Source organism: Endozoicomonas sp. ALB115 (genome assembly GCF_049310245.1).
Lineage (GTDB): Bacteria > Pseudomonadota > Gammaproteobacteria > Pseudomonadales > Endozoicomonadaceae > Endozoicomonas.
Map to the genome: position 1 here is coordinate 1 of NZ_JBLYZG010000033.1, position 57,671 is coordinate 57,671.

Here is a 57,671-nt window from a genome sequence, read left to right on the forward strand (position 1 = left end):
GTGTTCCCTGCGCCTGCAGGGATGAACCGAGCCAGCTGGGCATGGATGACGATGAGTACCGGTGTTCCCTGCGCCTGCAGGGATGAACCGAGCCAGCTGGGCATGGATGACGATGAGTACCGGTGTTCCCTGCGCCTGCAGGGATGAACCGAAAAGCAAAAAAGCCCGGGATAAATAATGCAGGTGTTCCCTGCGCCTGCAGGGATGAACCGTTCAGGGCGCTGGCAGTTATCCCGCTGAATCGGTGTTCCCTGCGCCTGCAGGGATGAACCGAAATCCGATGGTACCGCTCGATACCGCTGTGTGTGTTCCCTGCGCCTGCAGGGATGAACCGGAAAGCTTGTAGAATGGCAATTCAAATATGCAGTGTTCCCTGCGCCTGCAGGGATGAACCGTGAACAATACGCTCCATTACCGCATCGTCGTCGTGTTCCCTGCGCCTGCAGGGATGAACCGCAGATACACGACTCCCCTCTGATGTAGATCAGCGTGTTCCCTGCGCCTGCAGGGATGAACCGGTGACATCAAAGAAGTAGTCCTGCTCTTCGGTGTGTTCCCTGCGCCTGCAGGGATGAACCGGTTTAAACCGGCTGATGGACGACCTTAACCGGGTGTTCCCTGCGCCTGCAGGGATGAACCGCGAGATTTTTTAGCAGCATAGGGATAACAATGCGTGTTCCCTGCGCCTGCAGGGATGAACCGCAAAAGGTTATCGCTGATCTGATTAAGTTCGGCGTGTTCCCTGCGCCTGCAGGGATGAACCGTGAGTCTGTAGCGGCCTTGGCTTGAACTGAATGTGTTCCCTGCGCCTGCAGGGATGAACCGCAAGTCCTTCTCTTTCCCGAACGTCATCCGAAGTGTTCCCTGCGCCTGCAGGGATGAACCGTGTCCCAACTGTGGACGTAAATCGGTATGGGTGTGTTCCCTGCGCCTGCAGGGATGAACCGAAACCCAACGGGCCCTCAACATCCGCGCCGCCGTGTTCCCTGCGCCTGCAGGGATGAACCGATGGGAAGAGTAGACAGGTGTTCTGTATCCAGGTGTTCCCTGCGCCTGCAGGGATGAACCGATGGTTGAGGGCTTTCGGGTCAATGCTTCCTTGTGTTCCCTGCGCCTGCAGGGATGAACCGTGGTGAAGGACTTTAACCGGGCCAAACGATCAGTGTTCCCTGCGCCTGCAGGGATGAACCGCCCTCACGCTGCAACAGATTGACGGCACGGGTGTGTTCCCTGCGCCTGCAGGGATGAACCGGCCTCACCACCAGCTGCCCCCGACGAATGCCGGTGTTCCCTGCGCCTGCAGGGATGAACCGGCCCAAAAAGCATCAGGAAAAGAATAATACGAGTGTTCCCTGCGCCTGCAGGGATGAACCGACAAAAGCACTCGGCTGGTAAAAGACAGCCGGGTGTTCCCTGCGCCTGCAGGGATGAACCGAAAAAAGCCTGGCAGCAGGCCAGGGGCGCGGAGTGTTCCCTGCGCCTGCAGGGATGAACCGACCGTCTCCTTGGTGAGGTACCCACCCCTGGCGTGTTCCCTGCGCCTGCAGGGATGAACCGAGAAAGATGACGACTCTCAAAATCTGACGCCACGTGTTCCCTGCGCCTGCAGGGATGAACCGAGAAATTAGATTTCACAGTTCTGAATATGAAGGTGTTCCCTGCGCCCGCAAGGATGAACCGTCAGACGAACTCATCAGGTTGCGATTAACCCAGTGTTCCTTGCGCCCGCAGGGATGAACCGGGATTTATCAACGCCTAATGCAGAGGCCAACCGTGTTCCCTGCGCCCGCAGGGATGAACCGCGATCCGAAACCATCCGACGTCAGCTTATCAGCCACCCGGCCCCTGGCCTGGTTATCCAGCATCAGACCACCCAGAACGGACTGCTCCGCTTCAATGGAGTGGGGAGGTGTTTTAATGGCAACTGTCGCTTCATCAAGGGGAAGCGACAGTTCGCGAGGACTGACATCCAGCATATTAACGTGCTGCGGAAAAGAGTAGTGGCATGTCAGGATACCTGATTCCGACCTTCAGAAGGAATAACGATTTTCATTCACCAGTACAATAAAACGGCACAGCGTTCAGCCTCGAACTGGAAACAGCATAAAAATCAATGGCTATCTATTTAACAAAGGGATTATCTGGAATTTTTATTCAATTAACGAGTCCAACAAAAAATCAGGCCAACGGAAAGCAATGTTCCCATGAATAATTTTCCAACTCGTTCACATGCTCCAATCCTGACACCCCGAGAGGCCCGTTCGCCTGAATCAGACAGTACCATACCATCCCATCAAGAATGCCCTGTCAGGCTGCTCTCTGAGATAACAGTCCCACAGATACCGCAAGGTACTTCAGCTCTGCATCCACACGCCACCACATCGTCAGTTACATCAAGAAATATTTCACAAACACCCACAGACGGTAGCCGGGTACCGATGACAGACGCCGTCAAAAATGCCCTGAAATGTCTGAAAGATGCTGGTATAGACGCACAACAGTGGCAAGGGCTCGGGTTAGTACTGGAGGTTCCCTATGACATGATAAAAAGCATCGATACAAACCTTGCATTGAGCAACCCCGAGAGCAAGTTGTGCGAATTACTCACCTGCGCTGAAACATCAAACCTTTTGCTACCAGAAAGGTTGGTTCAGGGGGTCAGCGAACTTATGGATATGGCACTGTGTGAAGAATATAGAAATAACACATACGCCTTATGTCGATTCATTTTCCCGCATCAATACGTTTTCAATAAAAAACAGGAAATTGTCACCAGAGCAAAAAGCTTTTTTGACTGCGGATCTCTCTCCCTGGCGGAGCCTGATTGCTATAACAATGACAATCGGTCGTGGTACGACAGGATTTCACCCAGAGATGCTTACCTGATCGTTAATAAGCACTTGGATAAAGCACAACGTTATTCTCTTGCCGCCAGATTAGATCTGCCTGACGCTGACCGGGAAGCATTATTGCCACTACTGGTCGGAGAATGGAATGTCTATGTCGCAGAGCTGTTATGGCGGGCAGACGAACAGCAACTGCTGACCTTCGCCAATTTGTGTGCGGTTATTTGTGAAAGTGGCAGTTGCTGGTCAGTCGAGACGAAAGTTTGTCCCAAACTGGGCCTGGATTATCATCAGCTTCCACAATACCAATCCAAAAGGAGGTTATCAGAAAATAACGGCGAGCCTGATCGGTTGTTAAGTATACGGGATTTGGTTTCCGTTTTTTGTAATCAAATGCAAATCCTCCCGGAATATCTGGCACAGGTCTGTGGTTATTCCGAACTACTTAAACACCCCCTGTTGATGACGATGCAGAAAAAAATCAAGTTTTTTCCTGATACTCTTAAAAGAGTGATTTTTCTGGAACTGATTTACCAGAAAAACCGTGGAAATAGCAAAGGCGGTTTATCCATTACTGACGTTGTCCGCATTCTTAATAAACCGGAGGTGATGGAGTTCAGAGTAGCCAACCGGTTATTGAGTAACATGACCGCTGGTGATTCTGAACAGGCAAGCCCGGTATTTACGCGATCACAATTGTTAGAACTGGCCGACATGCTGATTCAGAATCCGGATTTTGAGGCAGAACCTCTGGCAAAAATGCTGGGTCTACCCAACCATAAAAGAAAGTTGATTGTTTCCGGGGAGCATGCAAAAGTTTTACAAAAAATGATTTATGACATTTTCTATGCAGCCAATACGTTGGGAAGGCTCACTCCCGAAAATCTCCTGTACGCTTTGAATCAGACTTGTTCGGCATCATTGGTGAACAGCGTGTGCAATATGAGTACGTTTCCGCAGTTACAATCCATCACCGGCACACCATTACCGCCGTTAGTACTTGGCCAGCAAGATGAAATCCCCCGAAAACCAGGCTCAATACCCTTAACCATGGATTTCCTGGGTAATCTACTGCTGAGCCATAACGTGCATAGAATTGGTATGTGTACAGGGCTTGGATTTGATGAGCTAAAGGCATTACAAACGTGTACCGGAGACAAACCACAGCTTCTGGCTTATCGCCTGTCTAAGAAACTGACTGAAACCGAACGGGGTCTTGAAACGGGTCATCTTTATCAGGCGCTGCAATGGCTGAATGACAAGGAAGCGCTGGCCTATTTCCCGCAACAACAAACCGATGAGTTCCTGAGTTGTCTGCCTGAGCAGACCGTTAGCAACATCCAGCAGGGAATGGCTTATATTTCAGCATTCAGCCAGATCCCCGACACAGACGATGGAATTGGATGGATCTTTCCGATTGCCTGCAAAATCGGCTTGCCCAGGAGAGAATTTGATCACATTCCTGTATCCTGTGATCCTGGCTGGAATCTCATCAGTTTCCTTCTGGCAGCCGGAGAATCCCCATCACCACAAAGGGTTAAAGAACTTGTTGAGTGGTCCGGGCAATTGACGTTGGCAAAAGACCTTCTGAGTGAGTCGGGAGATAACCAGTCATCAGCCTATCGTTGCCCTATTGGCGGAAATTTAATTTCATGGCCGGCAGCAATCGACAAAAAGCAGAACCAGGGTGGGCCACAGACCGTGTATTTTGAGCATGACCTGCTGTTTAAATGGGTTAATAAAAACCCCATCCATCCGTTAACATTAGCAGCACTTGACGTGAAAGAGATAAGGACTCACTGTCCAGAATTTTTTGAGCAACTTATTGCAACGCTCGATGGTTAATCTCAGGACAGCCCTTCTCTTTGTAGAAAGGGAAAAAAACCGATGAATTGCCATAAGCCGGGTTAAAAAAAACCGGAGACCCGTTAGAGTTCCGGTTTTTAATCTATCTGTTAACCGAACTGATTATTCAGCTTCGATAAACACCTTGATAGTTGCAGCAACATCAGAATGCAGCTGGATACCAACGTCGTACTCACCAACGGCACGGATTGGGCCTTCTGGCAGACGGATTTCGCTCTTGGCAACCGCAACACCGGCAGAAGTGATGGCTTCCGCCAGGTCACGAGGACCGATAGAACCGAACAGTTTGCCTTCGTCGCCTGCTTTGGCGGTCAGGGTCAGTTCGATTTCAGCCATTTCTGCAGCGCGCTTCTGAGCACCGCTCAGTTGTTCGTTAGCCGCGCTCTCAAGCTCGGCACGACGGGCTTCGAAAGTCGCCAGATTCGCTTCAGTGGCAGGCAGGGCCTTGCCAAAAGGAATCAGAAAGTTACGGCCATAACCGTTTTTAACGGTGACCTTGTCGCCCAGCTTACCAAGCTTGGCAATTTTTTCGAGCAGGATTACTTCCATTTCGCTAGCCTCTATCTAGTACCTGTCATCCCTGATGCAGTCGGTTATTCGCGCGGGCGCGAAAATCAAAAAGACTGTCCAGACATGCAGTTAAAACAATGACCGGGTACGCCAGTTGCGTGACAAAAATCAACAGGATGTAAAACCCTACCAGCCAGAAGCTTCCCAGTTGTCGCATCCTCACCAGCCCGTGGATCATGGCAAGCCCCGCCACCAGCAATGGCAGCGTTGCTGCAGGAACCAGCACCAGCATGTAAGGAACAACGGTTGCTCCCACCAGGGTAAATGCCAGAAGCCCCATGGCTACCGGGAACGGCAGGCGGATCTGGTGAAACTCTTCACGGAATCCACCCGGGTTAAAAAGCTGTGCCTGCCAGGATCTGGCCAGCACCAACCCAAGGATGCAGATCACCAGGTTAAACCAGGTGATCACACCGATAACCCCGTATTCTACCAACGGCTCAATGCTCGCTACTAAGTCGTCCGTACTCTGCCCTGCCTGCTGAACGTAGTCACGAACCAGTGTCATGACCAGTTCGCTGATCAGGGCGATTTGCTGTGGAGCCAGCTGCGCCATGACCAGAGCGATGAAAGCTCCGGCTGGCAGCAGCGCCAGTAGTGTTTTTTGCCAGGAAACCGTTTGGCGTAATACCAGGGCCAAAGCCACGGTGGTTGTCAAACCGATGATCGTGGAGAACTGTCCCATGGCTGCCCAGGCAATACCCGGCAGCACAGCCCAGGTAAGTATTTTCAGCCCTTCACTGGTACCACGACGTAGTACTACCAGTGAAATAATGGCTGCACTCACCCAGAACAGCATGGGAATACAGGCAAACACAGTGGCCAGGATCATTGCCTGTTTCGGGCCACGCATTACCAGTTCCGCCAGTCCACGCATCAGCTATACCCTGTGAATAAATCAGTGACGATCGGTGTATGGCAGCAGGGCCACGTAACGAGCGCGCTTGATCGCTGTTGCCAGCTGACGCTGGTAACGAGCCTTGGTACCGGTGATACGGCTAGGAACGATCTTACCGGTTTCAGAAACATAAGCTTTCAGGGTGTTCAGATCTTTGTAATCGATCTCTTTCACGCCTTCAGCGGTAAAACGGCAGAACTTTCTGCGACGGAAAAAACGTGCCATGGCAACGCCTCCTTGGATTTATGCTTGTATGGTAAAGAGCAGGTTAAAGCAGGAACCTTAGCAGTCGTGAGCGACTGAGCGTCAGGTCTTACTCTTCAGACTCTTCTACTTCGTCTTCAACGGCTTCTTCAGAGGCACGTTCTTCACGGCGGTCTTCACGACGATCGTCGCGACGATCACGCTTTTCTTCAGACTGCAGCATGATAGAAGCTTCAGTGATGGCTTCATCACGACGAATGACCATGTTACGGATAACCGCGTCGTTGTAGCGGAAGTTTTCCGTCAGCTCATCCAGAGTTTCGTTACCACACTCAATGTTCATCAGAACGTAGTGAGCCTTGTGGATCTTGTTGATTGGGTAAGCCAGCTGACGACGGCCCCAGTCTTCAAGACGGTGTACCTTGCCACCATTTTCGGTGATAGCGCGAGTGTAGCGCTCAACCATGGCAGGTACTTGCTCGCTCTGGTCAGGGTGGACCAGGAAAACGATTTCGTAATGACGCATTATTTGCTCCTTACGGGTTAAATAGCCTCCTGCAATTTTTACCTCCGACAGCCGTCGAAAAGATTCTATAAAGCAGTAAGGCAAGGAGAGTGTGAGCGCAGGCGCTCACCGGTTACTACATTCACAATGGACACCCCTCCTGATCGACTCTTGACCAGAAAAGCCCCACCGAGAATGAAATATACGCCGGACAGATTGGCCGGAGCATACAAAGAGCGGGAATTTTAGAGATTTGTTGAGTTGGTTGCAAGGGGAGACAGGGTCTGCCGCGCTGGTAATATCCGGTGTCGATATGGTGATTTACCACTATCCATTCAACGATGAGCCTCCTGGAGGTCGATATAGCCAGAGACCGCTCCAATTTACCGTTTTTATTGCCGGGAATGCGTACCCACTATCATTGAATTATGGCCGACCACGAAAGCACAGCACTTATCCATACACCGAAACGGCGAATCGGCCTGTGGCTGCTGATCATCCTGTTTTTTTCTGCATCGGCCTGGGCGACAAAACCTCTGACCTATAAAATCAATGGGCTCAACAAAGCATTACTGAAAAATGCGACGCTCTACCTTGATAACCTGCCAGCCATCAAACCCGAACAACTGGATGAATACCGGCAAGAAATCCGGGAGGCCCTGCAAAAATCCCTGATGGCCCTGGGCTATTACCAGCCCACCATTGACTTTCACAGCAAAAAAGCTGCCAGTCAGCTCATCATTGCTATCAATCCGGGTCAGCCAGTGATTGTCCAGTCCCTGCAAATCAATCTGGAAGGTGATGCCCGGCAAGACCGGGCATTTACCCGGTTAATCAGGCAAAGCCGGTTAAAAACAGGCGATGCCCTGAATGATGGTGAATATGAGTCGCTGAAAACAGGGCTCAATAAACTGGCCCTGACCCGTGGTTATTTTGATGCAGACCTGAGTGAACACCAGATCAAAGTCTACCCGGCCAAACATCGGGCTGACATTACCCTGACCATGGAATCCGGCAGACGATACCGGTTCGGATCGGTTATTTATGACGATCTGGTGAGCGAAGCTACCCGAGAGTTGCTGAACACCATGATCAATTTTGAGCCGGGGCAACCCTATCGCTCCGAACAGCTCAGCCAGTTGAACATGGACTTTTCTGCCACCGGTTACTTTAAATCCATTGAAGTCCGCCCTCTCAAGGACAAAGCGGTTGATGGTGAGGTTCCGATTTTCGTAAGTGTGATACCCAAAAGTGCCTGGGAGCTGGAGACCGGTATCGGTTTCTCTACAGACGAAGGTCCAAGGGTATCCCTGAGTGTCGATAACCCATGGCTGGATGAAAAAGGGCACAGTTTCACCAGCGATATCAAAGTGTCCAAAACAGGGCAGGAGCTGAGTGGGCGCTATAAAATCCCCTATGGCAACCCTCTGCTGGAATACTACAGCCTGGACAGCGGTTACCAGAGAACGTCGGTTCAGGATACCGACAGCCAGCTTGTTTCCGCTTCTGTTAATAAGTGGAAAAAGCGGCCGGGTAACTGGGACCAGGACTTTTTTATCCGGGTAGATTATGAGAACTACACCCAGGGGCTGCAAAACAGCAGTAACCTGTTGCTAATACCCGGCATGTCATTTGACCGCCGGAAAGTGGTTGGCAACCCAACGGATCCCCGCTCCGGACACCTTTACAACCTGAAAATCGAAACCTCTGCCCAAGCCTGGCAATCTGATGCGGACTTTATCAAAGTGTGGGGCCGGGCCAAATGGCTGACCACGTTCTTCCGGCATCACCGGGTGATCAGCCGAATTGAGCAGGGTGCCATCTGGGTGGACGACATTCAGAATATCCCGCCGTCCATTCGTTTCTTTACCGGTGGTGACCAGACGGTCCGTGGCTACAGCTATGACAGCCTGTCCCCAAGGGACAGCAACGGTCAGCTGGTTGGCGGCCAGTACCTTTCGGTAGCCAGTATTGAATATGACTATGAAATTGTTGAAAACTGGCGGGTCGCCTTGTTTGTTGACAGCGGAACTGCAACCAACTCCTACAAAAAAGGTCAGGTTGAATGGCAAACCGGGGCTGGGCCGGGCATCCGCTGGGTGACGCCCCTGGGTCCGTTAAAACTGGACTTTGCCTTTGCGATCAGTGAGCCCGGCTCTCCCTGGCGAATCCACTTTTCCATGGGGCCGGATTTATGAGCAGCGCCCCCAACCATAACTCTAAACAGGCCGGGTCTGCCCCGGGAGTGCCAGATCAACGTCCAGTGAAAAAAGTATCTCTGATCAAGCGGTGTCTATCAGTCACAGCCGTCTTCCTGCTTACCCTGATCTCACTGCTGCTGTTTACCCACACCGGCAACACCCTGCTCTGGCACCAACTGAACAATGCGCTTCCGGCGCTTGATGGGGAGCTGACAGAAGGCCAGTTGATGACGGGCTGGCATATTCAGAATCTTCGCTGGCAAGATAGCCGGATCCAGTTTCAGGCTGATGATATAACGCTGAAGTGGCAGCTTGGGAAAGTGTTAGCCAGGCAGCTGCCGGTCCAACTGGTGGAAGTTAAAGGCGGCAACCTTGAGATTCAGCCCGTAGCCGAAGAAACCGTGCCTTCAGCGCCACCCTCTACCGATGCAACCGTCGATATTCCCCTGGATATTCTGATCAGTCAGATCCATATCCAGGATTTTGAAGTCACCTTTTCAGGAACCACGGTTTCCCTGGAAACCTTTACCGCAAACGCCCGTCTACAGAATAGCCTGCTGTTTATCCCTGAAGTTCGGGCAGATAACCTTCAGATTGTGTTAAAAGACCAGGACAGCACAACGTCCACTCCAAAGGCTTTAACGCCCAACAAACCAACGTCGGCAGGCATTGATCTCTCAACCATCACACTGCCGGAAGTAACACTCCCAATCCCTGTCAGCCTGGAAAATTTCACACTAACCAATGCCCGCTACCAGCAGGGTGATATTGATGAAACCCTTAAAGCGCTGGCGCTGAGTTTCAACTGGCAAACGACTCATATCACTAACCTGACACTTAAGGCAGAACAAACCAGGGCCAATATTCATTTACACGGCAAGATACAGCTAGCTGAAAACTATCCATTAAGCCTGAACCTGAATACCACTATTCTGGATAATTTCAATATTCCTGAGCTGGCAGCCATGAAAGGGGATAAGCTAGCACTGGAAGCCTCGGGCAATCTTAGCCAACTGCAACTGCGGCTTGCCACACAGGGCTCCATCAATGCATTGCTGGAAGGAAATATTGGCCCTCTTGCCCCCAACTTCCCGCTAAGCGTTGCCCTGAAATGGCACGAATTCCAATGGCCACTACAAGAAAGTGCCTCCGGGGTTTCATCCGACAATGGCTTAGCCAGGATCACTGGCAATCTGAATCAGTACCAGCTCTCACTGAACACATCCATTAAAGTGGCTGAGCAACCAGCAACTCAGCTGCGTTTGGATGCCTCTGGCAGTTTGCAGCAGCTGGATATTAAAACACTGTCACTTAGCCCTGTTGATGAAAACAATCTTTCCGCCCCCCCCTTGGAACTGACCGGAACAGTTAACTGGCAAGATGGCATTCATTGGCAAGGACACATTCTGCTGTCAAAACTACAGCCAGAAGTATGGCTAAGAGAGTTTCCCGGCACGCTGAGCGGCAAAGTAACCACTCAATTTATGATGACCGATGGTTTATGGCAACTCAACATTCCGGATCTGACGATCAATGGCTCATTGCTGAATACCCCCCTTGAATTGACCGGAAAACTGGCATCCGACAACCAGGTCAGGCCCATGGCCGCTTTACCTTTCAACGTGAATATTCACAGCTTTTATGCAGCGCTTGGCAAAAACCGCCTGAACATCAATGGACAAATCGCAGAACAGTTATCACTGAGTGCCAAACTTGACGCCAACTCTCTGGACAGGATCACCCCGGAGCTGAAAGGCTCGTTACAAGGCAGCGTTCAGCTATCAGGGAGCGATAAACATCCAAAGCTTTTATTCAGCTTTGATAGCCCATCCCTAGAGATTGAACAGACCAGTATCAACCGGTTACAAGTGAACGGCGAATTGACCAGAGCCACCTTACTGGAAGGTAAAACCACCGTTAAAGCAGACTCTCTCAACAGTGGCAATATTCAGCTGAAAAACATGCTGCTAAATGCCAGTGGCAATGAACGGAATCATCAAATATCCCTCAAAACTCTGGGCGAGCCGGTATCCAGCGAGTTACAGATTAACGGAGTTTGGCAGGGTACCCACGGTAACAGCCGTGGCAAATGGCAGGGGCAGTTAGCCAGTGCCAGGGTAATCACACCGCTGGATACCTGGTCTCTGGAGCAGCCTGTTACCATCGGGCTGAATGCCACCAACAAAGAAGTAAAACTGACGGATCAATGCTGGTTTGCCAAACCGGCAAGGCTCTGTATTGATGCATCACACTTTTCAGCCAACCGTGGAACAACACGCTTCCGGCTATCAGACTTTAACCTGTCAACCCTGAAACCACTCCTGCCAGGCAACCTTAACTGGCAGGCCATACTGTCGGGCAGTGGCGATATCCAATGGGATAGCGGTCAGCCCATAGCTCATATCCAAATCCAGACGACGCCGGGTGAAATCACCAGCAACTCAGATCATCCTTTATCAGTGAACTATCAAACACTCTCCACCGTGATTAGTCTGAATGAGGATGATCTGCAGGCAGAGTTTGACTTTGACTCAAAACAGCTGGGGGACGCCTACATCCATCTGACCATCGACAACATGCACAGTGACCAGACCCTGAGTGGACAAGCCAGACTGCAGGATATGCGCCTGTACTTTCTGCAACCACTGATTCCGGATATCAGTCATATTGATGGTATTTTATCCGCTGACACACGCATGGGTGGAACTCTGAAAGATCCCTTGCTGTTTGGCAACCTGAAACTCCGTGCAGGACAGCTGGCCGCTAAACAGGAAATGGTCAAAGTCAGCCATCTGATCACTGAGCTGAATGTGGATGGCAATAAAGGTGAAGTCAGTGGCAGCATGAAGATAGACGACGGTGAAATGAAGCTGTCAGGTCATCTTGACTGGCAACAGATGCCCCCTTCCGGTGTTATCGATATAACAGGGCAAAACCTGGGAGCCAGAGTGCCGGGCATCCTCCAGCTGAAAGCCTCCCCCGATTTAAGGCTGACCCTTGGAGCCGCGCAAACCCTGACCGGGAACATCACCATTCCCTGGGCAAGAGCGAACATCAAACAACTGCCCAAACAGGCCGTCACCCCCTCTGATGATGTGGAGATTATCACTCCGGGAACCAGAAAAGCACTGTTGCATGCCGGTCCGCCCTTCTCCATGGATGTGAATGTGATTTTAGGCAAAGACATCAAGATCGATGCCTATGGGCTGAAATCAGATCTTGGCGGCCAACTGCTGCTGGATCTGCAGCCCGAAAAACCAATGACTGCTGATGGTTCTATTCAACTGACCAACGGCCGCTATCATCAATTCGGTCAGGATCTGCTGATTAAAGAGGGCCATATTATTTTCTCCGGCCCGCTATCCAGCCCATACCTGTCGGTGAACGCTATTCGCAACCCTGACAGCATAGAAGACGATGTATCAGTAGGCATGCAGGTGAGCGGCGCCCCCTCCCGGCCGGAGTTTTCTATCTATTCGGATCCATCCATGCCACAGCAGGAACAGTGGTCTTATCTGCTCAGAGGGCGGGGACTCGAAGATGGTGACAGTTCGGCAGTGCAATCCATGCTGATCGGTTTCGGTGTCAGCCAGTTTGGCGGCGTAGTGACTTCCATTGGTGAAAAAATCGGCCTCTCGGATGTCACGCTCGACACCCAGGGCAGCGGTGATGACACCCGGGTCACCATTGGCGGGACGATTGCGCCGGGCCTGCGGGTGCAATATGGCGCAGGTGTTTTTGACTCTATCGCTGAAGTTAAGGTGCGCTACGAACTAATGCCGCGACTTTACCTTCAGGCCGTTAGCGGCATTGCCCAGGCTATCGACCTTTTCTACCAGTTTACAATTGCGACAGAAAAAAAATAGACCTATTAAGATTTAATGAATTCAATGAGAGGTACTGACTTCCGAAAATTTTGCATCGTTATTAATTGGTAAAAAAATACATTGGCTACCTGGAGGAAGGAAACTTAATTTTAGAAAAACGGTCAGATATTGGGCCAAATATCAAGAACTATATGAAGATAGTCTTTGTTTTTCCAAAATTGAGGTTACCAGTCATGCACGGTGTAAATAACGGTAATGTTTCAAGAAACACTTATAATCCCCAACAGGAAAACAAGAATCAAAAAGTGGATACTAAAGTGTCGCACGGGGAAAGTGGAACCACTAATCCCATTGCTCACAGAACATGTATTTCGACAGAGGGTGCAGCTGCATCGAGTTCTGTACAGGCTGCCAGCGCCTTATCCGATGCGCCTACAGTCCACTTGACTAAAACATTTTACCGTCCCAAGGATAAAGAACCTCTTATTTTTGCGGAAGAACACCTTATGACACACGGAGACTTCAGGGATATACTATCCAAACACATGGATGTCTATGCAGTAGTAACGGATGATCGTAATAATATTGGAGCTGTCAACATTTTGGCCATCGGGAAACCAAAATTCCAATTAGACGACCTGAAGGGAAGATTCCATACTTGCGTTTTTCAATCTATACCATCATTAAAAGAATCACCTTACAGTTCTGAGTTGTTAGGTATCTCCCTTAATCAAACTTGTTGGATTGTTGATGACTTCTGCAAAAAACTTAAAAAAAAGAATGATAAGGATCATGAAACAATGAATTCGATTGAACGGTCAATATTTAATAAATTAAAACCAAAATATGATTTAAAAAAAACCTCGCTTTCACGTATTGTTACTCATAATAATTTCCTGGAAGATATCTCCCCTGAGGAAGCAAGATTTATTTTGGAAAAAAGCTTCTATGCCTCTATCAAAGAGATGAAGAAACAAGTCTCTACTCCTCATGAGAATAGCCTGAACTCAGAAGCAACAATCAACGATCTTCCGGAGATCCTTCGCAGTTATAAAGATCGTATGGCTTGGGGACGTTATCACAGCTGGAAGTTAAATTATCTTGATAAAACATTACTCAAAAATGCCAAATGGGAATAGCTTTTCCTCAGATGAGTCCGGCTAATCCTTTATTATTGCGTTTTTTTTGGGCAATTAGATGCGTATCGTCAATATGGAACAACCGAAGAACGACCATTGAATAAGCCAATGCCCCAAAGCCAGTCTTTTTGAACTGGCTTGTTGAATCGATGATTTATCCAAAGGGCAGATTCAGTGAAATCAGAGTGGTGACAATCATCGTCGCTGTCGAACCGCCTCAAATAAACACACCCCGGTAGCAACCGACACATTGAGGCTACTGACAGAACCGGCCATTGGAATAAAAATCAGCGAATCACACAGGTCTCTGGTCAGGCGACGCATTCCTTTACCTTCTGCGCCCATGACCAGAGCCAGAGGACCGGTTAAATCCGACCGATAAATATTGCCGGAACTCTCGCCTGCGGTACCAATCATCCAGATACCTCGCTCCTTGAGCCATTCCATACTCCGTGCCAGGTTGGTCACCTGAATCAGAGGTACATTGTCTGCTGCACCACAGGCCACTTTGGTTGCTGTAGCATTGAGACTGGCAGACTTATCCCTGGGCACAATCACCGCATGTACACCTGCCGCATCGGCAGTCCGCAGGCAGGCCCCAAGATTGTGAGGGTCCGTAACGCCATCCAGAATCAGGAGAAAGGGTGGTTCATTCAGCCCATCAAGAATATCCTCCAGGCCTTCTTCCCGGTAAACCCGGGCGGCAGAGACTCTGGCCATAATACCCTGATGCACACCCTCCGCTTTGGCATCAAGACGACTGCGTTCAACAAATCGGACGGAAACGCCCTGATCTCTGGCCTGATCAACCAGGGCATTGATTCGCTTATCCGTACGACCTTTCTGGATCTGAAGCTCCAGTATTCTTTCGGGTGACCGTTCAAACAGGCTCTGCACTGCATGCAGGCCAAATACTACGTCATTGCTCATTGATTTCTCATTTGAAAGCCTTTACAGGCCATAAAAAGGGGGATTTTAGCAAAACTGGAAGGACAGGAGTTATTGCTGATGTTTTAACACTGATATGTTAACGAAAACGGCCAGAATAAGCATGACCTATGCGCTACCGGACTCATTTCCAGTTAGATATATGCTGCATCAACCTCGCCAGTAGCCAAGGAGGCTGACCGAGTATGCGTAACATTAGCTCGGCCAAACATTTTAATCGTCTTTTTTAAAGAAATAATTACCAACAGCCTCGACAGTAGACCCGATAGCAGACGAGGTAACAATACTAGCAGCCCCGACAGTCCCCATACAGACACTGGTAGCAACACCTGTCGCAACACCTTTGGCAACACCAGTACCAACATCGCTGGTAGCCCTTTCACCCTGAACAGAACCCCAGAAGGCCCCAATAGCAAATCCAGCTAAGGCAATCAAGGCAGGCCCGGCAGCAAGCTCAGCACAAGCAGCAAACCCGGCACTATCAACCCCGACAGCAGCAGACCCGGTAGCCCCGATAGCAAACCCGACTAAAGCCGAGGGCGCAACCGGGAGAGTAAACGTCAAAGTAGCCTGGCACAGAAATTTAATGGTTTTTTTCGAAATAGTCACTATCCGATCCTGCAATGGAATACATTCTATCTCATTATCAGTAAACTGTTTTTCACAGGAGAGATAATTTTTTTGGTCAGAACTTTCCACGCATTCCCGTATACCTGAACGACCAGAAGAATGTTTACATTTTGTACTATCGCTTACGTTATTTATTGAACCAAAGTCCTTTTTTGCATTAGAAGTGATATTGTCCATATCGAAACCTTCCGTTTTAATTAATGTTTGTTACAGCTAATAGATATTTATATTTGGTTTTAGTTCCCTATGAACACTAAGATATTTAACCAATTCTGCCGCTAAGGTGTTTTCCTTGCCCGAAAAGTGATCGTTAAATAAAAACTCTTATCAACCCGGAAACAAAAAGGCCGCTGTGAAGCGGCCTGATTTCAAAAGACATCTCGATAAAGCAGACAGACTCCCGGAGTAACCCAAGGAGCCAGGAAGCAATGCTTGATAATCCCTGTGATACGAAGCTTATTAACTGATCTTCCGTTTACGAGGCTGTTTGCCCGTCGGCTTTGAGGCTTTGGCTGAATCAGACTTCCGGGCGCTGCTGGCTTTCTTCTTACCGGCAGTCTTCTTTTTGCCGGAAGCGGTTGGCTTGCCCTTTTTACCGGTTGTTTTGGCGGATTTCCTGCCTTTCGTCCTACGGCCGGATGGCTTACCGTCTTCGGCAGAGCCCTTAGCGGATGAAGAGCCCTTGGCGGATGAAGTGCCTTTCCCTTTTTTAGCCGCCTCTTCAGCAGCCCTGGCTTCTCTGAGCAGTTTTTCCTTGGCCGCTGCCGACTTGAATCGACTGCCAAGTGCCGCGCTTCCGGATGAACGGGATTTTTTCGCCGAACCAGACTTACCGGATGACTTTCTTCTTCCCGGCCTGCTAAGTGCTGACAGCAGTTCAAAGTCGATCTTCTTATCGTCCAGATTCACCTTACTGACCATCACCTCCAACTCATCGCCCAGACCAAACCGGCGACCGGTGCGCTCACCGCGCATGCAATGATGAACATTGTCGTAAATATAATAGTCATCCGGCAGGCTGGTCACATGAACCAATCCCTCGACATAGACATCTTTCAGCTCAACAAACAACCCGAATCCGGTCACTGAAGAGACAATACCGCTGAAGGTCTGACCAATATGCTGCTGCATATAGTCGCACTTCAGCCAGTCCATGGCATCGCGGGTTGCCAGATCAGCCCGTCGCTCTGTGGTGGAACAGTGCTCTCCCAGTGCCTGAATATCGCCGGCGTTATAGGGGTAGATGCGCTTTTCAGGTATGGGGCTGGCCCCCACACGAACCACATGCCGGGAGGGGCTCTCTGAGCGGATAATATGACGAATCGCCCTGTGTACCAGCAGGTCAGGGTAACGGCGGATGGGCGAGGTAAAGTGTGCATAAGCCTTGAAGGCCAGGCCAAAATGCCCCTGATTATCACCACTGTAGACTGCCTGACTCATTGAGCGAAGAACCACGGTCTGAATCACATGGTAATCAGGACGATCTTTCACCCTAAGCAACAATGCCTGAATATCACGGGGGGTGATTTTGTCTGAGGGAAGTGCCAGCCCCAAACTGCCAATAAAGCTGTTCAGGTTAAGCTTCTTCTCCAGCGTCGGCCCTTCGTGCACACGGTAAAGCCCCGGGAGTTTGTGCTTTTCCAGGAACTTTGCCGCACACACATTGGCGCACAGCATACACTCTTCAATCAACTTGTGGGCGTCATTACGCTCCCTGGGCACAATCTGCTCAATCTTGCGGTGGCGACCAAAAATAATCTGGGTCTCCACCGTATCAAAATCAATCGTGCCACGCTCTGCCCGTACGGATACCAAGGTCTTGTAGAGCGAGTACAGATGCTCAAGGTGTGGCACTAATGGCTGGTACTGCTTCCGTAGCGCCCGGCCCTCATCACTGAGGGACAACATATCCCAGACTTTGATATACGTCAGCCGCGCATGGGAGCGGATAACACTCTCATAGAATTTGTAGCCGGAAATCTTGCCTTTGCCACTGATGGTCATTTCACAGACCATTGCCAGGCGATCTACTTCGGGGTTCAGGGAGCACAAACCATTGGACAGAACCTCCGGCAACATGGGAATCACATGCCCCGGGAAGTAAACCGAAGTCCCCCGGTTAAACGCTTCCTTGTCCAGGGCTGAGCCCGGTTTCACATAGTGGGAAACATCGGCAATCGCAACAAACAGTCGCCAGCCGCCGCCTTTTTTTGACTCACAATAAACCGCATCATCAAAATCACGGGCATCTTCACCATCAATTGTGACAAACGGCGTTGCCCGTAAATCGACCCGGCAATCTTTGTCCGACTCTGCGACCTCAGTTGTAAAACCCTTGCACTGTTTTTCCACCGCTTCCGGCCAGTCATGGGGAATATTATGGGTGCGAACAGCAACCTCGACCTCCATGCCGGCATCGGCTCTGCCACCGAGAATTTCCTTAACAATGCCCATAGGCATGTTGCGACGGCCGGGCTGCCGGGTAATTTCCAGCAGAATATATTGCCCCTCCGTGGGCATCAGCGGGCCCGGCTGAACAATAATCTCCCGGCTGATACGGGGGTTTTCAGGCACCATAAAGGCCGCACCAGACTCGGTATAGTAACGACCGACGACCTGTGTCGTATTTCTCTCAATCACCTCAACCAGCTGGCCTTCCCTGCGGCCACGATGATCGACGCCTGATTCACGCACAACCGCACGGTCACCATCAAACAGCTGGCGCATCTCACGGGGGGAAAGGTAGAGATCTTCACCACCACCATCCGGCATTAAAAAGCCAAATCCTTCTTTATTGCCCTGAACTACCCCTTTAATAAGATTCAGCTTACTGATCAGGGCAAAGGCATTCTTGCGATTTTGCAGCAGCTGACCATCGCGGATCATCGCCTTAAGGCGGAACATCAGCGCTTCCTGCTGTTCTTCGTCATTTATACCCAGTGCACGACATAACGCCTGATGGCTGACCGGAGCCCCTCGTTGCTCAAGGTATTCCATGATGTACAGACGACTGGGGATCGGGTTTTCATAGCGCTCTGCTTCGAGAGATGCCTGACTATCCTGGCTTTTCCACCCTTTTGACATGGGCTTATTGCACCTCTTTTAGGGCGTATGGCAGCCCGGGGCTGCCTGGTGAAAATGAAAATCTACAATCATGATATCTTTCTTCAAAGGCCATGGAGGGGGGAGAAGTCAACATTGAATCCATTCTGTATTAGTACATGCATCAGACTATTAATGCAAAGGGAGAAAGTGAAAAGAGAGCATAACAAAAGAATAGCTGATCTCAGTGTTATGCCAAAACAACCGGCGGAGACAGTGTAATGCAAGCCGGATCCCTGAAGGCAAATGATACTTCCCCAGGACAGATCAACAGAAAAAACTGCTTGAGACCGGGAACTATTGACTGGCAGGTAAGTCCAATTCATTGATTGCCGGAACTCCGGGGTTTGCAAGCGCCAATCCCGAAACATCATAAATTCAACGAAGTCAGAAGCATGATACACAGTAGCAGCCCTGCCCCCATCCAGACTGGTAATCAATCGCCCAATGCCACTGATGCACCACCGTATCGGGCAACCCGGCGGACTTCCAGTCAGAAGCTCACCCTCCGTTGCCATCAAGCCATCAACTTGATTTCTCTGAAATTCAAGAGTCGTGAATCGACATTGTTACGGGCTGCAACAACCGGTGATGTGCCACTGATCAGGCGACTGGTTCGCCAGCACACTTTAGCCAACGGTAACTCTGTTGGGACAGGGCTGGAAGACGCGGCGGCCAAAGCAGCGGCAAACGGCAAGGCAGAAGCATTGGAGTTATTGCTTGAGTTTGGGGCCTACCCGAATTATGCGTTGGCGGGTGAGAATTTTCTGATCCCCCCAAGAAGAATGTTTGATGCGCGGGGACGCCGTCGCCAGTATCATGTTACAGAAAAACTGACACCGGAAATAGTGAGTATATTGCTTAATAATATTTTTATTCGCCCTGAAGTCACCATCAGGCTTGGGGATACCGGGGGCCATTATCTGCGTTTTACGCCAAAGGAATTAATCAACAGCAACCCTGGCAATATCAACAGGGAAGTAATCTGTAAAATGCTTGCCAGTCACAATCGAGTCGATGTGAACACGGAGATCTCTTTTTACCAAACGGGTGCGTTCGCTCTATCCAGCAAAGTAGATAATCAGAGTTTTTATCCACATCCACAAAGTCCTTACATCCACGTAAATTTTATTGGCCAGACCCTGATGTTTGATAACTTCGGCCTGACTGAGCATCTGCTTACAGACCAGACTCTGAATCTGGATCCCGGCTTACCCATCGGCACAGGAGCCGCTGAAAACCTGCTGATTATTTTTATGGACAAGTACTGCAAAGGATGTTTTCGCAAATTAAACCAGCGTTTTGATATTTTACTCAACGCTCTAAGGGACAAAATTGCCAACTCTGGCACCTTTCGCAACCAACTTTTGGCCAGCGAAAATGAGCTGTTCAAACAGCAATTTCTCACACTGTTTGCTATCGGGCATCAGGACAGGCATGACCCATCCCCTGCTGATTTTCAACATCTTAACTGCGATCAACTAAACAATAAAATTATGGACATATTTTTGACCATATCTTATGAAGCCCCGCCCGATTATCATCGTCTTTACCCAAATCCACCACCAAGTTATGACTCAGTTATTGCAGGTGACTTTGAAAGCGCTTAATAAATTGATGTCAAAACCATAACTACTGACAATATCACCCTAGTACATGGTTTCAATGAGTTTGACGTGTACGATCTCCGTTCACCCTGAGCGGAGTCGAAGGGTGCTTGGCACGATCTATCAGAGTCCGGAGTTTCCGCCTTTAGGCCCTATGGGTCCTTCGACAAGCTCAGGACGAACGGAGTGCGGAGGCACGACAACCCGTCAAACTCATTGAAACCATGTACTAGGTATAAAGCCGGTTTGTCCAATGATAAACCGGCGATTTTGTCACAGAGGCCAATCCTGATGATCAGGCAAACGGCTGACGCAGAACGATAGTTTCTACACGGTCCGGTCCGGTGGAAATAATATCAATCGGTGCACCGGTGACTTCTTCAAGACGCTTGATATAAGCCAGCGCTTTGGCAGGCAGCTCATCAAGGCTCTTCGCACCAAATGTCGACTCACTCCAGCCCGGCATCTCTTCATAGACAGGCTGAACCGACTCGTACTCTTCAACATCAACAGGCGTGGTAATGGACTCACCATCAGCATTCTTGTAATCCACGCAAATGCGGATTGTTTCCAGACCGTCAAGCACATCCAGTTTGGTCAGGCAGAGGCCACTGACCGAGTTGATCTGAATAGCCTGTCTCAGGGCTACGGCATCAAACCAGCCACAACGGCGTGGACGACCGGTCGTAGCACCAAACTCATTACCGACTTTGGCCAGATGGCGGCCATTTTCGTCATCCAACTCTGTCGGGAAGGGGCCTGAACCCACACGGGTGGTGTAAGCCTTGGTAATACCCAGGACATAATCCAGGTACAGCGGACCAAAACCAGTCCCCGTAGAGGTACCACCTGCGGTGGTGTTGGATGACGTGACAAACGGGTAAGTGCCGTGGTCGATATCCAGCAGAGAACCCTGGGCACCTTCAAACAGAATGTGGTCACCACGCCCATGATGCTCATGCAGACGGTCTGAAACACGATCAATCATCGGAATCAGTTCCCTGGCCATGGCCAGCGTGTCATCCAGAACGGTCTGGTAATCTACGGCTTCTGTCTTGTAGTAGTGCTGCAGGGCAAAGTTGTGATAGTCCATCACTTCTTTCAGTTTTCTGGCAAAACGTTCAGGGTGCAGCAGATCAGCAACACGTAACCCCCGGCGAGCTACCTTGTCTTCGTAGGCAGGACCGATACCACGACCCGTCGTACCGATTTTGGCTTCGCCACGGGCCAGCTCACGGGCCTGATCCAGCGCCACATGGTAAGGCAGAATCAGAGGACAGGCAGGGCTGAGTTTCAGGCGCTCGCGCACAGGAACACCGGTTTCTTCCAACTGCTTCATCTCTTTCAGCAACGCTTCAGGAGACAGCACAACACCGTTACCGATGTAACAAACCACATCTTCCCGCAGGATTCCGGAAGGAATCAGGTGCAGAACGGTTTTCTCACCATTAATAACAAGGGTGTGTCCGGCATTATGGCCGCCCTGGAAGCGAACAACAGCTTCCGCCTGCTCGGTCAGCAGGTCGACAATCTTGCCTTTACCTTCATCACCCCACTGGGTGCCAAGTACGACAACAGTCTTACCCATGGAATCGGTCTCTTAGTTTCAATGCAATTTATAACGGTTCAACCAACCATTCGCCGTCGCGGCAGATCAGCTGATGGTTGCAACCCATGCCCGCTGCGTCTGTCGCTTGCCCGGGCAGCTGGCGAACTACCCGCTCCCCCTGCCGACGCAGGGACTGCACCAGGGCGGCATCCGCATCAACAGGCGCAAAAATGGTCTTGCCTTCGGTACAGTCATCTGTACTTTCTGTTTTCAGCTCCAGCAACGCCTTAAGCTCCATAAGCGTCTTGAGGTCAGTGCTAAAACCGGTCGCAGGGCGTGATCGGCCGAAGGCTTCACCGATCCCATCATAGCGCCCGCCTTTGGCGATTGCCTGCCCCTGACCGGGCAGATAAGCCGCAAAAACGACACCTGTATGATAGTTGTAGCCCCTGAGTTCGCCCAGGTCGAAATAGAAGTCAGCACCCGGATAAAGACTGGTAATCTCTCTGGCAATCAACCCGAGTTCATCCAGAGCAGTGGCAACGCCCTCAGGACCATCAGCCAGCTCACCCCTGGCCCGTTCCAGTATTTCCGGACCACCGGCCAGATTGGGCAGGCTTTTCAGCATTCGGGCAGACCCTGCGCTGATATCCCACTGATTGACCAGCTGTTCAACTTCAGAGATCGCCTTGCGCTGCAAGGTATCAAAAAGCGCCAGCTCCTGATCACCCGATAGTCCGGCCTGGGATGCCAGCAAACGGTAAATCTGCACATGCCCAAGATCCAGACTGACTGAATCGGCTTCCACCTGAGCCAGGGTTTCCAGCATCAGGGAAATCACTTCCAGGTCACTTGCCACGCCAGAGTGACCATACAGCTCTGCACCGATCTGGATGGGTGACCTTGAAGCCCCGAGGGAAGCGGGGCGGGTATGAAAGACACTGCCTGAATAACAAAGTCTTACCGGCCCATCCACTTTCAGGGTATGGGCATCAATTCTGGCCACCGCCGGTGTGGTATCTGCCCTTAATCCCATGGTTCTACCGGTCAGCTGATCGGTTACCTTGAAGGTTTGCAGATCCAGGTCATGACCGACACCTGCCGTCAGTGACTCGATAAATTCCAGATGGGGAGGAATCACCAGCTGGTAACCCCAGCGGTCAAACAGGTCGAGTATGTCGCGCCTTAACTTTTCAGCACAACGGGCTCTGCCGGGAAGAATTTCCTCAATTCCATCAGGCAGCAGCCAGCGATCAGCGACGGTCATAACAGCCTCTCTTATTGTTACTGTGGAAGTTTTTTCTTCGCTACTTGCCCACACACGAAAAAACCGGGCGAGGCCCGGTTTTGATAATGTTACCACGGTTTTTTAGCGCTGGCAGCAAGAGTTCATTATTTGCCTTGCTTATCGTGATTAAAGTAGCGGAAGAAATCACCTTTTGGTTCTATCAGCATGACGTTACCGGACTCTCCGAAGCTCTCTTTGTAAGCCTGAAGGCTACGATAGAAGGCATAGAATTCCCGATCCTGCCGATACGCTTTGGCATAAATCTCAGCTGACCTGGCATCCCCGTCACCGCGGATCATTTCAGATTGACGGTAGGCATCGGCCAGAACCACCTGCTTTTCACGGTCGGCATTCGCCATGATACCTTCTGCCATCTCCTGACCGCGGGAACGGTAGTCCTGAGCCTCTTTCTCACGTTCAGATGACATCCGCTCAAATACCGAGTCACTGACCTGGGGAGGCAGGTCAATCCGCTTGATACGTACATCCATAACACTGACCCCCAGCTCATCCTGGGCAACTTCATTCAGCGTTGTGGTCAGTTCTTCCATCATCTCGTCACGCTGGCCGGACACCACTTCGTTCAGAGTGAGGCTACCAAACTGGTTCCGCATGCTGGACTCAGCACGCTGGGCAAGCAGGTTACTGGCACGGAATACATCGCCTGCCGTTGCGCGGTAGAAGTCGTAGACGTTGTGAATGCGCCACTTGATGTAGGAATCCACAATCACGGCCTTCTGTTCAAGGGTCAGGAAGCGCTCGGATGGCACATCCAGAGTCTGCAGACGGCCATCAAACACCTTAACCTTGTCAACCAGCGGGATTTTCACATGCAGGCCCGGAGGGATACTGTCACGTACTACCTGACCAAAACGAAGTTGCACCGCCCTCTCCCGTTCGGAGATAACGAATAAACTTCCCCACGCCAGTATTACAACAACCAGAGAAATAATCAGTCCAGTGAAGGCTTTCTGACTCATCGACTTACCCTCCCCCCACTGACTCGCGAGCTATTGACGCGTTTATTCAATTCTTCTGTCACCCGGGTGGTAATCTCGTTTAATTCCTGGGCAGATAACTGTCTGGATGGCACTTTGCTGCTACCATGGGACTGTGTCAGTTTATCCAGCGGCAGATACATCATGTTATTGCCACCTTCAACATCCACCAGTACCTTGCTGGATTTACTGAACACGTCTTCAATCGCCTCAATATAAAGACGCTCGCGGGTTACTTCAGGTGCCTGTTGGTACTCACCCAACAGTTTCACGAAACGATCTGCTTCACCCTCTGCCTTGGCTACTACCTCATCACGGTAACCGTTGGCACTCTCAATGATACGCTGAGCCTGACCACGGGCTTCCGGAATGATCTTGTTGGCATACACCTGGGCCTTGTTCTTGGCCCGTTCTTCATCCTCACGGGCGCGGATAACGTCATCAAATGCTGCCTGCACTTCTTTGGGAGGATGGGCGCTCTCAATGTTTACCTTGGCAACATTAAGGCCGGTACCGTAGCTGTCCAGGTAAGCCTGAAGGCGATCACGCACTTCGATACCCATCACCTCACGACCTTCGGTCAACACCTGGTACATCTCGGAGCCACCGACAACATGACGCAACGCACTCTGTGTCGCCTCTTCCAGACTGACCAGCGGCTTGGCAACGTTGAGAACATAGTGCTTGATATCATCAATGTTGTACTGAACCGACATGGCCACCTCGACGATGTTCTCGTCTTCGGTCAACATTTGCTGCAAGAGGTTATAGGTCCGAAGTTCAGTCACCCGTTCCTGAAACTTGGTTTCAATGGGAGGGAAGTACATATGCAGGCCTGGGCCAACCGTCTCTGCATACTCACCAAAGCGCAGGATGACGGCCTGCTCTTTTTCATCAACGGTATAGACCGCATTCCAGATGTAAGCTGCAACAGCGAGTATCAGAATACCAATAAAAATGCCGGAAGAGGAGCCTGCCTGAGCACCACCACCGGAGCCTCCACCGCTTTTGCGACCTCCCCCAAACATGGAATTCAGTTTTTCCTGAAATTTGCGAAAAGCATCGTCCAGGTCCGGTGGTCCTTGCTTATCGCCTTTGTTACCACCGCCCCATGGATCCTGGTTGTTTCCACCCGGCTCGTTCCAGGCCATATATGTCTCCGTAGAGTCAGCATCAGATTGAATTTTGGTTTGAGCATCCCTGTTACTGGGGACAACAGGCGATTAAATCCATTGCCGGTCCATCAGAGGATGTGCATACCATAGTTACCTACAGACCTTGAGAGTCCCAGGTATGACATGACGTCGCAGGATAAATTTCCAGAGCAGTCATCAACTTCCACTTCGCCCTTCACTGCAACACAGGAGCGTAAAAAATGCAATGTATCCGTACCGTCCGGAATCCTGACCAGCCTTTACAGGCACTCAATAAGACGTACCCGGTAAAGATAGTTCCTGAGCCAGATTGTAGAGTTTGGATAGCGAATAGCGCAAGCCGAATTGGTAAAGACCGCAACGGATTTTCTTTACAAACACCAAATCAGAGCTGTTTCGCCCAAATTTCATCCATCTGTCCTGATGAAATATTCTGTCCAGCGAGGAACGCTTTTTATCATCTGCGACCACACTTTTTGACTGCATAAACAGTACATACTGTTACTGGCACAAAGCCAGCAGAGACAACAACAAGAAGGTAATATTGAAGATAAAAGACATCGCACGTATTGACCCGAGCCAATACGCACAAACCGCAAGAGCTTACAGCATGGAATTAAAGCAACTCTCACTCAGACCTTCCTGCTTGGAAAGGCGCTTAAAGTCAGACTTTGGCAGGCGAATATCCAGAACCACATCACCACTATCGGAGTAGGCTTCGGATTGAATAGCGCCAAGCTTATAAAGACGGGCACGGATGCGTCCCTGGGCAGGCTTCAGGGTTAACTGTCCCTGCAGCATATCATCAGAAAGCAACTCTTTGATGGCGTCCTGCAGCAGATCAGCACCCTCTCCGGTCACTGCGGAAACCCAGACCCTCACAGGACGCCCTTCATCATTGCGCTGGATTTTCGGCTCTACCCCCTGTAACAGGTCAATTTTGTTATAGACCTCCAACTGTGGCACTTCATCCGCATTGATCTCTTTCAGTACCGAATGAACCTGATCCATGTTTTCCAGACGCTCCGGATCATGGCTGTCAATAACATGCAGCAGAAGATCAGCCTGACGGGTTTCCTCAAGGGTTGCCCGAAATGCCTCCACCAGCTTATGAGGCAGGTGACGTATGAAACCCACCGTGTCCGCGAGAACCACAGGCCCGATATCCGGCAAATCAATTCGCCGCAGTGTTGGGTCAAGGGTGGCAAACAATTGGTCAGCCGCATAAACCACCGACTCGGTCAAGCGGTTAAACAGTGTCGACTTGCCAGCGTTCGTATAGCCAACCAGTGAAACCTGGGGAACCTCTGCCCGCTGCCTGGAACGTCGCCCCTGCTCCCGCTGCCTGCGCACCTTTTCCAAACGACGGCTAATGCTTTTGATGCGCGCCCTGAGAAGACGACGGTCGGTTTCCAACTGGGTTTCACCCGGTCCTCTCAGGCCGATACCACCCTTTTGTCGTTCAAGGTGAGTCCAGCCGCGAACCAGTCGTGTGCTCATGTGTTGCAACTGAGCCAGCTCAACCTGAAGTTTACCTTCAAAGGTTCTGGCACGCTGGGCAAAAATATCCAGAATCAGTCCGGTACGATCAATAACCCGGCATTTCAGCTCTTTTTCCAGATTACGTTCCTGGCTCGGAGAGAGGGCATGATTAAACAGCACAACATCGACATCGTGCAGGACAACCAGCTGACGGATTTCTTCAACTTTGCCGGGACCGACAAAGAAACGGGGATTGGGATGTTTGCAGCCTGCGGTAATAAATGCGGCAGACTCAACGCCAGCGGAGCGTACCAGCTCCATAAATTCCTGGGGGTCTTCCCGCTCACGCTCATCGTTCAATTCCAGATGAACAAGAACTGCGGTTTCACCACCCTCATGGCGGTCAAAAAACAAATAGATCTCCTAAACAGCCACGAACCGCACGAACTGGGAACCAGCTAACAGAAACCTGAAAACAAGACTGCGCCACATGGCTCATTTTTAAAATAAATATAAACACCTGAAGGCACCTCAGGTGCCTTCCAGATGCATCAACAGAATTACTCATTCTCAGGTTGATCAGTACCCTGCATCGGCAAACGAACCGGACGGCTGGGAACGACAGTTGATACGGCGTGCTTGTAAACCATCTGGCTCACCGTATTCTTGAGAAGAATAACGAACTGATCGAAAGACTCAATCTGCCCCTGAAGCTTAATACCATTAACCAGGTAGATAGAAACCGGCACGCGTTCTTTACGCAGCACATTCAGGTAAGGGTCTTGTAGAGAATGCCCTTTTGACATTTCTGTACTCCTTTTAATTCTCGGGTTTTTGAATAGCCTTGTTTCACTTTGGGGAGGACTATCCGCTGGACCGGCTGTGCCAGTACTCATTGTTCAATATATGTACAGCCTATGAAATGCCGACTCACATTAAGCTAACCCAACACCGCACTCAATAAGTAATACTAGCTACTCCCACCAGTCCTGCCGGAACAATTAGAGGTTCTAAGGTACTACTTTATTAAGCAATAAGTCTAAACAGCCAACGGTTTATGGAAGAAAGTTACATTAACGCCCTCGGCATTCCTCAGGGCTATGCACTTTACCTCATGACTATAAATTATACCGATGTTATTTAAGGGCACCCTCCAAAACTTTCAAGGCATCACCCGGCAGGTTGTTGGAAAACGTATCAAGCCAGTGAATATCAGGCCAGCTTCTGAGCCAGGTTAACTGCCTTTTAGCCAGTTGTCGGGTCGCAATAATACCTCTTTCGACCATCTCATCGTAGCTTAGTTCCCCAGCAAGGTAAGACCAGGCCTGACGATAACCAACAGAACGGACAGAAGGCATGGTAACATTCAGGTCCCCACGCTGATAAAGCCGGGTTGCTTCCTCCAGAAAACCGTTCTCCAGCATCATTCTGAAACGCAGTGCAATGCGTTCATGGAGCACAGAACGGTCTTTTGGAGCCATCGCCAGGCTGACAACGCCATAGGGTAAACGTTGCTCTTTCTGCTCCCTGTGCCATTGAGACAGCGGTTTACCAGTCAGCTCATAAACCTCCAGGGCGCGCTGCAAGCGCTGGGTATCCGAGGGTTTTATTCTCAGTGCCGCTTCCGGATCAACGCCTGAGAGCTGCTGGTGTAAAAATGCCCAACCCCGTGCCCGTGCGCTATCCAGCAGCCGTTGACGAACCCCGGCATCGGCAGCGGGCATGGTCGCCATACCGTCCCTGAGCACCTTAAAGTACATCATCGTACCACCAACCAGCAGAGGTATTCTCCCACGGGCGGTGATATCGGCCATCAACGCCAGGGCATCCCGTCGAAAATCGGCGGCTGAATACGATTCCGCCGGATCAAGAATGTCGATCAGGTGATGAGGCGCTTCCACCAGAACCTCAGGTTCCGGCTTGGCAGTGCCAATATCCATCCCTTTATAAATAAGTGCCGAGTCAACACTGATGATCTCAAAAGGCAGCTCTTTGATGAGCGCTACCGCAAGGTCAGTTTTGCCTGAAGCGGTAGGACCCATCAAAAATACAGCGGGAGGGAGCCGCTTTTCCTCATGCGCGGACATAGGAGAATGTGTACCTGAAAATAATAAAAATGTGATTCTATAGGGAAGGTCTTTTTTTGCAATGCGGGGAGACCAGATATTTCATTTTTCAAAAGCCAGACTGATCTACCTTAGTTGCAAACAGTCCGGGATAATTTTATCGGAAAACAATTGCGCTAATACTTCATTCAGGTCTTTAGAATCAGAAATATCATCCAAGGCTTGTTTTAATTCTACTGCCCCCTGGTTCAAGTTATCGATAAAACTGCCAATTTCACAAGCAGTAAGATGATCAAACAAATTTCTCCAGCCAGGTGCCAATATCAACTCCCCGCCACCTATACAATCAAATCCTGTATAATCACACCCCCCTTCAAACTTATAAACACTACCATCCTTTAATTCGCCAAACATGATCCAGTTTTCTACTTCATTTTCACCCTCCTGATATGAGAAGACTTTGTCAATATCCCTGCACTCAGTTGTGTATTCGACCATACCGGGCTGCGGCGTCCCCCGTGTTTCCCAGGAACCATCATCAACTAAAAAAGAATACCATGCATAATTACCCTCCCAGAGCGAACCGTCAATTTCCACCGGAGTAAACACAATATTTCTCACCTCCTCTCTAGTGCTGGAAAATAAAGGCTTACACTCTGAACTGCTTATTAATGCAGCACCCAATCGGCGAAGGTCATCCAGTCCAAGGTATTGAATTAATCGATCACTGATAACTTGAATATTTAATACCTGAGAATAAATATCTTCTTTCAGTGGTAATTTATTTTTAACTACCCTGGCATCCATTATTTTTGGATTACCGTTTTCTGATGATTCCTCTGTACCCACTTTACTTTGGTCTGTGGTACTCGTACTAGATAACGTGTTTAATGTACTAGCCAATAATGCAGGATCCATACCCCACCCTCTTCACAATTTTTTTTCACCTGAAATTGCATAGAAAAAGTGTCCAAGTTAATCCAGCGATTGACGGTTGGCTGAAACACCAACGCAATACCCGATCCGTATCTGAACCAGGGAGAAAACGGTACAGGGCAATCTCATGTTTTAATTCATGACTCATAGGCAGATAATCGACACTCCATGATGGTAGAAAATTGAAAATTTGCCAGAAATCTTTCTGACAATGCTGCCGCTTTGTTCATTTATTGAGATTTATCGGCTACGCGATAAGAGCCCCTTATTTGCTCATTGTAATGCACTGTCGTACATTACAAACTCTGAACTCAAGCTCTTAAGGCAAGCCGAAAAAATTTATACAACAAAAACAATTAAAAAAAGGCAACACAATGAAGACCATTACCAAACTCAATCGAGTTGGCTATGCCATGGGGGACCTGGGCAACACACTGACCTTCGGTATGATGTCCACTTTCTTGCTGGCTTATTATACGGATGTACTGGGTATTACTGCCGCTGCAGCGGGGACGCTGTTTCTCGTTGCCAGAATCTGGGATGCGGTGAATGACCCGATCATGGGTGCTATCTGTGACAAACTCTTCACCCGCAAGCATACCGGGGACAAGTTTCGCGGCTTTCTGGTAAAAGGCAGCTGGCCTGTTGCGGTGGCAGCCATTTTTGTGTTTTGGGCACCACAGGGCCTGAGTGACTCACAAAAACTGATTTGGGCATACGCCACCTACATTGTCTGGGGCATGGCATATACCTTTATCAATATTCCCTACGGTTCACTGGCGACGGTGATGACCAATGATAAAGGTGAGCGGGCCTCTCTTTCCGCTGCCAGAGGCGTCGGTAGCATGGCTGGCAATGTCGTAGGCAACATTGCCGTACCACTTTTCCTGTCGATTTTCGCCGATGACTTTGCCAAAGGTTATTTGTACTCTGCTGTCTTCGTCAGCATTTTTGCCATGATCGCCTATCTTATATCCTACCGGTGTACTGCTGAATATATACGACACGAGCCTTCAACCGAAAACATTAACATTTTTCAGGGTATCACCTCTCTGCGGAAAAATTCATTATTTCTCTGTGTGAGTATATCTTCCGCATTTATGCTGGCGGCATTTATGGCCCAGAGTGCCATTACCTACTATTTCCTGACTGAGAACCTGGATGGCCAACTGTGGTTCATATCCTTAAGCTCAGCGGTCAGCGTTCTTGCTATCCTTATCATTTCATCGTTTATCGGAAAGCTCGCCTTAAAGTTCGGTACCCGAAAAATTATGATTACCGGATTTCTGTTAGCCGGTATTACAGCGACCGTTTGCTTTTTACTGCCTGACTCAATTTATGTCATGTTCCTGTGGCTCTTTGTGGGCATTCCACTGATGCTGCTTCCTAATTTGCTGGTCTGGGCAAATGTATCTGACAGTATTGACTACAACTCTTACTTAACTGGTCAGCGTCAGGAAGGCGTTATCTATTCCAGCTATTCATTTGCCCGTAAGATGGGGCAGGCACTGGCAGGTTTCATCGCGGGTACGGGGTTATCTTTTATTGGCTATCAGGCAGAACAGGAAACACAGCCAGCCTCAGTATTGCTCGGCATCGATGCACTAATGTTCCTCTTGCCTGCTGTGGCACTGTTTAAGTAGTTGGCCAAATGGAATCGTATATTTCTGGCTAAGTGGGCAGTTGCTATGCAAGGCGCAACGTAGGGAGCATAGCCGTAGCTATGTGACCGGAGTTGCAACGCCGCAGAGTGACTGACAACTTAGTCAGAAATATATGATTTCATTTGGTTAACTACTTATATGTGCGCTTATCTACTTTGTAATGTGGGATGAATCCAAGATCAAATCAGCCAGTGAAAGTGACGCAGACTTGAGCGGACAGCCCGCCTGATGTCTGGAACAGTTCAACTTCAAAATCCTTTGAAGTTGAACTGACAAGGATTCGACTTTAGTGTTTGAAATTTTTCAAGTTAATAAGCCAAAGACATCTTATTCAATTTGAAATCAGCTTTTTGTCGCCCTGACACTGGACTAATGGCTGCAGACAATGACCATGTGTAAATCCTTTTTATTCTTTCACCCCTAACTGCTCGTTAGTGACGTTTACCTCGGGTTGGGACAAATTAACCACCAAAGTATCGTAATTTTCCTCGGGTCCGGGCGAATCATCCACCAAAGACTTGTACTTTTCCTCGGGATTGGGCGATTTAGCCACCAAAGGCTGGTAATTTTCCCCGGGTTCGGGCGAATCACCCACCAAAGACTCGTGATTTTCCCCGGGTTCGGGCGCATCACCCCCAAAAGACTCGAAAGGGACAGCCCCTTCGGCCTCAGCTTCATACCTCCCCACAAAATATACGTCCGAATTTGGACCCGATTCTGACATATCGTTCCGATCTGGTTGTTTAGCCACAACACCTTGATCGGCTTTAGGCAGTAATGGCTTTGTCAAGCCTGCCGGGTCATCTTCCGATGGTTTTGGGCAGCAAGCCGCCACTACACACGCTTTGACCAATCTATAACTAAAATTAAGGCAGTTTTGACACTGATCAGGTTGGGCATCATTATCACTTGCTGCTTTCCATGCATTCGAGAAGAAATCTACTATTTTGGAACTATCATCAAAGCGCATATAAACCTCCTGAATCCCGTCAAACAGGGATTGATATTATTATTCGTACTTATATAAGACCTCTTATTTATGAAAAGATTCCATAAAATGTATTCATTTATCTTTTTCGGGTTAAAATGGGTGAAAAATAGCACCTTGTTAACGGTACTAAAGTACAATTAATCTATTTGTCACACATGACTAATCCAGTACATCATTTCGATGAGTTTGATGTGTACAATCTCCGCTCAGGACGAACGGAGCTTGGGAGGCATTGATAGAAAGAACCCATCAATTGCATTGAAACCATGCACTATGTCGCCGCTGTTTTCTTTCTCGGAATACCCAGGCGCTGGCGCCGCTCCCAGAGTGTTTTTCTACTGATACCCAGTTTCTGTGCAAGATCGGTTTCGGTCATCTGATCCTGGTGCTCAAGAACAAAACGCTGGAAGTAGTCTTCCAGAGTCAGGCCATCCTGAAGTTCTTCGGCATCCTGACGAAACAGGGTCTGCTTCACACGAACGTCAATATCCAGGTTTTCCGGGGTGATGATATTGTCTTCAGAAAGAATGACACCCCGTTCGATGGCATGCTCCATTTCGCGAACATTCCCGGGCCACTGATACTGGGAAATGGCAGCCATGGTTTCGGGAGCCATTGAGAAGACGTCCAGCCCCATTTTGCCACAGGTTTTGGCCAGCAGTTTTTCCGCCAGCATCAGGATATCACTGCCTCTCTCCCTGAGTGGCGGAATGCGCAGTTCCACCACTTTCAGTCGATAGTAGAGGTCTTCACGAAACTCATTCTGTGCAGAGAGCTGACGGAGATTCCGGTGAGTAGCGGCAATCAGTCGCACATTAACCGACTGGGACTGTACTGAACCGACACGACGAATTTCACCTTCCTGAAGCACTCGAAGTAGCCTGGCCTGGGCTTCCAGTGGCAGCTCACCAATTTCATCAAGAAACAGTGTGCCACCATTGGCCGCTTCGATCAGGCCGGTTCTAGCGGCGGTAGCCCCGGTAAATGCCCCTTTTTCATGGCCAAACAGTTCTGATTCAATCAGTGTTTCCGGAATGGCGGCACAGTTAACAGAAATCATCGGGCCATTGATGCGTTTACTGTTTTCATGGATGGCCCTGGCAACCAGCTCTTTACCGGTGCCTGATTCACCCTGAATCAATACCGTGGCATCGGTTGGGGCCACCTTCTGTATTTGCCGGAACAATAGCTGCATGGCATCACACTGTCCCAGAATGCCATTAAAGCCATCGCCGGAGCAGATCGCTTCATTGTTGCCCTGTTCCGCATCGCTGCCAGGACTCTGAGCTGCCTGCTTTTCAATAGCTTCGGCCACGCGCTGAATCATCTCTGCATGATCAAAGGGCTTGGCAATATAATCCACGGCCCCCTGCTTCATGGTCGAGACTGCCGAGTTCAGGCTGGCATAGCTGGTCATGATCAGTACCGGGATGCCATTGGCCAGGTTGATCATTTCCGTACCGGGCTTACCGGGAAGCCTCAAATCGCTGATGATCAGTGAAAAAGACTGTTGTTTCAGGCAGTCTTGCGCTTCGTGAACAGAGCCTGCCTCGGTAATACAATATCCCTGTCGTTCAAGCAGACGACGCAGCGACGACCTGATAATTTCTTCGTCCTCGACAATCAGTATCTGGTCCTGACTCATGCCATGTCCCCCTGAAATTCCAACGGCTGCTCCCCTGTGTCTACCGTCCTCACTGAGTCAGACTCGTAGCGTGGAAGCGAAATGATAAAGCAGGTCCCCCGCCCTGTGAGTGGATCCAAAGGGCTCACCACCTGAATACTGCCAAAATGTTCTTCGATAATATTCCAGGTGAGAGCCAGACCCAGGCCCGTTCCCTTACCCGCTTCTTTGGTGGTGAAAAATGGCTCAAACAGCCTTTCCTGAATGGCTTTGGGAATGCCATGCCCCTGGTCTTCAAAACGAAGGGTGACCGTGTGCTGGTTGGCTGTGCTGCTAACGGAAACAACACTCTCCGCCGTGCCAGTGCCTTCCTCTGAGGCATCGGCGGCATTTTTCAGCAGATTGATAAACACCTGTTGTAATTTTTGGCTGTTACCGCTGACGCAGAGACCATCGATGCACAGATTACGGAATACGATATTGCTGTTCTTATGGCTCAATTGCAACAGACTGATGGCTTCCTGAATGGTGCTGAACACTTCTACGGGTTCGGCTACCGATGGAGAATCACTGTTTTGCTCTCCCCCTTTCTGACCAGAGTGAGCATAAGACACCAGTGTTTGCACAATGCGGCTGACTCTTTGGGTTTGTTCCAGTATTTGCCGGGCACTCTGTTGTATATCCGGGTCCGATGATAGTGCGCTCATTTCCTGGGCAAGGCAGTCTATACCGGTAATCGGGTTGCCAATTTCATGGGCAACACCGGCGGCCAGCTGCCCGATAGACGCCAGTCGTTCACTGTGAAAGAGCTGTTCTTCCAGCATTTGGGTTTCTGTCTGGTCCTCCAGCAACATGACCTGATTACCACCGGTACCGGAAACCGGTGCCTGAACTGCGGCTTTGTGCAGGCTGAAATAGCGGGTGCTGCCTTCCATTTCAACACAGTGCTTGTTCAGGTGATTGTCGGGGAGTTGCATAAAATCATTGAGGACCTGGTTCCAGGGAGCAGGAATGGTCTTCAGGGGCATCCCCAGAACAGCATCAGCGGGAATGCCGGTCAATTCTGCCATTGCCTGATTCCAGAGCATCACTTCGCCGGTGTTGTTCGATGGCAGCGATTCCGGGTGATCAACCGACGTGCTCTCCATGGCAGCATCAATGGAGCAGACGGCCATGGGCAGGCTGTTCAATGTGTCCCGGTGATAACGTCTCAGGCTATCAAGCTCACCGGCCAGACCGGTCAGCTTTGAGTGATACGCTTCCAGACGGGATTCCATAAAATGGATATCTTTGGGGACGTAATCATTATCAATATCCAGTGGCAAAAAGGAGTCAACGATGTCATGGGCAATGGTGGGTCCCATAAGCCCGGACAGATTATTCTCAATACGCTCCCTGAGTCGTCTCAGGGAGTGCGGACGGTTGTCGTCCGGTCTCATATTGAGATCGGTCAGGGCTTTATTGATTTCCGTCTGCGCCGCTACCGGCCCCAGAGGGGCACTGAGCATCTCCTGAAATTCGTAGGAAGAGCGGGCCTTGGGGATTTTGTAGGGCTGCTGACGTACTTCACGAACCAGGCAGGCGGCCGCTGCACTGCGCTCTTCATCAGGCATCCTGGTAAAGCTGGAGACCAGGTAAAACACCAGCACATTCACCACCAGTGATGAGACGGCAGCAATATACCAGCCGTCGTTAGTGATGGTGCCAAAGTTGACGCTGCGGATTGGGAAAATCTCAAGTCCCATGGTTAAAGGCAGCATCAGGGTAAAGAACCAGACTGCGGTTCCAGAGAGAATCCCGAGAATCAGCCCCTTATGGTTTGCCCTGCCCCAATAGAGCGTAGAAAGAGTACCGGGCAACAGTTGCAAGGCTCCCACATAGGCGACGATGCTCAGGCTGTACATGTCCACCTCGTTATGCAGCAGCCGGTAAAACCCATAACAGGCGAGGATCAGGGTGGCGATAATCAGACGTTTTACATTGGTCAGCCAGCGGTAGATATTCATCTGGGCCTGGGCCGGCTCTCCGGACTGATAAAGGGTCTGATAAAGCGGCAGGATGACGTGGTTCAGCAACATGGAAGACAGTGACAGTGAGGTCACCATAAACAGGCCACTGGCCGCAGAAAGCCCACCTATATAGGCGATGATAGTCAACCATTGACTATCCACGGCATGACCAATAGCCAGTGGAAAGTACTCGGGCGGATAAGGGCTCCCGATTTTGAGACCCGCCCAGAGAATCAGAGGGGTGGAAATACTCAACAGTAATAAAAAGAATGGCAGGCCCCAGCTGGCAGTGAATAACATTTTTATGTCGCGGTTTTCGGCAAAGGTCATGTGAAACATGTGTGGCATAACCACAGCAGAGGCAAAAAACATCAACAGCGTTGTTCGCCAGGGGCCATCTTCCAGATGAGAGTTCATCCCGATGATGACCTCAGAGTTGGCTTCAAGCCAGTGGTTTAATCCGGAAAAACCACCAAACACTTCGACGATGACGACGCCGCCCAGCAGCGCCATAATCAGCAGCTTCAGCAGCGACTCAAAAGCAATCGCCACCACCAGACCATCATGCTGGTGGCGGCTGGCCAAGTGTCGGGTACCAAACATCATGGTCAGTAACGTGACCATAATACAAAAACCGAAGGCCAGCATTTCCGGGGAGGTGTCATCGCTCAGCAGATAAACACCGTCTGCCACGGCCTGTATCTGCAGGGCCAGCAGGGGAAAAGTAATAAACAGCAGCAGCAGTGTACTTAGCGTACCCGCCACGGGGCTTCGGAAACGGAAGGCCAGCACATCGGCCAGAGAACTGAGTTGATAGGTGGAGGTTATTCTTAATATTGGCACCAGCAGGACAGGCGCTAATAAAAATGCACCGCTCAGGCCAAAGTAAAAACCGAGAAAAACATAACCATCGTCGTGGGCAACCCCGATACTGCCATAGTAGGCCCAGCTACTGGCATAGATACCCAGGGACAGAACATAGGTTGCCGGGTGATGAACCACTCTGCGCGGGATGATGCCTCGATCCGTCGCCCAGCCGCAGAGAAAAAGAACCGCCAGATAGGCAACACTGGCCAGAACGATATACTCCAGTTCAAAGCTCATCGCTGTTACCCCTGATCTGAAGGGTAAAGCCCGCGACAATCAGGATGAACCAGAGTATCCAGGGCTGATACCACTGTTCACCAAACGTAATCCACCAGCCCATGATGGCTGGAGAAAAAAGGTAAATACCGATCACCAGAAGCAGAACCAGGCGGTAGATATACATATTACGTCTGTGCAGTTTTGCCGTTGGACGGACATGGTAATGGTTATATCGGTAAACCGCAAAAGATTACTTTTATTAAATATTTTTACTGTTTTTCTTTGATTATTGCAGTGGAAATAAGTTCACTTTCAACGTTGGAGTAAGATTGAGGCTAATGTCTGGCTTTTCCGGTGATTACCTTTCTATCCGTTTTTTGCCCGTTGTTCGTCGGGGAGGCGGTAATCACGCGACGAAAGGTCAAGTTGATCCTCGGCTCTACTGGTCTTGCTGTTTTTGTCAGGCAGTGCTGCCAGTATTTTTGGGTAGTTCCGGCCATTAACAACAGGGAGCCTGAGGTCAGGTCAAAAGTGTAAGGCTGGATGTCTTTTCGGTATTTGTGGCGCAGCCGGAATCGTCGTGTCGCGCCCAGATTGAATGAGGCAATCACCGGGTTTTCGCCTAATTCCGGCTCATCGTCACTGTGCCAGCCATTGCTGTCCTGTCCACTGCGATAAAGGTTGATTAATACCGAGTTAAAGTGATGGCAACAGATTGTTTCGACCCGTTGTTTAATGGCGGTTACGGTCTGACTCCATGGCTGTGGAGAAAGCGCCAGACCTGAATACTGATAGTGTGCACCAGGATCCCCCATCCAAACCTGGAGTCTGGGCACCGGCAGGGTTTTACCGTAAATGGTTATCTGATCCTGCTGCCAGGGCAGTGTGGAGTGCAGCTCTGAGTACAACTGCCAGCCTGTGGGTTCGGGGATGATCTGCGGCCATAAAAGCAGGCGGGCATCGGCAGGGGTGTATATTTCCGGAGGTGTTGTAACGGCGCTGAATGTATTCAATGTTCGGGCTCCTGACAACTTACTTGATGAGCACCAGTGATCGTCTCAGGTCTGCCGGTGTAAGAGGGTTTGTGCCAACAGAGCCTGAGACTTTTGCAGGTTTACAGTCCAGGCGCATCGTAAGTGACCCAGTAAATCATTTCACCGGGGCAATCGCTACCCAGAACATCGACCATAATATTATCAATTTTTAATTTGCCTATCTGTTCCAGCCACTGGTCATCATCCAGCTTTTGTTCCAGTAACCAGCTGGGTACGGATTGGCTGTCCGAGTTGTACCATGCCACCGGGAAACGCATGCCTTTGGGGAGGCGGCTGCGTTTTACACTTAATGAGGCATCACAACGAACCACCAGGCTGTCCGCCACCTGCTGACGTTTACGGAGATATTTACTGGACTCTTTGGCAAATTTTTCTACGTAGGGACTCAACAGCTCTTCCTGTCGGCTTTCCAGACAGTAGTCGTAGGCGCGGCTGACTTTACTGTTCTCAAAGCCCATGATGCCACAGGCTTCGGTTACGCGGCTTTTTACATCCTGGCTGAGTTCTGTATACCAGGGGGCATTGGGTCCGAGCACCCTTTGAGCTTCCAGTGTGGCAACAAAGATCAGGTTTTCATCCGGTGTAAAGCAGGATGATACACCTTGTGTGTGAATGGGGGACTTCATCGTTATAGACGGTTCTTGACGTATAAGCTGTTCCCGGGTCCGTCTCGCGGCATCACAGAAGTCAGGGTTCTCTGCCGCAGACCTGCTGGAAGTATCGCTCAAAGAGGAAAAAGTCAGGGTATTTGCCGTCAGGTTTACGGCGAAGAATGAAAGAGCAGCAACCAGAGCTGTTTTAAAGACTATCGACATATTCGCTCCTTGAACACATCTTTTTGTTGTGGCCCATTCCCAGGTGGCTGAAAGCCTCTGGATAGGATTTATTCAACCATATATAACATGTTCGACAGGATAGCGGTAGGTTTGCCCTGGGGCTGTTGACGTTTCGTTGCCAGTCTTTCGGGTATATGGCGACTTCCTGGCTCAGACTGCCCGTTTCGCTGGAATTGCCACGAAACGTCAGCGGTCGTCCAGAGAGTTCTGTAAAATCTCTTTTTTTCCCGCCATGTTGCTCATGGTCCAGTTTTTTATTCCCCAGGACAGGATCTCTTCAACAGAGTTCATCAACAGGTCTGGCTCTGGTTTCAGGCCAAATGCCATCAATGCCTTGATCATCAGTGGACGGGGGTTGTCCAATGGTATGGCGGGCGCATGGTTTTGCTTGCTGAGTTTATTTCCGGGGTTCCGGGTAATCACCGGAACATGGGCATAGACCGGGTGCGGACACTGTAACTGGCTTTGCAGATAAAGCTGTCTCGGGGTGGAATCCAGAATGTCTACTCCCCTGACAATATGGGTAACCCCCTGAAAGTGATCATCAACGCAAACGGCCAGTTGGTAGGCGTATAGCCCATCCTTGCGCTTGAGAATAAAATCACCAAGGGCGCTTAAATCAAACCGCTGATCGCCCTGAATACGATCCTGAAATTGCATGATATCGTCATGGCACAACAGCCTGAGGCTATGGGGCTGGTTTGGGATTCCACGGTGATTGCGACAGTAACCGGGGTACACACCGTTCAAACCGGCCAGTTTTTTGCGGGTGCAGGTACATGGGTAAAGTCTCTCGGTACGGAGCAGAGTGTCCAGGGCCTGGTCATAGGCTTCGCTGCGATCACTCTGAAACAGCACGCTGTCATCCCAATGCAGGCCATAAACGTCCAGCGCCTTGAGAATCAGGTCGGCCGCTTTGGGCTGTTCTCTTGGCGGGTCAATGTCTTCCATGCGCACGAGCCATTTTCCCTGATGGACCTGAGCATCCAGATAACTGGCCAGTGCCGCAACCAGAGAGCCAAAGTGCAGAGGGCCAGAAGGAGACGGCGCAAATCGTCCAACGTAGGAGGGGGTGCTCAGTGTGTCGCCCATAGGAAGTGATGATCAATCAGGCAAGTGGTCTTGAGTGAGTGCCGTCAGGATTTGTTCCGGAATAACTTCATCATTTTACGCAGTCGGGGAAAAGGTCGCTGACTGCTGACCGCCACCCGCTGTCCGCAAAAGCACAAAAGGTTCCGGCTTTTCGGGTAGCGTCTGTAGAAATGTCGAAGTGATTTCAGGACAGTTCCTTAACTATAAAGAACCGGTCGACAATGAATCAGCCCATTGCACTAACGTACCACAGCCTGATTCATCATCCGGGTACATCAGTTACCCAGCTGTCTTTCCTTGATCTCGGCCAGTGTCTTACAGTCGATACACAACGTAGCAGTGGGGCGGGCTTCCAGGCGACGAATGCCGATTTCTACGCCACAGCTGTCGCAGAAACCGTAATCGTCTTCTTCGATCCGGGACAGCGTATCGTTGATTTTCTTGATCAGCTTACGCTCACGGTCACGGGTTCTCAGTTCAAGGCTGAACTCTTCTTCCTGACTGGCGCGGTCTGCCGGATCAGGGAAGTTCGCGGCCTCATCCTGCATATGATTCACTGTACGATCCACTTCTTCCATCAGCTCCTGCTTCCAGTCTTGCAGGATCCTGGTGAAGTGAGCGATCTGTTGCTCGTTCATGTATTCTTCCCCATCCTTTTCCTGGTAGGGGGTATACGATTTGAGCAGATTGCCTGTATCCGCGTTTTTCTGTGCTGACATGATTACAGCCTCACCACCTTCTATTCATGAGCCAGGGGATCTCTCAAATGAGCAAGAATCCTGGATCTCTCCATTTAGAGGCGCTCGCGTTCTGCCTTGAAAGCAGCCTCTGCGATCCCTCTGTTACTGCCGGAAAACCGGCTCCCTGAAAGCCAAGGTCAACACCACGGGTGCCTGGCGAGAACAAAAACTCCTGGCACTTGCCTCTTGCCTTCCTTAAAGAAGCGGAGAAACTACCAAAACCCATGGCAAGACGCCATAAAAAAATGTCATCCGCTTTCTGACATTGACCAAAACCTGCACTCAGGTCAACTGATAATATTCTCCGAATCTGCTGCCCAATGGATTCAGAGAGCCTGTCAGTCCTGTAGGGTCAGGTATGATGAATCGGCATCTTAGGATTCTATTTTAGAATTTCAATAAGTAAATTAATGAAATTAAGTAATGAGCGCCCCTGATGAAATATGACAATCGCCTGTCTGAGGCCCGCCTGCTAAAAAGATACAAACGGTTCATGGCCGATGTTGAGCTGGCTGATGGCTCACAGATTACCCTGCATTGCCCGAATACCGGCTCCATGAAAAACTGCCTCTACCCGGGGTATCGGGTATGGTATTCCGACTCTGGAAATCCCCGGCGTAAATACCCCTGTACCTGGGAACAGGCGGAAATTCCGGTGGCGTTTAACGGCGAAGAACGCCTCACTCTGGCAGGGCTGAATACCGGACGAGCCAATGCCCTGGTTGAGGAGCTTCTGCGTTCTGGCCAGGTGTCAGAACTGTCCGGCTACCAGAGTGTCCGCCGTGAAGTTCGTTATGGTGAAGAAAAGAGCCGCATTGATCTGCTGCTGCAACAGGAGGGCCTGCCCGACTGTTATGTGGAAGTCAAAAGTGTCACGCTGGCAATGGGGAATGGCCTCGGCCTGTTCCCGGATGCCGTCACCAGCCGGGGCACCAAACATCTGCGGGAACTCACCCAGATGGTTGCTGATGGCCATCGATCCGTGTTGTTTTTCTGCGTTCAGCATACCGGTATTGACCATGTGGCGGCGGCACAGGCGATTGACCCGGTTTATGCAGAAGAACTGCAAAAGGCGGTTGCCGCTGGCGTAGAAGTGATGGCCTGGGGGGCAGACATGTCGCCGGATAACATTACCCTGGTCAGGCAGTTGCCGGTTGGATAACAAACATAATGCCCTGGTTCTGTTCGGTGCCCTACGGCCCCCGTGAGAACGAAGATGTGAGTTGTAGCACCGGACAATATGAATCATGGTACTGGAATTTTTGTCGCTGCCTTTTAGCTGTGGAGGCGTTCAGGAAAACGGCAGGAATCGGAGATATGGCACACCTATGGCCTGCCAGGGCAGCTCCGGCTCGCTCTACCGTGACAGCGGCAGGTAGATGTACTGCGTTACCGAATAAGGCAGCGGCAGCGAATTGACCGCCTGCTTCATTGGCCGCTTGTTGCGATCCAGGTGTTTGATCAGTCGGCCCCGGATGCTGCTCCGGCAGCGGGATTTGAGAGACGGAAAACGAGGGGCAGAAATGAAATTCTGGATGAGGTTTTTGGTAGCTGGTCCTGCATATTGCCAGGCGGCCTGTCCATTCTGCTCCTTGAGGTTCGGGTCAGCCCCGTTGACCAGAAGGGTCTCAACAATAGCATCGCGAGCATCGCAATAATAGCCACTGACTGCCAGGTGCAGCGGGGTGTTCTTGTGTCTTCCTGGGATGTTCGGGTCAGCTCCGCTGGCCAGCAGGGTCTCGACAATAGCAAGGTGACCATTGGCCGCTGCCCAGTGCAGCGGAGTGTAGAGATCGTGGTTGCCACCTCCAAGAATATTCGGATCAGCCCCTTTGGCCAGTGCCATCTCAACTTGATCCTTCCATCCATGATCCGAAAATTTCAGTAACAGGCAGTTCCAGTCCAGCTGATGGGTTGTTAGGGGTAACAGGATTTTAAATACATCAAGACGACCAAAAGTAACTGCGCATTGCAAGGCTGTCAACTCACCCATGCGCTTGAGGTTCGGGTCAGCCCCAGAGGCCAGCAGGGTCTCGACAATAGCATGGTGACCAGCGGCAGCTGCATCGTGCAACGGGGTAGCATTGCTATATCTGAGAATGTTCGGCTTAGCTCCGCTGGCCAGCAGGATCTTGACAATAGCAAGGCGACCATTGGCAGCTGCATCGTGCAGCGGAGTGTAGTTGTCAACTCCGGGCATGTTCGGGTCAGCCCCTTTGGCCAGTGCCATCTTAACTTGATCCTCCCATCCATGACGGGAAAATTTCTGTAACAGGCTGTTCCAGTCCAGCTGATGGGTTACAGGTAACAGGGTTTTGTATACATCGAGATGACCAGCGTCAACTGCAGATTGCAAGGCTGTCAACCCACTCATGCGCTTGAGGTTCGGGTCAGCCCCATAGGCCAGCAGGATCTTGACAATAGCATGGTGACCAAAGTGAGCTGCATGGTGCAGCGGGGTGTAACTGAAATATCCGAGAATGTTCGGATTAGCCCCTGAGTCCAGAAGGGTTTCGACCTTGGCAAGGTCACCATCAGCAGCTGCTTCAGCCAGAGTGTTCATAATGTGACGTACTCCCTCAATAGAAATTCAGATTTGATCCGTCGATAGGTTACCTTCCTGACCCTTGCTATTCGGGTGCTGCGTCCATTTTAGACAGGATTTGCCGGTTTGCTGTCTGACCATGGTAATACAGTTATCCACAGGACAGGTGAACTGGCAGGGTTTACCCACAACACAGGCCTGCCTGATCACATCAAACTGGCTGCTGGTGCCATCAGGAAAACGACAAAAACCGGGGATATGATGCACCCAGAAGGCTGCACGAGAATAGCGCCCATCCAAGCGACCCCGTCGCGGGGACGGCAGAAAATTAAGGGTAAAAATTCGGTTTTGTGAGGTGAATATCCTAAGGCACAAGTAGCGGGACTATTTGCCGAACAAAAGCGGATTTTTAGACCAATTTATTGCAACCGCACGACTGCATGGATGCAGGAGCCAGAGCAACGCAGGAGCAGTTGCCGTGTAGGGCATCCGGACAGCCTCCCGGAGCAGCTCCGGCTCGCCCTACAGTGACAGCAGGCGATCGACATACTGCATTGTTGGAGGATTAAGCGGCAGAAACCTGACCGCCTCCTTCATTGGTAATCCGTTGTCGGGCAGACACTTGACCAGCCGCCCCCGGATGCTGGCCCGGCAGTAGAATTGGAGAGAGTGAGGTTCAGCCATGAAATTCTGGATTGTTTCTTTTATGGCTTCTGTCATTGCACATTGACAGGCTGTCCGTCCATTCCAGTCTTTGAATTTCGGGTCAGCCCCGTTCACCAGCAGAGTCTTGACAATATCATGGTGACCGTCCTCAGCGGCCCTGTGCAGCAGGGTTTTGTGGTAAAAATCGGGAATATTCGGGTCAGCCCCGTTGACCAGTGCAACCTCAACTTGATCTTTCCATCCTTCATAGACAAGTTTCGGTAACAGGCTGTTCCAGTCCGGCTGATGGGTTACAGGTAACAGGGTTCTGTATACATCCGGGTAATCACTGTTAAGTCCAGATGTCAAGGCTTTCCGTCCAGTCCCGTCCTTTAGGTTCGGGTCAGCCCCTCTGTCCAGCAGGGTCTTGACCATAGGATGATGACCAATGGCCGCTGCCCGATGCAGCGGGGTGTATTGACCACTATCGGGAATATTTGGATTAGACCCGTTGTCCAGCAGGGTCTCAACAATAGCATGGTGGCCAGCCGTAGTTGCTCCTCCCAAAGGTGTATCACCATCACTGTCCTGGATATTCGGGTTAGCCCCCCTGGCCAGTGCCGCCTCAACTTGATCCTTCCACCCTGAACGGGAAAATACCTGTAGCAGGCTGTTCCAATCCGGCTGATGAGTTTTAGGTAGCAGTTTATCGTACACATCGCGATGACGGTTACTCGCTGCACATTGCAAAGGTGTCCATCCATTGACGTCCTTGAGGTCCGCGTCAGCCCCAATGGCCAGCAGGGGCTCGACCATAGCATGGTGACCTTCGAGAGCGGCAAAATGCAAGGCTGTCCTTCCACTAATGTCCTTGAGGTTTGGGTCAGCCCCGTAGGTCAGCAGGGTCTTGGCAATAACATGGTGACCAGCGTTAACTGCCCGGTGCAGCGGGGTTTCATTGTTATTTCCGGGAATATCCGGGTCAGCCCCCTTGTCCAGCAGGGTCTTGACCATGGCATAGTCACCACAGACAACTGCATATTCCAGTGAATTCATGACATACTCCGGCACTGAAAAATCAGGTTTGCTCCGTCGATAGGTTACCTTCCTGACCCCGGTTATTCGGATGCTGCGTCCAGTTCAGGTAAGGTTTGCCGGTTTGCTGCCTGACCATGGATATACAGTTATCCACCGGACAGGTGATCTGGCAGAGGTTACACCCCACGCAAGCCTCCTCGATCACCTCATACCGGTGCCGGGTTGAATTTTTTACCGGTGTCATGGCGATGGCCTGGTGGGCAGCATCTTCACAGGCGGCATAGCATCGGCCGCATTGGATACAGCTGTCCTGATCAATGTGGGCAATGGTCTTGTAATTCAGGTCCAGGTATTTCCAGTCGGTCAGATTGGGGATGGCAGCGCCTTGAAAGCTGTCCAGGGTCGGATAGTGTTTGCGGTCCATCCACCGGGACAGGCCATCAATCATATCCTGTACAATTTTAAAACCGTTCAGCATGGCGGCGGTACAAACCTGAACGGTGCCCGCCCCTAACGCCATAAATTCGGCTGCGTCCCGCCAGGTACTGATACCGCCAATGGCCGAGATGGGCAGTCCGGCGGTGTCCGGGCTGCGGGCAATCTGCCCGACCATATTCAGGGCGATGGGTTTCACCGCTTCGCCACAATAACCGCCACTGGTGAACTTATCGTTGACGGCGTGGTATCCCACCATCCGGTCCAGATCAATACCGGTAATGGAGTTGATGGTATTGATTAGCGATACGGCATCGGCACCACCGGCCTGAGCCGCTTCAGCAGCCACCACGATATTAGTGATATTGGGGGTGAGTTTAACGACAACGGGCAGGTTGCTGTGTTGCTTGCACCAGCGGGTAACCATTTCAATATAGTCCGGCACCTGACCGACCGCTGAGCCCATTCCCCGTTCCGGCATGCCGTGGGGACAGCCGAAATTCAGTTCAACACCATCGCACCCGGTCTCCTCTACCTGGCTGAGGATGGCCTGCCAGCTTTCTTCTTTGCAGGGTACCATCAGCGAGACCAGCAGTGCCCGGTCTGGCCAGTCTTTTTTGGTTTGGCGTATCTCGTCCAGATTCACTTGCAGCGGGCGGTCGGTGATCAGTTCAATATTGTTAAACCCGATCACGTCACCACGGGTATTCCTGTGGCAGGAATAACGGGAACAGACATTGACCGGTGCCGGGTCTTCACCCAGGGTTTTCCAGACTGCACCGCCCCAGCCAGCCTCAAATGCCCGATAGACATTGTAGGCTTTGTCCGTCGGTGGCGCAGAAGCCAGCCAGAACGGGTTGGGGGAGCGAATACCGAGGAAATTACTGGTTAAATCAGCCATTATCTTTCCCTCCGTTGCAGGTATTGATCAATGGCCCGGGCCGCCCGTTTTCCATGCTCAACCGCATGGACAGTCAGGTCTTCACCTTTATCAATGCAGTCACCACCGGCCCAGACGTTAACCAGTGACGTACGAAAGTGGTCGTTCGTTACTATGCGGTTGCCTTTTATCGCAGGGCTGTCACTGGTATTGGCAAAGGCATCCACCAGCAAATGCTGGCCAATGGCTTTGTAGAGTGTGTCTACCGGCAAGGTGGTCAGCTCTCCCGTGCCCTGTAATTGGCCGCTGGTATCCAGCACGGTTTTTTCCAGCTGGATGGCGGTGATGCAGCCATCTTCTGTCTGCAGGGCTGAAGGCTGAACCCAGGTGAGGATGCGAACACCATTGTCCCGGGCAAACGCCTGTTCATGACCGGTGGCTGACATCTGTTCAGGGCCACGACGATAGGCAATGGTGACATCCTCTGCGCCCAGCCGTTTGCATTGGCAGGCAATATCAATAGCGGTGTTGCCCCCGCCAATAACCACTATACGTCGGCCAACAGGCAATTGGCTCAGATCATGGCACTGACGAAGGGAGGATATGGCCGGGAGAGCATCCTCAACGCCTTCTGCTGCTTCACCCGGAAGGCCTAATAAGTGGCAACCGCCCAACCCGAGCCCGAGAAACACCCCGTCAAACTGTGCTCGCAATTGATCCAGGCTGAGATTCTGACCAAGCCGACAGCCATACTCCGGACAGATACCGCCAATTTCCAAAATGAAGTCCACTTCCTGGCGGGCATAGCTATCCACCAGTTTGTAGTAGGCGATGCCGAACTCATTGAGGCCTCCGGGCTTCTCCCGGGCATCAAACAGGGTAATGGTGTGACCTTGTCTGGCCAAGGCATGTGCACAGGACAGTCCTGCCGGGCCGGCACCCACAACGGCGATGGTTTTTCCTGTTTCCGGCAGACGGGTAAATGGATGGTCAGCTGACTGGCGGTTATCGATGGCATAACGCTGCAGCAGGCCGATTTTCACCGGCAGGCACTCTGGTTCATGATTTCTGACGCAGGCCTGCTCGCAGAGAACCTCGGTTGGACAGACCCGGGCACAGCTTCCTCCCAGAATATTGGCATCCAGAATGGCCTGTGCAGCACCGTCGATATTGTCAGTGGCGATACGATTGATAAAAGAGGGAATGTTGATACCGGTAGGACAGGCCGGGATACAGGGTGCCGCTTCGCAGTAAAGGCATCGGCTGGCTTCAATATGAGCCTGGTAATCACTGAGGGGAGGCTTGATGTCGGCAAAGTTGCGGCGGTACTCTTCTGCTGGCAGCCTGCCATTGTGAATATCGGGTTTATTCATGGCGGTTAATCCTCATCAGGAGTAACGAAGACTAGTACATCGTTTCAAAGAGTTTGATGTATACAATCTCCGTTCACCCTGAGCGCCCTTCGGCTCGGCTCAGGATGCACGGACGAAGGGTGTTTGGCACGATCTATCGGAGGCAGGAGTTTGCGCCCTTCGACAAGCTCAGGACGAACGGAGTCCGAAGACATTTGATAACGACACCCATCAAGCTCATTGAAACCAGGAGCCTGTCGGTATTCGGAAAGAATGCCGGTATATGACTATATCTGGCCGTGGAAGACGAATTTATAATCTATAATCCAATGACCTTTTCTCCGTAGATTCGTTGATGTTGCTCTATATTCTCGACCTTTTTGGTACTGTGGTTTTTGCGATTAGTGGTGTCTGGCTGGCCTGCCGTAAAGACATGGACCTCTTTGGCGCAATGGTACTCGCCTTCGTGACTGCCGTTGGGGGCGGAACTATTCGAGACGTTTTGCTCTCCTCTACGCCCGTATTCTGGATACAGGATACGCTCTACCTGCTGGTTATTCTGGCTACGACGCTGTTTGCCATCCTGGTTCGCCAGTGGCATGAGCGCAGCAAGTGGATTCTTCAGGTCTCTGATGCCCTGGGGCTGGCGGTCTTTGTGGTCATCGGCTTGACCAAGTCGTTGTCATTTGGTGTGGAGCCAATGGTCGCTGTGATGATGGGGGTATTGACTGGCTGTGGTGGGGGTGCCATCCGGGATATGCTGGCCGGGGAGATTCCCATGGTATTGAGACAGGAGATCTATGCATCTGCTGCCATGGCGGGAGGCGCGGTGTTCATATTGCTGGAGCCATTGCTCCAAAACATAAACCACACGTCAATTATTGCGGCTGCTGTTGTCCTTATTCTCAGGCTGATGGCAGTGTATAAGGGATTGTCTCTGCCGAGGTTTGGGTTGCCTGTGTAGGAATGGTCCTGAAATAACTTCAATATTCCTACAGACGCTTCCCGCTTCCCGCAAAAGCCGGAACCGCTTGCGCTTTTGCGGGTAGCGGGCGGCGACCCCCAGATATCAGAACCCCCAATATTTCCTGACGATTTCAAGATAATTGGGCCAGTCTTTTTCCAGATACCCCTTCAGAAAATCCACTCTTTGCTCTGCTTTGTTCAGCAATTTTTTCGGGTGTCTTATGTAGGTGGGCTGGTCTTCATCCTGAAAAGCGTCATACTCTTCAAGGCCCAGCGTTTTGTGACAGTCCATGATGAACTGGCCATTGAGATTATTGGTCTGGTCCACTTCAACACAGCCGGAACGGACAATATTCAGGTAGGACATGGCGATTTTCTTTTCAGTATCTTCCGGACCAAAGTAAAACTTGTAGTTGGGGAGGTAGGCATAAATTTCAACGTCATCGTGGGTTCCAAGAACCTTATTCCTGTGATCCTCCCGATAAAATGACACTTTATCTTTGGCTATTTTTACTCGATGGTATGCCCCTTCGCGTATGTCAAAAGCTGGCAGATCTTTGGTTTTCACGGGAAAGAGTAAGCCATTAAGGTAATCTCCGGGGGATGCTTCGATGTTCAGCGCTCTCTGTGTGGCTTTTTCTATCCAGAGATTCCACTTTCTGGCCATATCATGAACTCTGACCGGCAGGTACTCGGCATCTTGGGGGTCTTCTGCGGTAGCGGTGCGGGCAAGCGTAGACATCAGGCTGCCATAGCCAAATATCCAGACCGTGTCATTCCCACCGTCGGCTGCAAGAGTCAGGTTGCTGGTCATCAGGGATAACAGTAGCGTAAAAAAAATAGGTTTAGTCGATTTCATGATTATAATCTGCCTTGTTAGTTATTGTTCCAAGAGACTTTTTCCTGATTCAAGTCAAAAATAAAGTCGCCATGATTACTGTCCCAAGATTAGTTGATCGACGGGACAGATCACTAACAAGCCCGTTAGATTCAGTAACGGGAATTGGCCGTCTTGATTCACCTGTGGACAATCTGCATCAGCACCTGGGAGGCTGTCCGAGAATAGCGCCCGTAGCGAGGACGACAGAAAATTGAGGATAAAAAATCGGTTTTGTGAGGTGAATAGCGGGGCTATTTGCCAAACAAAAGCGAATTTTTAGACCAATTTGCTGTCGCCGCACGACTGCATGGATGCAGGAGCTAGAGCAACGCAGGAGCAGTTGCCGCGTAGGGCAGTCTATTCTCGGACAGCCTCCTGGCATCGTGTTGCTTGAGAGCCCAGAGGACATGCTCCTGAACCAGCTCTGATGGATAATCCAGACGACTTTTCAGAGCGGCAATAATGGCGTCACTGCCCGGGGCATTGCCCAGTGCCACGGCGATATTACGCAACCAGCTTTCATAACCTGCCCTGCGAATAGGCGAGCCAGCGGTTCGTTCCAGAAACTGTTCTTCACTCCAGAGGAAAAGATCGACCAGATCACTGTCATCCAGATGGTGACGCGGTTGAAAGTCCGGCTCCCGGGTTGGCTTGGCAAAACGGTTCCAGGGGCAGGCCAGCTGGCAGTCATCACAGCCATAGATGCGATTGCCCATCAGAGGGCGCAGCTCTTCAGGAATGGGGCCCTTGTTTTCGATGGTCAGGTAAGAGATACAGCGGCGGGCATCCACCTTGTAGGGAGCCACAATGGCCCGGGTTGGGCACTTGTCCATACAGGAGGTACAGCGTCCACAGTGATTATTTTCGTAAGGCCTATCCACAGGCAGCGGGAGGTTGGTGAACAGTTCACCAAGAAAGAAAAAGGAGCCAGCCTGACGGTTCAGTATCAGTGAATGCTTGCCCATCCAGCCCAGTCCGGCCTGTTGCGCCAATGGACGTTCCATCACTGGCGCACTGTCCACAAAGGCGCGATAGCCATGATCTCCAACGGCAGCTTCAATCTGCCTGCCCAGCTGGGTGAGCCGTTTGCGGATCAACTTATGGTAGTCCCGGCCCAGGGCATAGCGGGAAACATAGGCTTTTTCCGGTTCGTTGAGCAGTTTCACGGTTTCAGTATCCGCTGGCAGGTAATCCATACGGGCAGAAATCACCCTTAATGCGCCGGGATGCAGTTGCTCCGGGTGTGCCCGCAACTCACCGTGCTGGGCCATATAAGCCATATCGCCGTGATACCCTTTCGCCAGCCAGGCTGCCAGATGCTTAAGATCATCTTCCGGTATTTTGGCTTCGGTAATGCCGATCTCCTGAAAGCCAAGTTCTCTGGCCCAGATACGAATTTTCCCAACGAGTTTTTCCATAGCCGGTGCTGGCGATGAGTCCGTCAATGTGGTTAAAGTGGGTGGTGAAGATAACGGTTCAGGCACTGAATTGGATTAACTCTCTTGGCATAGATTGTTTGGCACAGTTTGAATGCAAAATACAATCTCTATTGTATCATCGCGGGCACGCTTATGAATAAGAGCTTACCAGAGTCTCTCTACACTGCCGACCAGGTTCGACAACTGGATCATGTGGCCATCCACCAGCACGGCATCCCGGGTTTTGAGCTGATGACCAGGGCGGCCAGCACTGTGTTGACCACGATTGTTCACTACTGGCCAGAAGCCGAAACCCTGCTGGTGTTGTGTGGGGCAGGCAACAACGGTGGCGATGGCTATATGGTCGCCAAACTGGCCAAAGAGCAGGGGCTGAGGGTTTCGGTACTGGCGGTGAAAAATCCAGCAGAGCTTAACGGCGATGCCCTCACGGCCTGGCAGGCCTGCGTTGATGCTGGCGTGGTGATTCGACCTTACGACAGCACCCAGTCCCTGTGTGCGGATGTGGTTGTGGATGCCATGCTCGGTACCGGGCTTTGTGGTGAAGTACGGGGTGACTATCAGGATGCCATCAAACGGCTGAATCATCTTGAACGTCCGGTGTGTGCTGTGGATATCCCGTCCGGCCTTTGTGCTGATACTGGAGTTCCGCTGGGAGTGGCGGTCAAGGCCAGGGTTACCGTCTCTTTTATTGGCCTGAAACAGGGGCTGATGACAGGGTTGGGACCAGAATACTGTGGCGAGCTGGTCTTTAATGACCTGGGCGTGCCTGAACGGGTCTATCAAACCGTTCCTGCTGACTGTCAACGAATTGCTCCGGAACAGTTTCGCGGCTGGCTGTCACCGAGAAGCCGTGCCGCCCATAAAGGTGATTTTGGGCATGTGCTGCTTATCGGGGGTAACCACGGGATGCCGGGGGCGATCATGATGGCCGCTGAGTCCGCCCTTCATTGCGGTGCTGGCCGTGTCACGGTGGTTACCCGCAAGCGACACCTTGCGGCGCTGGCTGTGCGTTGCCCTGAGGTGATGGGGGTATCGGTAAAGCGCGGGGCCGGCCTGGGTTCTCTGGCTGAAGGAAAGAATGTCATGGTTATTGGCCCGGGTTTGGGCCGCGATGACTGGGGGCTGCAGCTGCTCAAGGATACCCTGGCGGCAGAGTGCCCGATGGTGCTGGATGCTGATGCCCTGAACCTGTTATCGGATCATCCACAATTGCTAAATGGACGAAAGTCCCCGATTATTTTCACCCCTCATCCTGGTGAGCTGGCGCGTTTATCGGGTTTGGATATTCCAACGATTCAGAACAATCGATTTGCAGCGCTGGTAGACAGTCATCGACAATTAACGGTTCTTACTGGCGAGGGTGCAGCACACCGGCAGCCAGAGATTGCCCTGCTACTGAAAGGGGCGGGAACGCTGCTGTTTGATGGCCAGAGCACCGCGCTGTGCTCTGAGGGCAACCCGGGCATGGCGGTGGCCGGTATGGGGGATGTGCTCAGTGGCGTTATTGGCGCACTGCTGGCCCAGGGGCTGACACCTTTCAGGGCGGCCCAAATGGCGGCCTGGCTGCATGCATCTGCTGCCGATGAGGTGGTTGCCGGTCAGGGTGAAACCGGCTTAAGGGCAACGGAGTTGATTCCGGTTATTCGACAACGATTGAATTTTATTATTGGTCATTAAGGGTCAGGCAACTGGCTGTGATGGAAAGGCTTATGCAAGGCAGATACGAACTGCTGATAAAAAATGAAGATGCCATGGTGGCGCTGGGGGGGCATCTGGCAGAAGCCCTGGGGGACCGGGGCATTGTTTTTCTGCATGGTGATCTTGGCGCGGGTAAAACCACGTTCTGCCGGGGTGTCCTTCGGCATCTTGGCCATCAGGGCGCGGTAAAAAGCCCGACCTATACACTGGTGGAGCCTTACGAGGTCAATAACCATAAGGTTTACCACTTTGATCTTTATCGCCTTGCCGACCCTGAGGAGTTGGAATTTATTGGTGGTCGGGATTATTTCAGCGAAGCGGCGCTGTGCCTGGTTGAGTGGCCAACCCGCGGACAGGGGGAGCTGCCAGAGGCTGATCTGGACATTACCTTTGCCTATCACTCGTTTGACCAGAGTGAGCTGCCCGGCAGGAAAGCAAGGATTGTCGCAGTGACTGAAAAAGGGAAGCGTGCGCTGGAAACCATAAGAGCACTTCAGGGGGGCGGATGAGTCAGAGAACAGGGATTGTTCGCCGGGTTCTGGCCAGGCTTTCGAGAAGACAACGCACAGCGACACCTACCCGAAAAAGAGCCACCTCTGGCACTGAGGTTGAACCGGTATTTTCCGGTGGCAGGCGTCGTTTTGTCAGGCAGCTGGGTATTCTGGCCGTGGGGCTTGCAGCCCTGAAGGTTCAGGTAGCTGAAGCGGTCTATAAGCTGATTAAAAATGTCAGACTCTGGCGGTCGCCGGATAAAACACGACTGGTGTTCGATGTTTCCGATGCGGTTGAACACCATAAATTCCACCTGAGCAACCCCAGCCGACTGGTTATTGATGTTGACGGTGCCCGGCTCAGTGGCTCATTCAGTGGCCTGCAGCTGAAAGATACGCCGATTCAAAAGATCCGCCATGGTGCCCGTAATAAAAATGACCTGCGTATCGTTCTGGATCTCAGTGCAAAGGTGTCCAGCGAAAGTTTTCTGCTGAAACCCAATGCGACCTATGGCCACCGCCTGGTGGTTGATCTGTTTGATGATAAGAGCAGAAAACCACAGCCTGTGGTCCGGCAGAAGCCCGCGGGTCATCGGGATATTATCGTGGCGATAGATGCTGGCCACGGCGGTGAAGACCCCGGGGCCATTGCCTACGGCGGTGGTTATGAGAAACAGGTAACCCTGGCGATAGCCAAAGAGCTGGCCACCCTGCTGTCTAAAGAGAACGGGTTTCGGCCGGTGCTGGTGCGCACGGGTGATTATTATATAGACCTCCGCCGTCGTACCCAGATTGCCCGGGACAACAAGGCCGATCTGTTCATCTCCATCCATGCGGATGGCTTTAAGGATCGTCGTGCCAAAGGGGCGTCGGTTTATGCCCTTTCACGCCGAGGTGCCACATCGGAAACGGCTCGCTGGCTGGCCCAGAAAGAGAACGCATCAGACCAGATTGGCGGAGAAGGCGGTATATCCCTGGGGGATAAGGATGATGTTCTGGCCGGGGTTCTGCTGGACCTGTCCATGACCTCAACCCTGTCCTCCAGCCTGGAAGTGGGCAATAAAGTTCTGGCGAATATGGGTGGGATTAACCAGCTGCATAAAAAACAGGTGGAACAGGCCGGCTTTGTGGTGCTGAAGTCTCCGGATATTCCATCCATCCTGATAGAGACCGGGTTTATCACCAATCCTGAAGAGGCCAGAAAACTAAAGAGCCGCAGTCACCAGAAGGCGATGGCGAAAGCCATTTTCAATGGTACGAAAAGCTGGTTCTACAAAAAGCCACCACCGGACACACTGGTTGCCAAGTGGAAACAGGAGGGCACCCTTAACACCCGGCCATCACGGTATGTGATTAAACCCGGGGATACGCTGTCAGAGATTGCCAATCGGTTTGAAATCAGCATGAATGACCTGAGGCGTGCTAACCGGCTATCCAGTGCCAATACTATTCGTGTGGGGCAGGTGCTGCAGATTCCTGATTAAGCCGTGGTGTAAGTAGTTAACCAAATGAAATCATATATTTCTGACTAAGTTGTCAGTCACTCCCGGCAACTGCTCCTGCGTTGCTCTATCTCCTGCATCCATGCAGTCGTGCGGCGTTGCAACTCCGGTCACATAGCTACGGCTATGCTCCCTACGTTGCGCCTTGCATAGCAACTGCCCACCTAGCCAGAAATATCCGATTCCATTTGGCCAACTACTTATGCGGCAATACCGATGATGTTTTTCAGGCATAAAAAAACAGAGAGCTGCGTGCAAAAAAGCCAGCGCAGCCCTTTGGCACTGACTGCTTATACTTGTTTCTCCGGGTTGATCTGCCAGATGCTGGCGCTGTTGTCACCACAGGTCAACAGCATTCGTCCCGAGGGGCTGAAACTGCCTGAAGAGAATGTTGTACCATGGTTTCTTTTTGCCTTTTGGCACCAATTGCCATCACGGTCGTAGCCGAAGATTTTAAAGTCTCCGTCCTGTTCCTCGTCGCCAGCCAATATCTGGAGCATTGTGTGACTGTGGACAGGTTCATCGGTCAATGGGTCACAGACAGCATTGTCCACAACGCCTCTCTCGGTCCATGAGCCGTTATTATCACACCCCCAAAAGATAATGGTATTCAGAGAAAAAAAACCACCACCGCCGTAAAGCCGGAGCAACTGCTCCGAAGCGCTGAATATGGCTTTATTGACTTTGAAACCGTTGTTGACCGATGCAGGACGGTTAATCCTGGTTTTGGCAAACGAATTACCCTCGCTGTCAAAACTCCAGAGCCTGGCTATGAGCCCATCACGGCCACCATGAGTGGTCAGAACATAGCGTCCTGATGGGCTGATGCTTGCCTCATCAATTTTCTCTTCTGAATGGATTTTTTTAAATTGGCAACGGCCTTCGTTGCTAACATGCACGACATGAACATCATTATCCTCCCTGATCATAATACAGTTGGATGCCGGGTCATCGCTGAAACAGGCTTGCCGCGACAAATAATAAGTATTTTTATGTGAAATTACCCATTGGCCCGAACGGTTATAGTTCAGGATTTGGACAACGCCATTATCAGAATTGTGAGTCAGGAAGATGTCTTCTGATGCACTGAATTGCGTAGCCGTAAGTGACGGCTGATCAGTAATTTCTTTCTTTTGAACATAGCGGCCCTGGTCATTCACACTCCATAGTCTGATTTTATGGTCTATGGTGTGGATCATCAGATGCCGTGCTGAGTTACTGAATTTGACATCATGAATTGTCATGTTGAGGGATCCCAACTCTTGCCACTTGTCGTCTACAGGGCCAATGATTGTCAGTGTGTTTTCATCTGAACCCACCGTTTTGGTGAGGATAACAGCACAATCTCCAGTCGGACTGAAGGTAGCATTCACGTCCCTGTCGCTGGTCGGATATGAATATTGGCATCTGACCTGGCCGTTGTAGTCAATGCTCATAATTTCAGCACCACGTTTGGAAGTGATCAGTAGATCATTACCGGAAGGACTGAATTGAAAAGACAAATTCTCAAACCCATTGTTCATGTATCCCGGTATCCAGCCTCTATCGCCATGGCGAACGCAGATCATCAATGCATCAAGGCCGTTATGATCACTGCTGGTGATGGCCAGTGCCCGCTCTATGGGGGAAAATTGAACATTCTTAATCCTGCCGATATTGAGGGTCTCAAACTGTTCCAGCCAGTTGGTCCCACCGTCAAAGCTCCAGACTTTGCACAACCCATCTGCTGCTGCCATCGCATAGTGCCCGGAAGTGCTGAAGATGGCGGTGTTATCTGGTTTGACCCCTAGTACAACGTCCTCCCGCCAGTCACCATTGTCATCACAACTCCAGCCGCGGACTACATGGAAGTCCTGGAACAGGACATGGCGTTCCGAGGGGCTGAACATCGCTTTTATGTTCTGACCATCAAAAAAATGAGCAACCCCTTTTCGCTCAAGTTTAAACTCGCGGCATTCAATCATCTGACGTATCTCCTCAGAGAATACCGGTTGGTGAGTGATGAGTGGATCGTTCTGCCTGGTTTCAGCTTTATCAGGTCTGGTATACAGGTATTTAAAAGGCCAGTTTTCCTTAATGTCACGGGAGGTAACCGCCGACAGATGGATCTGCCCACACTCTTTTTGCAACTCCTGAATTTCACCACAGCTCAGATGAGTAGAGATATCACCGAGTTTGTTCAAAGGTATCCCGGAAAAATGCAATGAATGAGCGGAAGTTTCAGAGTTAGCCTTATCGGTACTTGGACTCATTACACTGTCATGAGTCAACTTTGGTCTTTTAGTAGATTGCTCGTTAGTAAAACAAGGATTCATTTTTAATCTCGTTAAATTTCCGGAGAGAAGGAATTTTAATATCTGCTTAAAATGGTTGCGTCATGTTCATTGATCAAGCGTTTTATGGTTCCCAGCGAATCCTCACAATCCAGGGCAATACCCGGAGTAAAAATCCCACTGCCGATCAGGTTGAAATTTTGCCCTGCCGCACTTTCAAAGATGGTTACCCGGTCGCGGAAATTGCCAACGATCAAGACCCGGAATCTTTTCAGGTCTTCACATATTACCGGGGTATATATGTCAGCAGAGCGTTGATCGCCGATCAGACGAATTAACTGCCGGTTATTTTCTGCATCATCGATGTGATCATCAAGGGTACTCATGATCTGGGGCACAGGGAGTTCCTTAAGAAAGGCTGAGCCGGTCAGTTTATTGGTGCTTTGCCGGAGAGTGTCCCACGCCCTTTCGATCAAAAACTGGGCGGCCACTATCAGGGTATTGGTTTCCTGGTAATAGGTTGATTTTTCCGGGAAACAGGGCTGACCACGGATCAGTCGGGCAATATCCGGTTTGCCCCGGGAAGCATGACTCCAATAAACTTCGGTAGCCGC

General features: G+C 50.8%; 43 protein-coding genes, 1 pseudogene and 1 CRISPR repeat array (1 of these 45 running past the window's edge). Of the genes and pseudogenes, 11 read left to right on the forward strand and 33 right to left on the reverse strand.

Annotated elements, in window-relative coordinates; translation table 11 throughout:
- A CRISPR array of direct repeats spans nt 1-1,802; the repeat unit is 29 nt; unit sequence GTGTTCCCTGCGCCTGCAGGGATGAACCG.
- A gap of 6 nt (nt 1,803-1,808) precedes the next feature.
- Nucleotides 1,809-1,976 (reverse strand): annotated as a pseudogene (locus ACO6VE_RS14880) (DnaB-like helicase N-terminal domain-containing protein); the annotation flags it as partial.
- Nucleotides 1,977-2,438: 462 nt separating this feature from the next.
- On the opposite strand from ACO6VE_RS14880, the gene ACO6VE_RS14885 reads away from it, so the two are divergent.
- Nucleotides 2,439-4,691, forward strand: coding sequence for a hypothetical protein (locus ACO6VE_RS14885; RefSeq protein WP_422462053.1), 2,253 nt, complete (start codon nt 2,439-2,441; stop codon nt 4,689-4,691).
- 123 nt (nt 4,692-4,814) lie between these two features.
- Here the strand turns inward: ACO6VE_RS14885 and rplI are convergent, their stop codons facing one another.
- The 4 genes from rplI to rpsF form a co-directional block, all read right to left on the reverse strand.
- On the reverse strand, nt 4,815-5,261 hold the full coding sequence (rplI, locus tag ACO6VE_RS14890; protein WP_422449894.1) for a 50S ribosomal protein L9: 447 nt from the start codon (nt 5,259-5,261) through the stop codon (nt 4,815-4,817).
- Nucleotides 5,262-5,286: 25 nt separating this feature from the next.
- A complete protein-coding gene (locus ACO6VE_RS14895; protein ID WP_422462055.1) occupies nt 5,287-6,159 on the reverse strand; it encodes a hypothetical protein in 873 nt (290 codons plus the stop codon).
- 21 nt (nt 6,160-6,180) lie between these two features.
- Entirely contained in the window at nt 6,181-6,405 is a 225-nt protein-coding gene (rpsR, locus tag ACO6VE_RS14900) for a 30S ribosomal protein S18 (RefSeq protein ID WP_020584246.1), read from the reverse strand.
- A gap of 88 nt (nt 6,406-6,493) precedes the next feature.
- On the reverse strand, nt 6,494-6,910 hold the full coding sequence (rpsF, locus tag ACO6VE_RS14905; protein ID WP_101745436.1) for a 30S ribosomal protein S6: 417 nt from the start codon (nt 6,908-6,910) through the stop codon (nt 6,494-6,496).
- 407 nt (nt 6,911-7,317) lie between these two features.
- Here rpsF and ACO6VE_RS14910 point away from each other — a divergent pair, with 407 nt between their 5' ends.
- The 3 genes from ACO6VE_RS14910 (at nt 7,318) to ACO6VE_RS14920 (ending at nt 14,056) form a co-directional block, all read left to right on the forward strand.
- Nucleotides 7,318-9,087 (forward strand): autotransporter assembly complex protein TamA, encoded by a 1,770-nt coding sequence (locus ACO6VE_RS14910; RefSeq protein ID WP_422462057.1) that lies wholly within the window; start codon nt 7,318-7,320, stop codon nt 9,085-9,087.
- On the forward strand, nt 9,084-12,956 hold the full coding sequence (locus tag ACO6VE_RS14915) for a translocation/assembly module TamB domain-containing protein (RefSeq protein WP_422462059.1): 3,873 nt from the start codon (nt 9,084-9,086) through the stop codon (nt 12,954-12,956). Before ACO6VE_RS14910 ends, ACO6VE_RS14915 begins: the two co-directional genes overlap by 4 nt.
- Nucleotides 12,957-13,150: 194 nt before the next feature.
- Nucleotides 13,151-14,056: a hypothetical protein gene (locus ACO6VE_RS14920; protein ID WP_422449890.1), complete on the forward strand. Its 906-nt coding sequence runs from the start codon at nt 13,151-13,153 to the stop codon at nt 14,054-14,056.
- A 195-nt stretch (nt 14,057-14,251) separates the two neighbouring features.
- Here the strand turns inward: ACO6VE_RS14920 and rlmB are convergent, their stop codons facing one another.
- The 3 genes from rlmB to rnr all read right to left on the reverse strand — a co-directional run bounded on the left by rlmB (nt 14,252) and on the right by rnr (nt 18,718).
- On the reverse strand, nt 14,252-14,986 hold the full coding sequence (rlmB, locus tag ACO6VE_RS14925; RefSeq protein ID WP_422462061.1) for a 23S rRNA (guanosine(2251)-2'-O)-methyltransferase RlmB: 735 nt from the start codon (nt 14,984-14,986) through the stop codon (nt 14,252-14,254).
- 231 nt (nt 14,987-15,217) lie between these two features.
- Nucleotides 15,218-15,811 (reverse strand): hypothetical protein, encoded by a 594-nt coding sequence (locus ACO6VE_RS14930; protein WP_422462063.1) that lies wholly within the window; start codon nt 15,809-15,811, stop codon nt 15,218-15,220.
- Nucleotides 15,812-16,093: 282 nt separating this feature from the next.
- Nucleotides 16,094-18,718: a ribonuclease R gene (gene rnr, locus ACO6VE_RS14935; protein ID WP_422462065.1), complete on the reverse strand. Its 2,625-nt coding sequence runs from the start codon at nt 18,716-18,718 to the stop codon at nt 16,094-16,096.
- Nucleotides 18,719-19,131: 413 nt separating this feature from the next.
- Between rnr and ACO6VE_RS14940 the strand changes: the two genes are divergently transcribed.
- Nucleotides 19,132-20,346: a hypothetical protein gene (locus ACO6VE_RS14940; RefSeq protein ID WP_422462067.1), complete on the forward strand. Its 1,215-nt coding sequence runs from the start codon at nt 19,132-19,134 to the stop codon at nt 20,344-20,346.
- A 292-nt stretch (nt 20,347-20,638) separates the two neighbouring features.
- Here the strand turns inward: ACO6VE_RS14940 and ACO6VE_RS14945 are convergent, their stop codons facing one another.
- From ACO6VE_RS14945 to ACO6VE_RS14980, 8 genes are all read right to left on the reverse strand, one after another.
- The gene (locus tag ACO6VE_RS14945; RefSeq protein WP_422462069.1) at nt 20,639-21,931 is read right to left on the reverse strand and encodes an adenylosuccinate synthase; all 1,293 of its coding nucleotides are present in this window, start codon (nt 21,929-21,931) and stop codon (nt 20,639-20,641) included.
- Between the two features lie 28 nt (nt 21,932-21,959).
- The gene (locus tag ACO6VE_RS14950) at nt 21,960-23,159 is read right to left on the reverse strand and encodes an ATP phosphoribosyltransferase regulatory subunit (RefSeq protein ID WP_422462071.1); all 1,200 of its coding nucleotides are present in this window, start codon (nt 23,157-23,159) and stop codon (nt 21,960-21,962) included.
- Between the two features lie 125 nt (nt 23,160-23,284).
- The gene (gene hflC, locus ACO6VE_RS14955) at nt 23,285-24,160 is read right to left on the reverse strand and encodes a protease modulator HflC (RefSeq protein ID WP_422449883.1); all 876 of its coding nucleotides are present in this window, start codon (nt 24,158-24,160) and stop codon (nt 23,285-23,287) included.
- Entirely contained in the window at nt 24,157-25,329 is a 1,173-nt protein-coding gene (gene hflK / locus ACO6VE_RS14960) for an FtsH protease activity modulator HflK (protein WP_422462073.1), read from the reverse strand. The genes hflC and hflK overlap by 4 nt, the downstream gene beginning before the upstream one ends.
- 606 nt (nt 25,330-25,935) lie before the next feature.
- Nucleotides 25,936-27,228 carry a ribosome rescue GTPase HflX gene (gene hflX / locus ACO6VE_RS14965; protein WP_422462075.1) on the reverse strand — a complete coding sequence of 431 codons (1,293 nt, stop codon included), beginning with the start codon at nt 27,226-27,228 and terminating at the stop codon, nt 25,936-25,938.
- Nucleotides 27,229-27,374: 146 nt separating this feature from the next.
- Entirely contained in the window at nt 27,375-27,620 is a 246-nt protein-coding gene (gene hfq, locus ACO6VE_RS14970) for an RNA chaperone Hfq (RefSeq protein ID WP_101745449.1), read from the reverse strand.
- A gap of 330 nt (nt 27,621-27,950) precedes the next feature.
- Nucleotides 27,951-28,856, reverse strand: coding sequence for a tRNA (adenosine(37)-N6)-dimethylallyltransferase MiaA (gene miaA, locus ACO6VE_RS14975; RefSeq protein WP_422462077.1), 906 nt, complete (start codon nt 28,854-28,856; stop codon nt 27,951-27,953).
- A gap of 150 nt (nt 28,857-29,006) precedes the next feature.
- Nucleotides 29,007-29,798, reverse strand: coding sequence for a hypothetical protein (locus ACO6VE_RS14980; RefSeq protein ID WP_422462079.1), 792 nt, complete (start codon nt 29,796-29,798; stop codon nt 29,007-29,009).
- Between the two features lie 392 nt (nt 29,799-30,190).
- Between ACO6VE_RS14980 and ACO6VE_RS14985 the strand changes: the two genes are divergently transcribed.
- Nucleotides 30,191-31,459 carry an MFS transporter gene (locus ACO6VE_RS14985; RefSeq protein ID WP_422462081.1) on the forward strand — a complete coding sequence of 423 codons (1,269 nt, stop codon included), beginning with the start codon at nt 30,191-30,193 and terminating at the stop codon, nt 31,457-31,459.
- Nucleotides 31,460-31,886: 427 nt separating this feature from the next.
- Here the strand turns inward: ACO6VE_RS14985 and ACO6VE_RS14990 are convergent, their stop codons facing one another.
- From ACO6VE_RS14990 to dksA, 8 genes are all read right to left on the reverse strand, one after another.
- On the reverse strand, nt 31,887-32,450 hold the full coding sequence (locus ACO6VE_RS14990; protein WP_422462083.1) for a hypothetical protein: 564 nt from the start codon (nt 32,448-32,450) through the stop codon (nt 31,887-31,889).
- A gap of 292 nt (nt 32,451-32,742) precedes the next feature.
- Nucleotides 32,743-34,116 (reverse strand): sigma-54-dependent transcriptional regulator, encoded by a 1,374-nt coding sequence (locus ACO6VE_RS14995; RefSeq protein WP_422462085.1) that lies wholly within the window; start codon nt 34,114-34,116, stop codon nt 32,743-32,745.
- Nucleotides 34,113-37,208, reverse strand: a complete 3,096-nt coding sequence (locus ACO6VE_RS15000; RefSeq protein WP_422449876.1) for an ATP-binding protein — start codon at nt 37,206-37,208, stop codon at nt 34,113-34,115. Before ACO6VE_RS15000 ends, ACO6VE_RS14995 begins: the two co-directional genes overlap by 4 nt.
- Complete coding sequence (locus tag ACO6VE_RS15005; protein WP_163370786.1) at nt 37,198-37,374, reverse strand: hypothetical protein; 177 nt, start codon at nt 37,372-37,374, stop codon at nt 37,198-37,200. Before ACO6VE_RS15005 ends, ACO6VE_RS15000 begins: the two co-directional genes overlap by 11 nt.
- 151 nt (nt 37,375-37,525) lie before the next feature.
- Nucleotides 37,526-38,203: an alpha-ketoglutarate-dependent dioxygenase AlkB family protein gene (locus ACO6VE_RS15010; RefSeq protein ID WP_422462087.1), complete on the reverse strand. Its 678-nt coding sequence runs from the start codon at nt 38,201-38,203 to the stop codon at nt 37,526-37,528.
- 101 nt (nt 38,204-38,304) lie between these two features.
- Entirely contained in the window at nt 38,305-39,060 is a 756-nt protein-coding gene (locus ACO6VE_RS15015) for a hypothetical protein (protein ID WP_422462089.1), read from the reverse strand.
- A 207-nt stretch (nt 39,061-39,267) separates the two neighbouring features.
- Entirely contained in the window at nt 39,268-40,173 is a 906-nt protein-coding gene (gene gluQRS, locus ACO6VE_RS15020; RefSeq protein ID WP_422462091.1) for a tRNA glutamyl-Q(34) synthetase GluQRS, read from the reverse strand.
- A gap of 275 nt (nt 40,174-40,448) precedes the next feature.
- Nucleotides 40,449-40,892, reverse strand: coding sequence for an RNA polymerase-binding protein DksA (dksA, locus tag ACO6VE_RS15025; RefSeq protein ID WP_422449871.1), 444 nt, complete (start codon nt 40,890-40,892; stop codon nt 40,449-40,451).
- Nucleotides 40,893-41,349: 457 nt separating this feature from the next.
- Between dksA and sfsA the strand changes: the two genes are divergently transcribed.
- Nucleotides 41,350-42,075 carry a DNA/RNA nuclease SfsA gene (sfsA, locus tag ACO6VE_RS15030; RefSeq protein WP_422449870.1) on the forward strand — a complete coding sequence of 242 codons (726 nt, stop codon included), beginning with the start codon at nt 41,350-41,352 and terminating at the stop codon, nt 42,073-42,075.
- A 195-nt stretch (nt 42,076-42,270) separates the two neighbouring features.
- Here the strand turns inward: sfsA and ACO6VE_RS15035 are convergent, their stop codons facing one another.
- From ACO6VE_RS15035 to ACO6VE_RS15055, 5 genes are all read right to left on the reverse strand, one after another.
- Nucleotides 42,271-43,476 (reverse strand): ankyrin repeat domain-containing protein, encoded by a 1,206-nt coding sequence (locus tag ACO6VE_RS15035; protein ID WP_422462093.1) that lies wholly within the window; start codon nt 43,474-43,476, stop codon nt 42,271-42,273.
- Nucleotides 43,477-43,503: 27 nt separating this feature from the next.
- Entirely contained in the window at nt 43,504-43,758 is a 255-nt protein-coding gene (locus tag ACO6VE_RS15040) for a hypothetical protein (RefSeq protein ID WP_422462094.1), read from the reverse strand.
- Nucleotides 43,759-43,980: 222 nt separating this feature from the next.
- The gene (locus tag ACO6VE_RS15045; protein ID WP_422462096.1) at nt 43,981-45,159 is read right to left on the reverse strand and encodes an ankyrin repeat domain-containing protein; all 1,179 of its coding nucleotides are present in this window, start codon (nt 45,157-45,159) and stop codon (nt 43,981-43,983) included.
- A 22-nt stretch (nt 45,160-45,181) separates the two neighbouring features.
- Nucleotides 45,182-46,477 carry an NAD-dependent dihydropyrimidine dehydrogenase subunit PreA gene (gene preA / locus ACO6VE_RS15050; protein WP_422449866.1) on the reverse strand — a complete coding sequence of 432 codons (1,296 nt, stop codon included), beginning with the start codon at nt 46,475-46,477 and terminating at the stop codon, nt 45,182-45,184.
- A complete protein-coding gene (locus ACO6VE_RS15055) occupies nt 46,477-47,829 on the reverse strand; it encodes an NAD(P)-dependent oxidoreductase (protein WP_422462098.1) in 1,353 nt (450 codons plus the stop codon). Before ACO6VE_RS15055 ends, preA begins: the two co-directional genes overlap by 1 nt.
- 334 nt (nt 47,830-48,163) lie before the next feature.
- Between ACO6VE_RS15055 and ACO6VE_RS15060 the strand changes: the two genes are divergently transcribed.
- Nucleotides 48,164-48,772: a trimeric intracellular cation channel family protein gene (locus ACO6VE_RS15060; protein WP_422449864.1), complete on the forward strand. Its 609-nt coding sequence runs from the start codon at nt 48,164-48,166 to the stop codon at nt 48,770-48,772.
- 105 nt (nt 48,773-48,877) lie between these two features.
- On the opposite strand, the gene ACO6VE_RS15065 is transcribed toward ACO6VE_RS15060, so the two are convergent.
- Complete coding sequence (locus ACO6VE_RS15065) at nt 48,878-49,633, reverse strand: hypothetical protein (protein ID WP_422449863.1); 756 nt, start codon at nt 49,631-49,633, stop codon at nt 48,878-48,880.
- 341 nt (nt 49,634-49,974) lie between these two features.
- Nucleotides 49,975-51,072 carry a tRNA epoxyqueuosine(34) reductase QueG gene (queG, locus tag ACO6VE_RS15070; protein ID WP_422449862.1) on the reverse strand — a complete coding sequence of 366 codons (1,098 nt, stop codon included), beginning with the start codon at nt 51,070-51,072 and terminating at the stop codon, nt 49,975-49,977.
- Between the two features lie 153 nt (nt 51,073-51,225).
- Between queG and ACO6VE_RS15075 the strand changes: the two genes are divergently transcribed.
- The 3 genes from ACO6VE_RS15075 to ACO6VE_RS15085 are packed head-to-tail and all read left to right on the forward strand — an operon-like array spanning nt 51,226 to nt 54,766.
- Entirely contained in the window at nt 51,226-52,770 is a 1,545-nt protein-coding gene (locus ACO6VE_RS15075; RefSeq protein ID WP_422462099.1) for an NAD(P)H-hydrate dehydratase, read from the forward strand.
- Nucleotides 52,771-52,802: 32 nt separating this feature from the next.
- On the forward strand, nt 52,803-53,300 hold the full coding sequence (gene tsaE, locus ACO6VE_RS15080) for a tRNA (adenosine(37)-N6)-threonylcarbamoyltransferase complex ATPase subunit type 1 TsaE (RefSeq protein WP_422449860.1): 498 nt from the start codon (nt 52,803-52,805) through the stop codon (nt 53,298-53,300).
- On the forward strand, nt 53,297-54,766 hold the full coding sequence (locus ACO6VE_RS15085; RefSeq protein WP_422462101.1) for an N-acetylmuramoyl-L-alanine amidase: 1,470 nt from the start codon (nt 53,297-53,299) through the stop codon (nt 54,764-54,766). The genes tsaE and ACO6VE_RS15085 overlap by 4 nt, the downstream gene beginning before the upstream one ends.
- Nucleotides 54,767-55,074: 308 nt before the next feature.
- Here ACO6VE_RS15085 and ACO6VE_RS15090 read toward each other — a convergent pair whose 3' ends face one another.
- Both ACO6VE_RS15090 and ACO6VE_RS15095 read right to left on the reverse strand, forming a co-directional pair.
- Nucleotides 55,075-57,036, reverse strand: a complete 1,962-nt coding sequence (locus ACO6VE_RS15090) for a WD40 repeat domain-containing protein (RefSeq protein ID WP_422462103.1) — start codon at nt 57,034-57,036, stop codon at nt 55,075-55,077.
- A 98-nt stretch (nt 57,037-57,134) separates the two neighbouring features.
- Nucleotides 57,135-57,671 carry part of the coding region annotated (locus ACO6VE_RS15095) for a transglutaminase-like domain-containing protein (RefSeq protein ID WP_422462105.1) on the reverse strand (this coding region is incomplete at its 5' end). The annotated region continues 2,354 nt past the right edge of the window, so 537 of the 2,891 annotated nt are shown.

Coding starts and splice junctions, on each gene's coding strand:
- ACO6VE_RS14885 (WP_422462053.1), top strand. CDS start 2,439: ATGACAGACGCCGTCAAAAATGCCCTGAAATGTCTGAAAGATGCTGGT.
- rplI (WP_422449894.1), bottom strand. CDS start 5,261: ATGGAAGTAATCCTGCTCGAAAAAATTGCCAAGCTTGGTAAGCTGGGC.
- ACO6VE_RS14895 (WP_422462055.1), bottom strand. CDS start 6,159: ATGCGTGGACTGGCGGAACTGGTAATGCGTGGCCCGAAACAGGCAATG.
- rpsR (WP_020584246.1), bottom strand. CDS start 6,405: ATGGCACGTTTTTTCCGTCGCAGAAAGTTCTGCCGTTTTACCGCTGAA.
- rpsF (WP_101745436.1), bottom strand. CDS start 6,910: ATGCGTCATTACGAAATCGTTTTCCTGGTCCACCCTGACCAGAGCGAG.
- ACO6VE_RS14910 (WP_422462057.1), top strand. CDS start 7,318: ATGGCCGACCACGAAAGCACAGCACTTATCCATACACCGAAACGGCGA.
- ACO6VE_RS14915 (WP_422462059.1), top strand. CDS start 9,084: ATGAGCAGCGCCCCCAACCATAACTCTAAACAGGCCGGGTCTGCCCCG.
- ACO6VE_RS14920 (WP_422449890.1), top strand. CDS start 13,151: ATGCACGGTGTAAATAACGGTAATGTTTCAAGAAACACTTATAATCCC.
- rlmB (WP_422462061.1), bottom strand. CDS start 14,986: ATGAGCAATGACGTAGTATTTGGCCTGCATGCAGTGCAGAGCCTGTTT.
- ACO6VE_RS14930 (WP_422462063.1), bottom strand. CDS start 15,811: ATGGACAATATCACTTCTAATGCAAAAAAGGACTTTGGTTCAATAAAT.
- rnr (WP_422462065.1), bottom strand. CDS start 18,718: ATGTCAAAAGGGTGGAAAAGCCAGGATAGTCAGGCATCTCTCGAAGCA.
- ACO6VE_RS14940 (WP_422462067.1), top strand. CDS start 19,132: ATGATACACAGTAGCAGCCCTGCCCCCATCCAGACTGGTAATCAATCG.
- ACO6VE_RS14945 (WP_422462069.1), bottom strand. CDS start 21,931: ATGGGTAAGACTGTTGTCGTACTTGGCACCCAGTGGGGTGATGAAGGT.
- ACO6VE_RS14950 (WP_422462071.1), bottom strand. CDS start 23,159: ATGACCGTCGCTGATCGCTGGCTGCTGCCTGATGGAATTGAGGAAATT.
- hflC (WP_422449883.1), bottom strand. CDS start 24,160: ATGAGTCAGAAAGCCTTCACTGGACTGATTATTTCTCTGGTTGTTGTA.
- hflK (WP_422462073.1), bottom strand. CDS start 25,329: ATGGCCTGGAACGAGCCGGGTGGAAACAACCAGGATCCATGGGGCGGT.
- hfq (WP_101745449.1), bottom strand. CDS start 27,620: ATGTCAAAAGGGCATTCTCTACAAGACCCTTACCTGAATGTGCTGCGT.
- miaA (WP_422462077.1), bottom strand. CDS start 28,856: ATGGGTCCTACCGCTTCAGGCAAAACTGACCTTGCGGTAGCGCTCATC.
- ACO6VE_RS14980 (WP_422462079.1), bottom strand. CDS start 29,798: ATGGATCCTGCATTATTGGCTAGTACATTAAACACGTTATCTAGTACG.
- ACO6VE_RS14985 (WP_422462081.1), top strand. CDS start 30,191: ATGAAGACCATTACCAAACTCAATCGAGTTGGCTATGCCATGGGGGAC.
- ACO6VE_RS14990 (WP_422462083.1), bottom strand. CDS start 32,450: ATGCGCTTTGATGATAGTTCCAAAATAGTAGATTTCTTCTCGAATGCA.
- ACO6VE_RS14995 (WP_422462085.1), bottom strand. CDS start 34,116: ATGAGTCAGGACCAGATACTGATTGTCGAGGACGAAGAAATTATCAGG.
- ACO6VE_RS15000 (WP_422449876.1), bottom strand. CDS start 37,208: ATGAGCTTTGAACTGGAGTATATCGTTCTGGCCAGTGTTGCCTATCTG.
- ACO6VE_RS15005 (WP_163370786.1), bottom strand. CDS start 37,374: ATGTATATCTACCGCCTGGTTCTGCTTCTGGTGATCGGTATTTACCTT.
- ACO6VE_RS15015 (WP_422462089.1), bottom strand. CDS start 39,060: ATGTCGATAGTCTTTAAAACAGCTCTGGTTGCTGCTCTTTCATTCTTC.
- gluQRS (WP_422462091.1), bottom strand. CDS start 40,173: ATGGGCGACACACTGAGCACCCCCTCCTACGTTGGACGATTTGCGCCG.
- dksA (WP_422449871.1), bottom strand. CDS start 40,892: ATGTCAGCACAGAAAAACGCGGATACAGGCAATCTGCTCAAATCGTAT.
- sfsA (WP_422449870.1), top strand. CDS start 41,350: ATGAAATATGACAATCGCCTGTCTGAGGCCCGCCTGCTAAAAAGATAC.
- ACO6VE_RS15035 (WP_422462093.1), bottom strand. CDS start 43,476: ATGAACACTCTGGCTGAAGCAGCTGCTGATGGTGACCTTGCCAAGGTC.
- ACO6VE_RS15045 (WP_422462096.1), bottom strand. CDS start 45,159: ATGAATTCACTGGAATATGCAGTTGTCTGTGGTGACTATGCCATGGTC.
- preA (WP_422449866.1), bottom strand. CDS start 46,477: ATGGCTGATTTAACCAGTAATTTCCTCGGTATTCGCTCCCCCAACCCG.
- ACO6VE_RS15055 (WP_422462098.1), bottom strand. CDS start 47,829: ATGAATAAACCCGATATTCACAATGGCAGGCTGCCAGCAGAAGAGTAC.
- ACO6VE_RS15060 (WP_422449864.1), top strand. CDS start 48,164: ATGTTGCTCTATATTCTCGACCTTTTTGGTACTGTGGTTTTTGCGATT.
- ACO6VE_RS15065 (WP_422449863.1), bottom strand. CDS start 49,633: ATGAAATCGACTAAACCTATTTTTTTTACGCTACTGTTATCCCTGATG.
- queG (WP_422449862.1), bottom strand. CDS start 51,072: ATGGAAAAACTCGTTGGGAAAATTCGTATCTGGGCCAGAGAACTTGGC.
- ACO6VE_RS15075 (WP_422462099.1), top strand. CDS start 51,226: ATGAATAAGAGCTTACCAGAGTCTCTCTACACTGCCGACCAGGTTCGA.
- tsaE (WP_422449860.1), top strand. CDS start 52,803: ATGCAAGGCAGATACGAACTGCTGATAAAAAATGAAGATGCCATGGTG.
- ACO6VE_RS15085 (WP_422462101.1), top strand. CDS start 53,297: ATGAGTCAGAGAACAGGGATTGTTCGCCGGGTTCTGGCCAGGCTTTCG.
- ACO6VE_RS15090 (WP_422462103.1), bottom strand. CDS start 57,036: ATGAGTCCAAGTACCGATAAGGCTAACTCTGAAACTTCCGCTCATTCA.